Here is a 57671-nt window from a genome sequence, read left to right on the forward strand (position 1 = left end):
TCCCTTCCAGTGCGTCGTTGCCGCAGCCGGCCAGAACAAAGAATGGCAACGCCGCGAGCACGTATTTGAATGTACGCATGAGATTTCCTTATCGGTTCGTTTGTGATCAAGAGGCATCATGAAGACGCCGATCCATGGGCATTCGCACCGGGTGTGGGGTGCCCGGCGGGACTATACAGACCGGGCGCGATCATCAAAGTTGCACCCCTAAGGGCAATTGCTACCGCGCTTTTGGTATCGCCCTGGCAGTGCTGCCGTGAGTTTCAGTCAGCACTACAGGCTGTGTACCAGGGGGCAGCAGAGTCGACATGAAGGTGTTTCTGCTTTTTGGGCAGAAACGGTGTATCAAGCGTGCCCAGCGCGATCGAAACCCAATCGGCAAACTCGCCCTGGGAACGTGACCAGAACAGGCTAGAGCCGCACTCGGCGCAAAACTCGCGCACTACTGTGGGTGAGGAGGCAAAGGCCTTGAGGCTGGCAGCGCCGCGCAGTATTCGCAGCCCGCTGCGTGGAACGCTGCCATATGAGGCGAAGGCGGCCCCGTGGCTTTTGCGGCACTGGCTGCAGTGGCAATGGCTCACTGCCTTGGGTGGGGTAAGTAACAGGTAACTGACCGCTGCGCACAGGCAGCTTCCTTGATAGGCCTCTTTCACTGGCGCTTCCGTGCAGGTGGGAAGCGCCAGCGTAACTGCCCCGGCTTGATCCGTCGACTGGCCAGGGCGGCCTGTTGGCAGCTTTTCAGTGCTGCGCGCTATCCACCGCAATGCTTTCACCGGAAACGTCGGCATGCCTGGCACTGCGATCGGCAATGGCGTAATGAATCAACCCGCCCAAACCGGCGCCGAAGAACCACGAGAACTGCGACAGCGTGTCGAACGCCGGCACCAGCGCCAGCACGATGGCGATCAGCGCAGCGGGGATGAACGCCGCTACGGCGCGCAGGTTGACCCCGCCCTTGTAGTGGTAGGCGGCCTCGGTGCTTTCGCTGTACAGCTGCGGCAGGTTCACCCGGCTGCGACGCACCAGGTAGTAGTCGGTGACGATGATGCCGTACAGCGGGCCGAGCAGGGCGCCCAGGCCGCCGAGGAAATACACGATTACGGACGGGCTGTTGTACAGGTGCCAAGGCAGGATCACCACCGCGATGCCGGCGCTGAGCAGGCCCGCGCGGCGGAAGTTCAGCAGGTTCGGGGCCAGGTTGGCGAGCACGTAGGCCGGGGCGACGAAATTGGCCATGATGTTCACCGCCACGGTGACGATCAGGAAGGCCAGGCAGGCCAGCACCAAACCGGCGGTGCTGGGGATGGCGGCGACGATTTCGGTGGGGCCCTGCACCAGCTTGCCGTCGATGCTGAACTGCGCACCGGCGAGTACCACGGCAATCAGCGCGAAGCCGAGCATGTTCACGGGCAGGCCCCAGAAGTTGCCCACGCTGATGGTGCGCCGGTCTGGGCAGTTGCGGGTGAAGTCGCAGAAGTTGAGGATCATGGTGCCGTACAGCGAGACCCACAGGGCGGCGGCCCCGAGCACTTTCAGCCACAGGGTCGAGCCGGTCGGTGCGTTGCCGCTGGACCAGGCAATCGACAAGCCACTGCGCCAGTACATCCAGCCCGCCAGGCAGGCGAATGCGACCAGGATGATCGGCCCGGTGATGGACTCGAAGCGGCGTACCATCTCCATGCCGTAGGCGAAGATCGCCACCTGCACGCACCAGATGCCGAGGAAGGTGACCCAACCCAGTGTCGACAGGCCAAGGATTGCGTTCTGATCGTAGGCCTTGAGGTCTGGCACGATGGCGGTGAGCAGCACACGCAGCACGACCGAGGCGAGGTACGTCTGGATACCGAACCAGGCAATGGCGATCACCGCGCGGATCAGGGCCGGGATCTGTGCACCGTGGATGCCGAAGCTGATCCGGCACAGCACAGGGTAGGGCAGGCCGGTTTTCTGGCCCATGTAGCCGGACAGGTTCATCAGGCCGTAAATCACCAGCGCGCCGAGGGCGAAGGCGCCAAGGATTTGCGCGCCGCTCATGCCCAGGGCGAACAGGCCGATGGCGAAGGAGTAGTTGGCGATGTTGTGCACATCGTTGGTCCACAGCGCAAACAGGCTGTAGCGCCCCCAGGTGCGATTTGCCGCGCGGGTTGGCGCGAGGTCGGCGCTGTACAGGCGCGGGCTCAATGCCAGCTGAACGGGGTCGGCCGTTTCGACCGGTAGCGCGTCAGGGTGGCCAACATCGGAACGTGAAATCGACGCCATCGGAACTCCATGATGGTTGTGTACTTTTATTGTTGGATTTGTATACAAACAAGATTCGTACCAACCCGCAGGTTTCATGGGATTTGCCGTTTTCTCGGCGTTTTGCTGCCTTTTGCTGCGATGGATCGGGCCTTGAAGTGGGAAGTTCGTGCACATTCGTGTGTGCAATTGTTACCGCTGGCGCAGGTTGACGCAGTGAACGGCTGGCTTTGCGGGGCGTGTTCCGACTAAGCTGGGGGCAGGGTTCCAAGGGGGCAATTCGATGTTGCATGTATCGCTCGGACTGGGTCTGTTAATGGCCGTCGCCTTGGTCGAAGCGGCTCCCCTGCAGGTCCCCACCCCGGCCCAACTCAGGAGCCAGCTCGACAGCCTCAAGCCTGGGCAGTTTCTCTGGTACCCGCAGGTCTCGCCGGTGGGGCCGGTGACTGTCGTGGTCAGCCTTACCGAGCAACGTGCCTATGTGTACCGTAACGGCATCGCCATCGGCGTCAGCACCGTGAGCAGCGGCAAGCCAGGCCGGGAAACCCCCACCGGGGTATTCAGCATTCTGCAGAAAAAGGTCGAGCATAAATCCAGCCTCTACAACAGTGCGCCGATGCCCTACATGGAGCGCCTGACCTGGGACGGCATTGCCCTGCACGCTGGCCACCTCCCGGGGTACCCCGCCTCGCATGGTTGCGTGCGGCTGCCCATGGACTTTGCCAAGAAGCTGTACGAAGTGACCGGTTTCAGTTCGACCACGGTCATCGTTTCCGACACCCACAGTGCACCGGTGGAGGTCTACCACCCCGGGGTGCTGGCGCCCACGGTCAGCGATGGCAAAGCCCAAGGCCCGTTGGTATTGAGCAATCAACAGTTCTGGAACGACCCCGACCCGACGGCGGGGCCGCTGTCGATCCTGATCAGCCGCGCCGACTTGCGGGCGTATGTGTTTCGCGGTGGCCAGCTGGTCGGCTCGGCACCGGCGCTTTCGCTTGAAAGCAGCCAGCATCGCAGTGGCATGGCGGTGTATTCCCTGCTGCAAAAGCCATCCGCCCCGGCACTCGATGGCGCGCTGCCCTTGCATTGGTCGGTGGTGGGCCTGAGCAACCCGGAGTACGGGAACACGCCCTATGAACAATTGGGCCAATTGAGCATCAACCCGGAATTCCGCCGCCATTTACGGGCGGCGATGGACGTTGGCACGATGCTGGTGATCACCGACTGGGCATCCACCCGGGATACCCGCAGCAATGGACAATTCACGGTAATCAGCACCGAAGGCAGTGAAGACGTTAAACCATTGGTCAAGAAATGATCGGCAATGCTGCAGGAATCAAGCAAAGTAGCCGCTTTTGGCTGCAATCACGGCAACAACGGCCAGGTTTTCATCAGGGTAATCCATGTCGATCTTCAAACTATTGCGGGGAGCCGCGCGGCTCTCGTTGGCCAGTATTGGCCTGTTTTTTCTCAGCGCCTGGCAAGCCGCCCACGCGCAACCTCTGCCGAGTGCCGCCGAGCTGCAGCAGTTGGCACCCAGCGCCAGCCTCTCGACCCTGGCCTTGGCACTCACCGCCTATGCATGCGCCAGCCACAGCGATGCGGACAAGTTGCTGACGGTGATCGATTACTCCAAGGCCTCGCGTGATAAACGTTTGTGGGTGTTCGACCTGCGTGCCAGGAAGCTGTTGTTCGAGGAATGGGTCGCCCATGGCAAGAACAGCGGCGCCGATGTACCGACTGCGTTTTCCAACGCGCCGAACAGCTACCAGTCGTCTATCGGCCTGTATGAGACCGGCCAGACCTACAGTGGCAAGCACGGCCGCTCGCTGCGCCTGCAGGGGCTGGAACCGGGGTTCAATGACAACAGCATGTCGCGGGCGATTGTGATGCATGCCGCCGCGTACGCCGACCCCAAGGTGGTACCTGGCCTCGGTCGTCTGGGGCGCAGCCAGGGGTGCCCGGCTGTGCGGCCGGCCATTGCCGGCAAGCTGATCGAGACGCTGCAACGCGGTAGCTATGTGTTCGCCTATTACCCCCAGCAGGACTGGCTGAAAACATCGCGTTTTCTTAACGCCCAGAGCTGCCCGCTGGCGAATCAGTCGATTGCCAGCAAGTAGGGGAAGTGGCGGGCCAACCCTGTCCGTCCAGCGTAATGAGCTGCATGAGCCCCTAAACGCTACGTGTCACACCGCCATCAACCCTGATGTTCTGCCCCGTGATGTAGGCCGCGCCGTCGCTGGCAAGAAACGCAATGGTGGCGGCGATTTCCTCGCTGGTGCCATAACGCTTGAGCGGCACGCTGTCGCGGCGTTGTTCGGTGGCCGGCAGGCTGTCGATCCAGCCGGGCAGGACATTGTTGATCCGCACGTTATCCCCGGCGAAGTTGTCGGCGAAGATCTTGGTGAATGCGGCCAGGCCCGAGCGGAAAACGGCAGACGTCGGGAACAGTTCGCTCGGCTCGAACGCCCAGGCGGTGGAAATGTTGATGATCACGCCACCCTTCTGGCGCTGCATGAAAGGCGTTACCAGACGCGTCGGGCGAATGACATTGAGCAGGTAGGTGTCCATGCCCTTGTGCCAGTCCTCGTCGCTGATCTCCAGGATCGGCGCGCGCGGCCCATGGCCGGCGCTATTGACCAGCACGTCGATACGGCCCCATTTTTCCACCACGGCGTCGACCAGGCGTTGCAAGTCTTCGACCGACTGGTTGCTGCCGGTTACACCAATGCCGCCAAGCTCGGCAGCCAGCGCCTCACCCTTGCCCGATGAAGAAAGGATGCCAACCTTGAACCCGTCAGCGGCCAGGCGACGTGCTGCTGCAGCGCCCATGCCGCTACCGCCGGCGGTAATAATCGCAACTTTTTCTACTGACATGCTGCCTCCAGAACTGAAACGGCTGATTGCTTAGGTTTACTTACCTTAGCAGTAGCGCCAGTGGCGAGGGAGGCAGGCAAACTTTACCTTGACAGTAGATTAACTATTGCCAGCCTGCTGCCTTAGCCAGTGTTGAACCACGTCAAGCGACTCAGGCTGCTGCAGCTTGCGCGGCCACACCAGGTAGAACGACTTGTCCAGTCGGAGCGGCTGGTCGAAGACCTGAATCAGCCTGCCTGCGGCAATGTCGTCACCGACGAATGCCAGGCTGGCCAACGCAATGCCCTGACCACTGATGGCGGCATCAATAGCCAATGAAGTCTGGTTGAACCGCAGGTTTCTGGCGGTCGGTTGGGCGTGGCGCGGGAACACGGCCGCAAGGTACCTGGGCCAGAAGTCATGGGCATCGTGAAGCATGATGAACGCTTGCAGCTGCTCGAAGCAGGTGGGGATGTTGGTGCCCTCGAACAACGCTGGGCTGGCCACGGCGACGATGTGCTGCTCCATCAACAGTTCGCTGTTCAACCCCGCGCCAATTTCGGGCTTTCCATAGCGCACCGCGATATCCACGCCGTCGGTACTGAAGTGAGACAGCCGATCGGTGGCCAGCACCCGCAGATCGATATCCGGGTGGCTTTGCGCAAAGTTGCCGAGCCTGGGAATAAGCCATTTCGAGGCAAAGGTGGGGGTAACGCTGACCGTCAGGTGAGACGTCTGCGGGCGCAACAGGCGGGTTGCCTCATCGATCATCGCCAAGGCACTGCGAATGCTGCCGCTATAACCCAGGCCCGCATCGGTCAGTGCCAGGCCCCGGGGCAGGCGCTCGAACAAACGAAGGTTCAGGCTTGCTTCCAGCCCGCGTATCTGCTGAGCAACGGCTGCCTGGGTCACCCCCAGCTCCTCGGCAGCCAAGCGGAAGTTGAGGTGGCGGGCAACCACTTCAAACACACGTAGCGCGTTGAGTGAGGGTAAGTCAGGGAAACCGTTTGGCATGACGATGGAGGGGGCCGGGCTGCAAAGATTCAATGCCGAGGCTACTCCCTGAGCACCATTAAAGAAACCCACGCCACCGCAGCCAATCCAGCGCCGTTTCCCTTAAGCCACGCCGTTATCGGCTGCACATTTGCATCGCTGTGCTTGACTCGTGAATTTTTTCATGTAATTTTTCATGAAAAATAACTCTAAAAATTTCACGGCAGTCCGAAACGATGAAGATGCACGAAGAGGTTGAAGCCCTCGCGATCCTTATTCACGACCTGCGCAAATTCAAGAACCTGACCCTGGGTGAGCTGGCCGAGCGCATCAACCGCTCGGTTGGGTTCCTCTCTCAGGTCGAACGCGGTGTTTCGCGCCCGACCGTGGCCGACCTCACCGCAATCAGCGAAGCGCTCGGCGTGTCGACCGCGTACTTCTACAACCTGAACAAGCCCCGCAGCATCGGCTGGGTCACGCGCCCCCACGAGCGGCGCACGCTGTACCTGGAGTCGGGCATCACCGATGTGCTGGCGTCGCCCACCATCGCCGGCGCCTTCTCCATGCTCGACAGCCATCTCGAACCCGGCGCCACCAGTGGCGAGGCGTACCTGAGCGACCGTTCCGAGCAGGGCTGCTTCGTGCTCGAAGGTGAGCTCACGGTATGGCTGGACCAAGGCGAGGCCGTGACCCTTCAGGCCAACGACTGCTTCCAGCTGCAACCCCACGCGCAGTTCCGTTACGCCAACCTGACGGCAAAACCCACCCGCGTGCTCTGGGTCTTCAATTGAATTCGTTCAACTCACAAGGATAAGAAGATGAGTGTCATCTTTCCGGATCTGCTGACTGAAGTGCGCGCGTTCCGGGCGCAGCACCCGGCCATACGTTATGTCGACCTGATTGCGCTGGATATCCCCGGGCACTTCTACGGCAAGCGTTACCCCATGGACATGCTGGAAAAGGTCGCCGCCGGCGCCCCTCTGAAGCTGCCACAGAACTGCGTGCTGCTCGGTACCCAGGGTGGGCTCTACCCGATTGGTGACTACTGCTTCGCCGACGGCGACCCGGACGCCGCCCGGCGCCTGGTGCCCGGCACCCTGAAACCGGTGCGCTGGGAAAAGGAAGCGGTCGCCCAGATGCTGATTACCTCCGACGGCACCGCCCAGCCGATCGAGTTCGAGCCCCGTGAGGTGCTGGCCCGCGTTATCGAACGCCTGGCCAAGCGTGGCATTCGCCCGGTGGTGGCGTTTGAGCTGGAGTTCTACCTGTTCGACCGCCAGCTGGATAACGGCCTGCCGCAGTACCCACGTGACACGGCGACCGGGGATGAAGACGATCAGCCGAACATGCACATCGAGCGGCTGTCGCGTTTCTCGTCAGTGCTGCACGAAATGGTGGATGGCGCCAACGAGCAGGGTGTGCCAGCGAACGTCATCACGGCGGAGCTGGGCCCAGGCCAGTTCGAGATCAACTTCTCCCACAGCGACGATGCCCTGAGTGCGGCGGACTGGTCGGCGCTGTTCTGCCGCAGTACCCGGGGTATCGCGATGAAGCACGGCTACCGTGCCAGCTTCATGAGCAAGCCGTACCTGGATGCACCAGGCAGCGGCATGCATGTGCACGTCAGCCTGTACGACAGCGCTGGCAATAACATCCTTGCAGGTGCCGAACAGCGCAAGCTGCGCCATGCGGTAGCCGGGTGCCTGGAATTGCTGCCGCACTGCATGCCGATCTTCGCCCCCAACCACAATGCTTATCGCCGCTATGGCGCCATGGTCAACGCGGCGAGCAAGGCCAGCTGGGGCTTCGAAGACCGTGATGCGTGCATTCGCATCCCCGAGTCCGACCCGCGCAACCTGCGCATCGAACACCGCCTGGCGGGCGCCGATGCCAACCCGTACCTGGTGCTGGCGGCCATCCTGACCGGCATGGAACATGGCCTGGACCGCGGCGTCGAGCCCATCGCCCCGCTGAACGACAACCGCCAGAGCGGCATCGACTTCCCCAAGGATGCCCTCGGTGCCTTGGCCGCCATGCGTCACCACCCGGTGGTCAACCAGGGTTTGGGCAGTGAGTTCGTGATGGTTTATTGCGAAAACAAATACCAGGAGCAACTGGATTTCATGCGCCACATCGATGCCCGCGAATACCGCTGGTTCCTGTAGCTGGCGCCGTTCTTACAGCGACGCCTTTCAACGTTCAAACACCACGCGCAATACCGATTTGCCGGAGGAAGATATGCCACGTGTGCCCGTTATTGGCATTACCGCATGCACCTGCATGATTGAGCAGCATGCCACCCAGACCATCGCCGAGAAGTATGCACGCGCGGCGGCCAAGGCGGCCTGTGGCTTGCCCATCGTGATACCCAGCCTCGGTGAGCTGATGGACAGCGCCGATATTCTCGACGTGGTGGACGGGCTGATCTTCACCGGCTCGCCGTCCAACATCGAGCCGTTTCACTACAACGGCCCGGCCAGTGCCGAGGGCACCCATCACGACCCTCTGCGTGATGCCACCACGTTGCCGCTGATGCGTGCGGCTATCGCTGCCGGTGTGCCGGTACTCGGCATTTGCCGCGGTTTTCAGGAAATGAACGTGGCACTGGGCGGCACCCTGCACCAGAAGGTGCACGAGGCCGGGGTGTTCATGGACCACCGTGAAGGCAAGGGCGAGCCCATCGAAAAGCAGTATGGCCCGCGCCACACCATGCATGTAGAGCCTGGCGGCCTGCTCGACCGCATGGGTTTGCCGGCGATCTTCGATGTCAATTCCATCCATGGTCAGGGCATTGATGTGCTGGCCCCGGGGCTGAGGGTGGAAGCGCTGGCACCCGATGGCCTGGTGGAAGCGATTTCGGTCGAGAACGGCAAGGGTTTTGCCCTTGCGGTGCAATGGCACCCTGAGTTCCAGGTCATGGACAACCCGCACTACCTGACCCTCTTCCAGTCCTTCGGCAAGGCCTGCCGGCAGCGCTCGGTATTGCGCCAGAAGCTGTTGCTGTCTGCCTGAAAGCGACCTTTCCCAACTAGAAAAAGTACCTGCGCAGCCTTGCTGCGCAACGCGATGGAGTGAAAGCAATGAGTGAACAGAATTCGCAAACCCTGGCCTGGCAGGCCATGAGCCGCGACCACCACCTGGCGCCGTTCAGCGATGTGAAGCAACTGGCCGAGAAAGGCCCGCGCATCATCACCTCGGCCAAGGGCGTGTACCTGTGGGACAGCGAAGGCAACAAGATTCTCGATGGCATGGCCGGCCTGTGGTGCGTGGCGGTTGGCTATGGTCGCGATGAGCTGGCCGAAGTCGCCAGCCAGCAGATGAAGCAACTGCCTTACTACAACCTGTTCTTCCAGACCGCTCACCCGCCTGCGCTGGAGCTGGCCAAGGCGATCGCCGATGTGGCCCCGCAAGGCATGAACCATGTGTTCTTCACGGGGTCCGGCTCCGAAGGCAACGATACCGTGCTGCGCATGGTCCGCCATTACTGGGCGCTGAAGGGCCAGAAGAGCAAGAAGGTGATCATCGGCCGCATCAACGGTTACCACGGCTCTACGGTGGCAGGCGCCGCCCTGGGCGGCATGAGCGGCATGCACCAGCAGGGCGGGGTGATTCCGGACATCGTGCACATTCCGCAGCCTTACTGGTTCGGCGAAGGTGGCGACATGACCGAGGCCGACTTCGGCGTGTGGGCGGCCGAGCAGCTGGAGAAGAAGATCCTCGAAGTTGGCGAAGACAACGTTGCCGCCTTCATCGCCGAGCCGATCCAGGGCGCCGGTGGCGTTATCATTGCGCCGCAGACCTATTGGCCGAAGGTGAAGGAGATCCTCGCCAAGTACGACATCCTGTTCGTCGCCGACGAAGTGATTTGCGGCTTTGGCCGTACCGGTGAGTGGTTCGGGACCGACTACTACGACCTCAAGCCCGACCTGATGACCATCGCCAAGGGCCTGACCTCTGGCTACATCCCCATGGGCGGGGTGATCGTGCGTGACGAAGTGGCCCAGGTACTCAGCGAAGGTGGCGACTTCAACCACGGTTTCACCTATTCCGGCCACCCGGTGGCGGCGGCGGTGGGCCTGGAGAACCTGCGCATCCTGCGTGACGAGCAGATCATCCAGCAAGTGCACGATAAAACCGCGCCGTACCTGCAACAACGCCTGCGCGAGCTGGCCGACCATCCGCTGGTAGGCGAAGTGCGTGGCCTGGGCATGCTCGGTGCGATCGAGCTGGTGAAAGACAAGGCCACCCGCGCCCGTTACGAAGGCAAGGGCGTGGGCATGATCTGCCGCCAGCACTGCTTCGACAACGGCCTGATCATGCGCGCCGTGGGCGACACCATGATCATCGCCCCACCGCTGGTGATCAGCATCGAGGAAATTGACGAACTGGTGGAAAAGGCCCGCAAGTGCCTGGACCTGACGTACGAGGCTGTTCGCTAAGCGGCCGTTGGCTGCACCGGGGTCGCAAGGCGGCCCCGGTTTGCCTGGCTGGCAAGAAGTACACCTGTGAAGCATTTTGCTTTGCGAGTCGGATCATGTAATTTTCAGGGCATTCATTTCCTGTCTGAAAGTCGCGATTCAACTATGAAAGTGCACGAAGAAATCGAAGGCCTGGCAGTACTGATTCGCGACCTGCGCAAGTTCAAAGGCCTGACCCTGGGCGATCTGGCCCAGCGAATCGGCCGTTCGGTGGGCTTTCTGTCCCAGGTCGAGCGGGGTGTATCACGCCCGACCGTGGCCGACCTTACCGCCATCAGCGAAGCGCTGGGTGTCTCGACCGCCTACTTCTACAAGCTGGAAAAACCCCGCGAGCTCGACTGGGTCACCCGCCCGCACGAGCGTCGCACGCTTCACCTGGCAGGCGGCATCACCGATGTACTGGCGTCCCCCACCATATCGGGCGCGTTCTCCATGCTCGATAGCCATCTGGAGCCGGGGGCCAGCAGCGGCGAGGAGTACCTGGACGACAGCTCGGAGCAGGGCTGCTTCGTGCTCGAAGGTGAACTGACCGTGTGGCTGGGCGGCGGTGAGCCGGTAACGCTGTGCGCCAATGACAGCTTTCAGCTGCAACCCCACGCCAGTTTTCGTTATGCCAACCTTACCGACAAGCCCACGCGGGTACTCTGGGTATTCAGCTGAGAGGCCCGCTCGGCGTGTCTCGGTTGGCCAGGAAAGATGACCTGCAAACACTGTCAGGGCTGCATAGGGTATCCTTGCGCCACGCAATCAACTTCTAAGCAGTGAACTGAACGATGGGTTTTGAACAACTAGCAGCGCTACGCGACCGCCTGCGGGCGGAAAAACAGCAGGTAAAGGCCGAGAGCCCGAAACAGCCCAAGCGCAAGCCGTCCCCGCAGGCGAAACCGCGCGAGCAGGATCCGGCGGTCGCGGCGATCTGGCCATTGCAGAAGCATTTTCCGTTGGCCTTCCCGGTCAACCCGGCCCCCAAGGTGCCGCTCAAAGAGGGCATTTTCAAGGATGCTGAGCAACACCTGGAGCTGCTCGGGCTAACCCGTGAACAGCTCAAGCTGGGCATCTCGACCTGGTGCCGGGGGGCCCGGTACTGGGCAAGCATGGTCGAGAACGCACCACGCGTGGACTTGACCGGCCAAGCCGCTGGTACTGTGACCGCCGCTCAGGCACTGCATGCCAAGCAGCAGGCATCGCGGCAGCGCAGCCAGGACCGTCGCAACCGTGCGAAGTCGAAAGCGCAGGCTCCGGCCCCCGCCACCGACACCGCAGCGGCCCCCGCCGCCGACTGACACGCCCGGGCGGCTTGCCTGGCGCAAGGCCAACGTGAGTAAGGCAGTGGCGTAGGCCTTCACTCGACCAAGGCAAGCCATGGCCAGCGCTCGCGATAGCTGGCGGCTTTTGCCTTGAGCAAATCGGGGCGAGGATTCAACGCGTTCATCCTCAGCTCGTTGTGTGTGGTGCGGCCTTGGGCAACCAAGATGGGCCGGGAACATGGCGACGCAAATGGTCACCGTTAACGCGGCCTGACGACGGCCAGCTGGCAGGTGTTGAGCTGGCCATCGGCAAACCACTGGCCGCTGCCGTCGGCCCGGACTGTGAAGATCTGTTGCGCAAAGCGATGCCAGTCCAGCGCGGCGACCTGTTTGCGCCAGAATCCCTCGGGGTCGTCGGCAGCGCGGGCGTAGGCCTGCTGTAATCCTCCCAGTCAGGTCGCTTGGCGGGGCTTCTCAGGCGTGCTGTTGCGGGGGCAACAGTGGATCGACAGTCTGCTGCCTGAAGTGCACCTGGACAGGTTTTTATTTTTGTTAACTTATTGATTTATATGTATTTATAGGTTGGCATGGTTGCTGCTCCCAACTCCTTGTACCCCAAGTATTGTCAAGGAGCCTCCCCATGAGCCACACCCCAATCAAGTTCGCCTACTGGGTCCCCAACGTCAGCGGTGGCCTGGTGGTCAGCACCATCGAGCAGCGCACCAGCTGGGACATCGACTACAACCGCAAGCTGGCGCAAATCGCGGAAAAATCCGGTTTCGATTACGCCCTGTCGCAAATCCGTTTCACAGCGGGCTATGGCGCCGACAACCAGCATGAGTCCGTCACCATCAGCCACGCGCTGCTGGCCGCCACGGAAAAACTCAAGGTCATCGCCGCCATCCTGCCAGGCCCGTGGAACCCGGCGCTGGCGGCCAAGCAGCTGGCGAGCATCGACCAGTTCACCCAGGGCCGTATCGCCATCAACGTGGTTTCGGGCTGGTTCAAGGGCGAGTTCCATGCCATCGGTGAGCCTTGGCTGGATCACGACGAGCGCTATCGCCGCTCTGAAGAATTCATCCGCGCGTTGAAGGGCATCTGGACCCAGGACAACTTCACCTTCAACGGCGACTTTTACCGCTTCCGTAACTACAACCTCAAACCCAAGCCGCTGCAGCAACCGCACCCGGAAATCTTCCAGGGCGGCAGTTCGCGTGCGGCACGGGACATGGCCGCGCGGGTGTCGGACTGGTACTTCACCAACGGCAACAGCGTGGAAGGGATCAAGGCCCAAGTGGACGACATCCGCACCAAGGCGGCGGCCAACGGCCACTCGGTAAAGATCGGGGTGAATGCCTTCATCATTGCCCGCGATACCGAGGAAGAAGCGCGTGCGGTGCTGCAAGAGATCATCGACAAGGCCAACCCCGAGGCGGTACGCGCGTTCGGCCAGGAGGTCAAGCATGCCGGTTCGGCCAGCCCGGAGGGCGAGGGCAACTGGGCCAAGTCCAGCTTCGAGGACCTGGTGCAATACAACGACGGCTTCAAGACCAACCTGATCGGCACACCGCAGCAAATTGCCGAACGCATCGTCGCGTTGAAGGCGGTGGGGGTGGATTTGATCCTCTCCGGCTTCCTGCATTTCCAGGAGGAAGTGGCGTACTTCGGCGAGCATGTATTGCCGCTGGTGCGGGCGCTGGAAGCCGAGCGTGGCCTGGACAAAGCAGTAGCCTGAGGCCGGGGGCAGGGAGGGCTTGGCACCCTGCCAGTATTGTCGGATTGTCGTGCAGGGGTTAGGTTGACGGGCTTACTTCAAGGAAGACTACCCCATGAAACGGACCTTACCGCTCCTGTTCGCCTGCGCGATTTTCCCCTTGCAAGCCTGGTCGGCGCTTGAGGTTGGCCAGTTTACCCTCGGCATGCCCAAGGCCCAGGTCCTGGCCATTCTGCAGCAGCAATTCGGCGAGGTTGAGCATTTCACGGGCTATCACTATCAGGTGCCCACCGAGTTTTATCAGGGCACCAATCCCAAGGGCGACTACAGCCTGGGCGGTGTTCCCGTTTCACAGGTGAAAGCGTCGTTCAATGACGCTGACCAGCTTCGCCAGGTCGAGGTACGGCTGGATACCATTGACGAGGCGCGGGTCCAGCAACTGCTGCCGATGACGAAGCAGGCCAAGCGAGTGCCGAATACCGGTGGCCGGCTGGAAGCGTTTTCTGCAGAGGGTGAGCTGGTTTACTGGGTCTCCAAAGACTGGGACTGGACCGTGGTGACCATTGCCGACAAGGCCAGCTCGGCCGGAAACATCAAGGCCCGGGCCAAGAGTGACGAGAAGTTTGCCCAATTGAACCGCAAGTTCGACAAGCTGATTGAAACCGCCAAGGCGGTGGAGGGGAAAGGCGCGCCTTGATCGCAAGCCCACCCCCTTGCCGACCTTGGCCATCGCCTGGGACGTTGCGGGAGCCTTCTGACGTTGTTGCTGGGCGGGCCGGTCTTTAGCGGCCAGCCTAAACGCTTTGTTTATTGGCCTGGCCGCTCGGACCCGCTAAGGTAGCGCCCCCTGCAAGGATGCATTCCAGGAGTTGTCATGTCGCCCTTTGGCCTGTTCATCGGCCGTCTATTCAACCCGTCCCCTGCGTTGAAGCCCCTGCTCGACGGTTATTCCGAACTTCAGGTACCCGACGCGCAAGCGGTCTGTGCCTTGGGTGAAGTCGACCTCGGTGAGGCCGTGCAGCTCAAGCGCTTCTATCTGGATGATGAAGATTACTGGCTGCAAGTGCTGATGAACGGCAACGAGGCCGGCGATACCGTGCTGTTTGGCTACCACAGCGCGATACCGGTCCGCGATCAAGCCCACTTGCAGCAAGTGGTTGGCAGCCAATCCAGCGTCGGCATGCCGATCTTCGAGCACGATGGTTATCTGTACTCCCGCCAGTGGGGCCGTGAGCAAGGCAAGGCGCCTTTGGTATCCCTGCATGAGCAGGTCGTCAACCAGAGTGCCCGCTACGGCATCAGCCACCTGTCGATGCTTTACGCCCGCGACACCGGCCTGCCGGAGCGCCGCGAATTCCTGCTGTTGTCGATCGAGGAAGATGAGCAGGGCAACCTGACCTTCACCACTTCGCTTGGCACCACCCTGTTCCCCGGCGATTTTTACGTAACCTGACAAGGATTTCCCATGCTCGACGCACTGCGCCTGTCGCTCAACGCTTCAGCGGTGACCGGCTTCATTCTCTATATCAGCGTGGCCCTGTTGGTGTTCTGGCTGTTCCAGTTCATCTACACCCGGCTCACCCCTCACCGTGAGTTTGCGCTCATCCGCGAGAACAATCCGGCGGCAGCCGTTGCCCTGGGTGGCTCACTGATCGGCTTTTCGTTGCCGGCCAGCAACATCATCGCCTACAGCGTCGGCATTCTCGACTTTATCGCCTGGGTGGTCATCGCCGCCGTGGTGCAACTGCTGGCCTTCGGCATCACCAGCCTGGTGCTGCGCGACTTGTCCAGACGCATCGTCCAGGGTGAACTGGCGGCGGCCATCTACGCGGCCAGCGTGGCAATCAGCGTGGGCTTTCTCAACTCGGCCTGCATGACCCCATCGGCCTGACGCGCCAGGAGCCTTGATGAACACCCCTATGCGAAGAAGCTCCGTCAAGCTGGTGCTGGCCGGCTCGCTGCCGCTGGCCTTGTCTGCCTGCGGTCCGCACGAAGATTTGTACACGGTCAGCCAGCAGGTCAATTACGACAGTGTCGAAGCCTGTGTCAGTGACAAGGTGCCTGCCCAGGCGTGTGCTGATGCCTACCAGCAGGCCTTGGTTGAATATCGCCGCAGCGCGCCGAGCTATGCCTTCAAAACGGCGTGCGAGGCAGACTTCAGCCCGGACGGCTGCCAACCAGCGCGTGATGGCCGGTACATGCCGCGCATGAGCGGTTTCGAATTGCAAACCAGCGGTGAAGTGACCCAGTCGCAGCTCGATGCGGGATATGCCCAAGGCGGTGGCTATGGCCATGTCGCGTCGGCTGCGGTGGCCGGCATGTTGCTGGGACAGATGGCCAGCAGCGCCGGTCGCCGTTATAGCGCCCAGCCGCTGTATGCCTACCGTGAGGGTACGGGCCAGCGCATGGGCCTGCTCGGGCGGCGTTATGGTTCGGCCGGTGGTATCCGTGGCGTTGCCAGGGAAGAGGAAAGTGGCACGACGTCGGGTGGCGGCGGCGGGGGTTCCGGCGCCTGGGGGCGCAACGAACCTCGCTCGGCGCAGTCGGCGTCGATCACCCGTGGTGGCTTCGGCGGCCAAGCCACTGCGCGCAGTGGTTGGGGCGGCCGCTCCGGCAGTTTCTTCGGGGGCTGAACATGCACAAGGTCGAGCTGGATGAACGCCCAGGCTGGCGTGCCACTGCCCTGCGCGAAGGGTTTGCCTTCCATACCATCGAGGGGGAGCGTTACTGGGACGAGCGCAGTTACTACCGGTTTTCCGAAACCCAGGTCGTGCGTGACTTGCAGGCCCCGACAGAAGAACTGCACGCCATGTGCCTGGACGCCGTTGATCGCATCGTCGACAGCGAGGCACTGATGACGCGGCTGGCGATCCCGCCTGCGTTCTTTGACCTGGTGCGCCGTTCGTGGAAGGCGCGGCAGCCGCACCTTTATGGGCGCTTCGATTTCAGCTACGACGGCCAAGGGCCGGCCAAGCTGATCGAGGCCAACTATGACACGCCCACCTCGCTGTACGAAACGGCAGCCTTCCAGCTGATCTGGCTGGAGGAGCAGATCGAACGGGGTGTGCTGCCAGGCCATGCCAGCCAGTTCAACACCCTGGCCGAAGACCTGGTGCAAGCGTTCATCGCGCTGCCGGGGCAGGGCACGTTTTACTTTTCCCCCATCGCAGGTTCGGTGGAGGACCGCGGCACCACGGACTTCCTGCGCAAGATGGCCGGGCACGCCGGCATTCCTACCCGGCACATTGACCTGGAAGACATCGGCCTGGACGGCGACGGGCGTTTTGTCGACCTGGCCGGCAGGCCGATATCACGGTTGTTCAAGTTGCATGCCTGGGAGCACATTTTCCGTGAGCAATTCGGCCAGGCCATCCCCGGCTGCAACACGCAGTTTTTCGAGCCGCCGTGGAAGGCTTTGATCTCCAACAAAGGCATCTTGCCGTTGCTGTGGGAGTGGCATGCCGGGCACCCCAACCTGTTGCCGGCGTTCGTGGATGACGCCCCGGCTGGCCCGGTGCCCAGGGGCTGGGTGCGCAAACCTTACTTTTCGCGAGAAGGGGCGAATGTCGATATCCATACTGCCGATGGCCGGCGGGTATTCGAGGACGGCCCGTACAACGATGCGCCGTACATCCTCCAGGCCTTCGCACCGTTGCCCAGGTTTGCCGAGAGCTACACCCTGATCGGTTCGTGGGTGGTGGGCGACCGCGCGGCGGGGATCGGCATTCGTGAGGATGACTCGCTGATTACCAAGGACAGCTCGCGGTTCTTGCCGCATGTCGTGCTTGGCTAAGCCATCACCGCAGGTCGGTTTCAGGACGCGCCTGGTCGTTCGCATGCATCCCTCTGGCGCCACAAGTGCCATGCTTGCAGGATGCCTTCGGACCAGTGCACGCAGATGCACGGCCGTCGGCAAGGAGGCCGCCAGACCGCGCAACCGTGACGTGGCCGGCGCGCCGCAGCAGAACACGCCGGACACCTGCCCCACAATAATTCAGGCAGGGTCCGTGATGCCGAGGTCCGCTGTATGCCTGATGAATTGCTTCACCTGCCCGTTATCCAGCGCATTCTGGCCCGTGACAAGGCTACCCCAGGCGCGCTGTTGCCGATCCTGCATGCCATCCAGCATGACATCGGCTATATCCCCGATGCGGCTGTTCCCGAAATCGCCCATGCCCTGAACCTCAGTCTGGCCGAGGTGCGCGGGGTGATCAGCTTCTATCACGACTTCCGCACCACGCCGCCTGCGCGCCACACCTTGCGCCTGTGCCGCGCCGAGTCGTGCCAGAGTCGTGGCGCCGAGGCCCTGGCCGCGCAGTTGCGCGAACAGCTGGCACTGGACGACCACGGGACCAGCGCCGACGGCGCCATCAGCCTGCGCCCGGTGTACTGCCTGGGTGCCTGCGCCTGTTCGCCGGCGCTGGAACTGGACGGCCAGGTGCATGCGCGGCTCACCCCTGAGCGCCTGCGCGCATTGGTCAACGGTTGCCGGGAGGACGCAGCATGCTGAAGCTCTATATCCCCTGCGACTCGGTGGCCCGTGCCGTCGGGGCCGACCAGGTGGCTGATGCCTTGCAACGCGAGGCCGAGCGTCGCCAGCTACCGCTGGATATCCAGCGCACCAGTTCACGCGGGCTTTACTGGCTGGAGCCGTTGGTCGAGTGCGACAGCGCACAAGGGCGCCTGGGTTTTGGCCCGGTCACCCCGCAGGAGGTGCCTTCGCTGCTCGATGCCCTGGCTGGTGAATCCGGTGGCCACTCGCTGGCGCTGGGGCCGGTCGAAGACATCCCCTACCTGAAAACCCAGCAGCGCCTGCTGTTCGCCCGCGCCGGCATCACCCGCCCGTTGTCGTTGGACGACTATCGCGCCCAGGGTGGTTTCGCTGGCCTGGAAGCTGCCGTGGCAATGGACGGCGCCGATGTGGTCGCTGCCGTGCTCGATTCCGGCCTGCGTGGCCGTGGCGGCGCGGCGTTTCCCGCTGGCATCAAGTGGCGCACCGTGCGCGACGCCGGGGGCGGGCAAAAGTATGTGGTGTGCAACGCCGATGAAGGCGACTCCGGTACCTTCGCCGACCGCATGCTGATGGAAGGCGACCCGTTCCTGCTGATCGAAGGCATGAGCATTGCCGGCCTCGCTGTGGGCGCCGACAAAGGCTACATCTACGTGCGTTCGGAATACCCCGATGCCATTCGCGTGCTTGACCAGGCCTTGGCCATCGCCCGCGATGCCGGCTATCTCGGCACTGACGTGGCCGGCAGCGGCCAGTCCTTCGACCTGGAAGTGCGGGTTGGCGCCGGCGCCTATATCTGCGGCGAAGAAACCGCGTTGCTCGAATCCATCGAAGGCAAGCGGGGCATCGTCCGCGCCAAGCCTCCACTGCCCGCATTGCAAGGCTTGTTCGGCCTGCCGACGCTCGTACATAACGTGCTCACTTTGGCTTCGGTGCCCATCATTCTGGCCAAGGGAGCGGCGTTTTACCGCAACTTCGGCATGGGTCGCTCGCTGGGCACCATGCCGTTCCAGCTGGCCGGTAATATCCGCCAGGGCGGTTTGGTGGAACGCGCATTCGGCCTGACCCTTCGCGAACTGGTCGACGGCTATGGCGGCGGCACCGCCAGTGGCCGGCCGCTGAAAGCTGCGCAGGTCGGTGGCCCGCTCGGCGCCTGGGTACCGCCCAGCCACTTCGACACCCCGCTGGATTACGAAGCCTTCGCCGCCATGGGCGCGATGCTTGGCCATGGCGGTGTAGTGGTGGCCGACGACACACTGAACATGGCCAGCATGGCGCGCTTTGCCCTGCAGTTCTGCGCTGAAGAGTCCTGCGGCAAATGCACCCCGTGCCGCATCGGCTCTACCCGTGGCATGGAAGTGGTCGACCGGTTGATTGCGACCCAGGATTTCACTGAACGCCACGACCAGGCCCTGTTGCTGCGCGACCTGTGCGACACGATGCAGTACGGCTCGCTGTGCGCCATGGGCGGCATGACCGCCTACCCGGTGGCCAGTGCCCTCAAGTACTTCCCCGCCGATTTCGGGCTGACCACCACGGAGGCCGCGCAGTGATCAATTTCTTCGACCCCGCTTCTGATAAAAGCAGCGACCTGGGCACCCCGGCCCGTGACAGCGACGTGCAGGTCAGCCTGAGCATCGATGGCCGTGCCATCAGCGTGCCCGCCGGCACTTCCGTCATGCGTGCTGCCGCCATGCTCGGCACCAGCATCCCCAAGCTCTGCGCCACCGACAGCCTCGAAGCCTTCGGCTCGTGCCGCATGTGCATGGTGGAAATCGAAGGCATGCGCGGCTACCCGGCGTCCTGCACCACACCCGTCAGCGAAGGTATGGTGGTACGCACGGAAACCCCACGCCTGGCCGGCCTGCGCCGCAACGTGATGGAGCTGTACATCTCCGACCACCCGCTGGACTGCCTGACCTGTTCGGCCAACGGCAACTGCGAGCTGCAGACCGTGGCTGGGCAGGTAGGCTTGCGCCAGGTGCGCTACGGCTACGACGGCGCCAATCACCTGGCCGAGAAAAAGGATGTTTCCAACCCGTATTTCGACTACGAGCCCAGCAAGTGCATTGTGTGCAGCCGCTGCGTGCGCGCCTGCGAGGACATCCAGGGTACCTTCGCCCTGACCATTACCGGGCGCGGTTTCGAGTCGCGGGTGGCAGCGGCGGGCGGAGACAACTTCCTGGCCTCCGAGTGCGTCTCCTGCGGTGCCTGCGTGCAGGCCTGCCCGACTGCAACCCTTACGGAAAAAAGCCTGGTGCAGCTTGGCCAACCTGAGCGCTCGGTCATCACCACCTGCGCCTATTGCGGTGTCGGTTGTTCGTTCCGCGCCGAAATGAAAGGCGACCAACTGGTGCGCATGGTCCCGGACAAGAACGGTGGCGCCAACCACGGCCACGCCTGCGTCAAGGGCCGTTTCGCCTGGGGTTACGCCACCCACCCGGACCGCATCACCAAACCGATGATCCGCAAGCGCCTGGAAGACCCGTGGCAGGAAGTGAGCTGGGACGAGGCGGTGACGTATGCCGCCAGCGAGTTCCGCCGTATCCAGCTCAAGTACGGGCGTGACTCGATTGGCGGTATCACCTCCAGCCGCTGCACCAACGAAGAAGCCTATCTGGTGCAAAAGCTGGTGCGCACGGCGTTCGGCAACAACAACGTCGATACCTGCGCGCGGGTGTGCCATTCACCCACCGGCTATGGCCTGAAGCAGACCCTGGGTGAATCGGCCGGCACACAAAGCTTCGATTCGGTGATGCAGGCCGACGTGGTGCTGGTGATAGGGGCCAACCCCACTGATGCCCACCCGGTGTTCGGCTCGCAGCTCAAGCGCCGCCTGCGCCAGGGCGCGCGGCTGATCGTGATCGACCCGCGGCGCATCGACCTGGTCGACTCGCCCCATGCCCGCGCCGAGCTGCACCTGCAACTGCGCCCAGGCACCAACGTGGCCATGCTCAACGCCCTGGCTCATGTGATCGTCACCGAGGGCCTGCTGGCCCAGCGCTTCATCGATGCGCGCTGCGAAACAGAAGACTTTGCCCGCTGGCGTGACTTCGTCAGCCTGGCAGACAACGCCCCTGAAGTGCTCGGCCCGGTCTGCGGCGTGCCCGCCGAACAGATCCGTGCCGCTGCCCGGCTGTATGCCACAGGCGGCAACGCGGCAATCTACTACGGCCTGGGCGTGACCGAGCACAGCCAGGGCAGCACCGCAGTGATGGGCATCGCCAACCTGGCCATGGCCACCGGCAACATTGGCCGTGAAGGGGTAGGGGTGAACCCGCTGCGCGGGCAGAACAACGTGCAGGGCTCTTGCGACATGGGCTCGTTCCCCCATGAACTGCCTGGCTACCGGCACATTTCCAACGAAGGCGTGCGTGCCGAATTCGAGCGCGCCTGGGGCGTGACGTTGCAGCCCGACCCTGGCCTGCGCATTCCCAACATGTTCGAAGCCGCGCTGGACGGCAGCTTCAAGGCGTTGTACTGCCAAGGCGAGGACATCGCCCAGAGCGACCCCAACACCCAGCATGTCACGGCGGCCTTGCACGCCATGGAATGTGTGGTGGTGCAGGATATTTTCCTCAACGAAACGGCCAAGTTTGCCCATGTGTTCCTGCCAGGCAGCTCGTTCCTGGAAAAGGACGGCACCTTCACCAATGCCGAACGGCGCATTTCGCGGGTGCGCAAGGTGATGGAACCGTTGGCAGGCAAGGCGGACTGGGAGGCGACCGTGGCCTTGGCCAACGCCTTGGGCTACCCGATGAACTACCGTCACCCGTCCGAGATCATGGACGAGATCGCCCGCCTGACGCCGACCTTCCGCCGCGTCAGCTATGCCGAAATCGACCGTCACGGCAGCTTGCAGTGGCCGTGCAACGACGCCGCACCCGATGGCACGCCGACCATGCACATCGACCAGTTCGTGCGGGGCAAGGGGCGCTTCATGCTTACCGGTTACGTGCCCACCGACGAGAAGGTCAGCAACCGCTACCCGCTGCTGCTGACCACCGGGCGCATCCTCAGCCAGTACAACGTCGGCGCCCAGACCCGGCGTACCGGCAACGTGGCCTGGCATGACGCCGACCGCCTGGAAATTCACCCGACCGATGCCGAAAGCCGTGGCATTCAGGACGGTGACTGGGTGGGTATTGGCAGCCGCGCCGGGCAGACTGTACTGCGGGCCAAGGTCAGTGCGCGGGTGGCGCCGGGGGTGGTGTACACCACCTTCCATTTCCCCGAGTCGGGGGCCAACGTGATCACCACCGACAACTCCGACTGGGCGACCAACTGTCCGGAATACAAGGTAACGGCGGTGGAAGTGGTGAAAGTGTTCCAGCCGTCGCAGTGGCAGAAGCGCTATCAGGACTTCAGTGACGAACAGCGGCGTTTGCTGAAGGAACGCCGCACAGAGGATAAAGCCGAGGTGCGCCGATGAGCAGCGAAAACTTGGTCAAGATGGCCAACCAGATTGCCCATTACTTCGACAGCGAGCCGGACCGGGACTTGGCGGTACAAGGGGTGCGGCAGCATTTGCAGAGCTTCTGGACACCGGCGATGCGCCGGCAACTGGCGGAGTGGAACAAGGCCAATGCGGGGGAGGGCCTGGACCCCAAGGTGCGGGAGGCGTTGGCGTAAATTTCGGAGCAGAAGACAAGCCCTGTGCGGTTTACCCGCGAATGCGTCATTCGACTTACCGACGCTTTCGCGGATAAACCCGCTCCCACACAGATCGCGTTTGCTTCAGCCGCGGGCCAACTCGGCTTGGTGGGCGATGGCTTCTTCGCTTTTCAGCACCAATACATCGCCTTCCAGAGCATCCAGCACCACCTCCGAAGTATTTCCAATCAACGCCCCGGTAATCCCGGTGCGGCACACTGTCCCGATCACTGTCACCACGGCGCCCAGCTTCTGCTCGGTATGCGGGATCAGCACATCCGCTGGTCCTTCCGCCACATGCAAACGCTCTTCGCTAATGTCGTACTCGGCCTGGAACGCTTTGCACGCCTCGCGGTAACGCTTTTCGATGGTTTCGCTCAACTGGTAAGCCGGGTCCGACGCCGACAGCATCGGTGACGGATGGGCGCTGATGACATGCAGTTCGCCCTTGGCCAGTTTGGCAATCTCGAAGCCATGGTCAATGATGCTGGCATGCAAGCGGCGGTGGTCTTCGTCCTGATTGCCCACATCCACTGCGGCCAGGATCACGCCCCCGGTCCAGGGCCTTTCACTCTTGACCATCAGCACCGCACACGGGCACTGGCGCAGCAGCTTCCAGTCGCTGGGGGTGAGCAGGGCTTTTTTCAGCGGGTTGTCCGGGCGGTGTTCCTTGATCACCAGCTCGCAACCCTCGGCCTGCTGCACGTAGATGATGGTGTCGTGCAGGTTGCCGCGCCAGGCCTCTTCATGGGTGACATTGTCGTAGCCGTCATCGTGCAATTGACTACTCAACAGGCTCAGCAGCGCATGGTGGTCATGCCGCTTGTCGCACATCAGCAGGTGCAGGCGTGCGCCGGTCACGCCGGCAATCAGCTTGGCCCGGGTCAGCGCCCGGCTGTGGGCGTGCTCGGGGTCGAGGACGACAAGGATGCTGCGGACGGCTTGCATGGGCGTTAGCTCCCTTCAAAGGTGGCGACCAATGCCTGACTATAGACGGCGCGCCCCCCGCTGGCGCTTGATGTACATCAAGAAGCATAGTCACTGACGCCGCCCGCCGCCGCCGCTATAATCGCCGGCCCTGCCTGTTCTGTGTGGTTGCACGCTTATGTCCCTGATCCCCGAAATCGACGCCTTTCTTGGCTGCCCGACGCCAGATGCCTGGATCGAAGCGGCGCTGGCCGACCAGGAAACCCTGCTGATCGACCACAAGAACTGCGAATTCAAGGCCGCCAGCACGGCCTTGAGCCTGATGGCCAAGTACAACACCCACCTCGACCTGATCAACATGATGTCGCGCCTGGCCCGTGAAGAGCTGGTGCACCATGAACAGGTGCTGCGACTGATGAAGCGCCGTGGCGTGCCACTGCGCCCTGTGTCGGCGGGGCGCTATGCGTCGGGGCTGCGCCGCCTGGTGCGCGCCCACGAGCCGGTCAAGCTGGTGGATACGCTGGTGGTGGGGGCATTTATCGAGGCACGCAGCTGTGAGCGCTTTGCCGCGCTGGTGCCGCACCTGGATGAGGAGCTGGGCCGCTTCTATCACGGCCTGCTGAAAAGCGAAGCACGCCACTACCAGGGCTACCTGAAACTGGCGCACAACTACGGTGATGAGGCAGACATCGCTCGTCGTGTGGAGCTGGTGCGTGCCGCTGAAGTCGAGTTGATCCAGTCACCGGACCAGGAACTGCGCTTCCACAGCGGCATCCCGCAAGCGCTGGCCGCCTGATTCGCACCAGACGGCCCAGCCGTCAGTTGCGCCGGCCCAGCAGCAGGCCCACCACCAGGCCAAGGCCTGCGGAAATGGCCACGGTCTGCCATGGATGGCCACCAATATAGTCCTGGGTGGCGTCCACCACCGGTTGCGCCTTGCTGCGCATATTGCTGGCCGCCTGGCGGGCCTGGCGCAGCTTCAGGGTGACCTGCGCGCGTAACGTTTCGGCTTCTTCGCCCACCAGGGCGGCGCTGTCGTTCAGCAGCTTTTCCGATTCTTCGATCAGCGATTGCAGTTCGCTGAATACCTGGTCCTTGATCTGATCGCTGTCTGCCAGTGCGGCGTTTTTCCGGGCCATGAACTCTTCCTCGTCGATGGGGTGGTTTGAACAATGGATGCCGCCGCGTCGGGAAAGTTGCGCCGGCTTACCGATGTTGCGTTGCCTGGGTGTAAGATAGCGGCCATTTTCAAACCTGCAGGTACCTTCATGAGTTTCAATCTGGCCAACAAGAGCTTCGAGGAACGGGCGCAGATCGAGGCAGAGAAGGCGCGGTTGTTCGAGCTGTGGCAAAACAACCTGGGCAAGGCCAAGGGCGAAGCGGCCCGGCTGATTGCCGAAAAACCGCGTCGCAAGGGCAAGTGGGCCGAATGGGTACGCGCCGAACTGGACGGCATGACGCCCCCCGAGTACGCCAGCATGGTGCGCAGCGAAGTCAACAAGCTGATGGCCGCCGCCAGCGCCAGCCGCTGAACACACTCCCCAGGTGCTTACCAGTAGGTGCCCTTGGGCAGGTCCAGCTTGCCCTCGTCGGTAAAGCGCACAGTCCCCAGCGGCCCACCGGCCAGCTTGCCGCGCAGCTTGTAGGGCAGGCCCTGTAGCGAGTCCACCTTGCCCAGCCCATAGGCCTGGCGCAGGAAGGAAAATGCCGTGATGCTAACCGGCACCACGATCACTGCCTCGTCATAACGGCCAATGTGCCCCTGCTGGTCGCTGACCCCGGCGGCCAGCGGCTGGCCGTTCACTTCCAGGTTGAGGGCAATGCCGTTGTAGTCGATGGGTGATTCGTTGGGGTTTTGCACCCGCATTTTCACGGCCATGCGCAGTTCCAGTTCCTGGCCGGGCAACGGTTCGATGCCGATCACACTGATGTTGACCGGGTCACGTGGCTGGAACAGTGCACAAGCGTTCAGGCCATAGGCCATCAGTAGCACGAGCATTAACCGGGTAAAGCGGTACAGGCGGGCAGTCATGAGGGCGACCTTGCCAGAGTGAGCGAAGTGTCAGTTTGGCAAATGCAAGTGGGCGTTGAAAGTGCCCCACTGGATGAAAGATACTGTTTCTCATTAACGCCCGATAACTCCTCCTACTGGCTGTTCCCAAACCCATGCTGACGTCACCCGTGTCGGGGCTGCTGGCGAGTTTCCAGGAGCACTACGACGACCTGCTGCAGTTTCTGACCCGGCGCATGAGCGACCGCCAGCGCGCCGCCGACGTGGCGCAGGAAACCTACTTGAAGCTGGTCAAGATCGATGAGCAGGCGCTGCCGGTGCTGCATGCGCGCAGCTTCATCTTCCGCGTGGCCGGCAACCTGGCAATCGATGCCTTGCGCCGCGAACAGCGCCTGGCGGCCAGCCATGACGACTGTGACGGGGCAGGGGAACTGGCCTGCCCGGCGCCAGCACCCGAGGCGATGTTGTTGGCCCGGGAGCGCTTGCAAATCCTTGACGATGCGCTGCTGAAACTGCCCGACAATGCCCGCCAGGCGTTGTTGCTGAACCGCGTCGAAGGCCTGACCCAGGCGCAGATTGCACAGCGGCTGGGGGTTTCCGAGAGCATGGTGGCCAAGTACATCGGCCAGGCCCTGCGCCATTGCCGCGACTGGCTCAAACAGGCGGGTGTGGCGGCCTGCGTGGTGTTGCTGGTCGCCGCTACGGCTGCTTGGCAACAGGCGCCGATGCTGCTGGCGGATTACCACACCGCAGTGGGCGAGCGGCAGGTGATCACCCTGGCAGATGGCACGCGGGTGACATTGAACAGCGCCAGTGCGCTGAGCGTGGTGTTCAACGAGCACGAACGCCGGGTGGTGCTGGATGCTGGTGAGGCCCTGTTCGAGACCGCTGATGAGGCGCGGCCGTTTGTGGTCGAGACGGCGGGTGAGCGTGTGCAGGGTGGTGCAGCCACGTTCAGCGTGCGCCGTGATGGTCGCGTGGTATTGGCACGTGGTGAAGCCACGGTTGGCGAACGTCCATTGGCGGTAGCGGCCGATGCCGGAACGCAGATGGCCTGGCAGCGCGGCAAGCTGATCTTCAACGGCAAGCCGCTGGGGCAGGTGCTGGCGGAACTTGAACGTTACCGGCATGGGCGGATTGTGCTGTCGGACAGCAAGCTGGCAGCCATGGAGGTGAGCGGGGTGTTTGACCTTGACGAGCCTGAGGCGCTGTTGCGCACGCTGGAGCAGCGGTATGGCCTGAAGGTGACCTACCTGCCGTGGTTGGCCGTGGTTCACTGAGCCGGCAGTGCCGGCCTCTTCGCGGGCAAGCCCGCGAAGAGGCCGGTACAGAAATAAAAATATTTTCCATTTGCCACTGCAAGTTCCTGCAAGCCAGATCGTCGTAGTGGGACTGATCAGCAACCCATTCTCATTTACGACTTGTCAGGAAGCTCATTCGTGCCTCTGATGCTCAAGCCCCTGCACCGCCGTCGCGGTTCACTTCACCATGCCCTGATGTCCTGCAGCGCCCTGGCCGTGCTGGCCGGCCCGCTGTCGGCATGGGCGTCTACCGCTGCCGACCAGGCCCAGGTCCAGGCCCGTCAGGTTCAGCTCGACCTGCCAGCCCAGCCGCTGGACCAGGCCCTGACTGCCTTCGCCGACCAGGCCGGCCTGCACCTGTTGTACACCACGGGCGATGTTGCAGGCCTGGCCAGCCCTGCGTTGCACGGCAGCTACAACGTCGAGCAGGCCCTGCAGCAGTTGCTGGCCGGCAGCGGCATGGGCTGGCAGTTCAGCGATGCCCGCACTGTCACCCTGCGCAAGGCCGAGGCTGCGCCGCAGGCGGTCAACCTCAAGCCGATCGAAGTCAGCGTGGCCTCGCGTACCAGCACTGCAATCAGCGAAATCCCCGGCACCGTCTGGGTGGTCGACCAGCAGCAATTGCGCGAACAGATCGACAGCGGCGTCAGCCTGAAGGAAGCCATCGGCAAGCTGGTACCCGGCCTCGACCTGGCGCCGGAAGGGCGCACCAACTACGGCCAGAACATGCGCGGACGCAACGTGCTGGTGATGATCGACGGGGTCAGCCAGAACAGCTCGCGTGGCCTGTCGCGCCAGTTCGACAGCATCTCGCCGTTCAACGTCGAGCGTGTCGAAGTATTGTCCGGCGCCAGCGCCATCTACGGCGGCGGTGCCACCGGCGGCATCATCAACATCGTCACCAAGAAGGGCGAGCCCGGCCCGGCGCGCTTCGAAACACAGCTGGGTGCCAGCAGTGGTTTCAACAACAGCGATGACCTGGCCACCCGCTTCGCCCAGTCGATCAGCGGCGGCAACGAGCGGGTCAATGCCCGCCTGGGTATCTCCGGTGAGCAGAACGAAGCCTTCTACGACGGTGCTGGCGACCAGATTTTCATCGACAACACCCAGACCGACCTGCAGTACAACCGCACCCTCGATGTGCTCGGTACCTTGGGCCTGCAATTGAACGACCAGCAGAGCCTCGACCTGCTGGCCCAGTACTACGACTCGGGCAACCACGGCAGCACGGGTATCTACTTCCCCAACCTCAACTACAACGCACCGTCCGACCTGGAAGATGCCGAACTGCGCAGCGGCTACTCGTCCGGCCTGGAGCCGCGTACCCGGCGCCTGCTGCTCAACGCCAACTACCACCACACCGATGTGCTGGGCCAGGACTTCTACCTGCAAGCCTCGTACCGCAAGGAAGACGACAACTTCTACCCGTTCCCGTACTACAACCGTGCCACGCCCACGGGGTCGCGCGGGGTGTACTTCGCCGCCTCGCAGCAAAATTTCGAGGTCACCAGCCTCAAAGGGCTGTTCGCCAAGCAGTGGGACACGTTGAAACTGACCTACGGCATCGACCTGGACCGTGAGCGTTTCAACGCCGAGCAGACCACGTTCAATGCCCTGACTTCGTCCGAGTCGGGCGGCCTGGAACTGGAAAAGGACAGCAAGGCCCCGCGCTATCCCAGCTACCGTGTCGATGGTGTGTCGGTGTACGCCCAGCTCGACTGGCATGCCACCGACAACCTGACCCTCTCCGGTGGCGCCCGCCGCCAGCAGATGGACGTGGACGTCAGCGACTTCAAGGGCGTGCCGGGCGGCAGCAACGATTACCAGGTCAACCTGTTCAACGTTGGTGCCATTTACGACTTCAAGAACGGCCATCAGGTGTGGACCAACTACGGCGAAGGCTTCGACCTGCCGGACCCGGCCAAGTACTACGGCAAGCCGGGCCTGAGTGTGGCCGACAACCCGCTGGCCGGCATCAAGAGCCGCCAGGTGGAACTGGGCTGGCGCTATGCCGATTTGGACTGGGATGCCCAGGCGGCGCTGTACTACATCTGGTCGGACAAGATCATCAACGTCGATTCGCAAACGCTGACCATCAACGTGGAAGAGCAGAAGAGCCGCGACTTCGGCTTTGAAGGTGCGCTGACCCGGCATTTCCAGACCGGCTGGGAGGCAGGCGGGACCTTGCACCTGACCCGCTCCGAGGAAGAGGCTGCCGACGGTGGCTGGATCAAGCGTGATGCCCGTTATGCCTCGTTGTCCAAGGCCACTGCATTTGTCGGCTGGAAGGGCGATGGTCGCAGTGCGCGGCTGCAGGCCAACCATGCCTTCAGCCTGAAGGACGATGCCGACCACGAGATCGACGGCTACACCACCTTCGACCTGCTGGGCAGCCAGGACACCGGCTTCGGCACCTTCAGTGCCGGCATCCAGAACCTGCTGGACAAGCAGTACAGCACGGTCTGGGGGCAGCGTGCGACGTTGTTCTATTCGCCGACCTACGGGCCGGCGTATCTGTATGACTACCAGGGGCGCGGGCGTACCTACACCTTGACCTGGAGCATGGCTTACTGATGGTTTTCGCCTGAACTGGCCTCTTCGCGGGCAAGCCCGCGAAGAGGCCAGTTCAGGCAAACGCTGCCAGCAAATCCTGCGCAAACGCCTGCTGTGCCTCGCCAACCCCCTGTGCCCGGTGCCTGGCCAAAGTAAACGGCACCACAAAATCCAGCCCCGGGTCCAGCGCCCACAACGCCCCCCCGGCCTCCCACTCCTGCGCACAATGGCGCGGCAGATAGCCAATATGCCGCCCCGACAAAATGAACGTCAGTACGCTCTCGATCTGCTCTGCCACCGCCATGCTGCGCCGGCTCTGGAATGGCTCACCGCCTTTGAGAAACCGGTACGGGTGGCGCACCTGGTCGGTCTCCAGCAACCGCTCAAGCGCAACTTCCGCCTCGCCGAACAGCTCATGGCCTTTGCCGCAGTACAAGCGTTGCCGCTCCTCGAACAGCGGCTGGTAGTCAAAGGCCGCCTGGTTGCCAGAGAAGTAGCTGATGGCATAGTCCAGCCGCTGCTCCAGCAACAGCCGTTCCAGCTCCGCTGGTGGCGCACTGATCAGTTCCAGTTGTACCGCTTCTTCACGCGTGCGAAATGCCGAAATGGCTGCCGCCAGCTTCAGGCTCACCGCCTTGTCCTGATTCTCCGCCATGCCGATGCGCACGGTCCCCAGCAACCGCCCGGCCACCCCATTGGCCTGCTGGCGAAACTGTTCGATGTTCAGCAGCAGCCCGCGTGCCGCCTCCAGCAGCAACGCGCCTTTCTCCGTCAGGTGAAAGCCGCCTTTGCCCCGGCTGCACAGGCGATAACCCAGGCGGGCTTCCAGCTGTGCCATGCGCTGGCTGATGGTGGGCTGGCTCAGGCCCAGCACGCCTTGTGCGGCGCTGAAACCGCCGGCCTCGACTACAGTGACGAACAGCCGCAGCAGGTGCAGGTCGGGGTCGTGCACTTGTCCGAGCATTACATTGCTCCTTTTGAATGTCAGCTTTACAAACTTGCCATTCCTGCAATGTAACCCGGCTGGCATGCTCGCGGCATCCACCCATTTGCCGAGGTGTCCGCCATGCGTCGATCGTTGTGCCTGTTGTCCCTGGTTCTGGCCTTGCCGCTGCAAGCCGAAGAAAAGGTCGTCAATCTCTACAGTTGGGCCGACTACGTTGCCCCGCAAACCCTCGAGCGCTTCGAGCAGGAAACCGGCTACAAGGTGCGCTACGACACCTTCGACACCACCGAAGTACTGGAAACCAAGCTGCTGACCGGTGGCAGTGGCTACGACGTAGTGGTGCCATCGTCGACCGTACTGGCACGGGCGCTGAAAGCCAACGCCCTGCAACCGCTCGACCCTCAGGCCATGCCCGGCTACAGCAACCTCGACAAGGACCTGCTGGCCAAGCTCGCCGAGGCCGACCCCGGGAACCGCCATGCTGTGCCGTACACCTGGGGCACCTTGGGCCTGGGTGTGAACGTGGAAGCGGTGCGCCAGCGCCTGGGTGATGTGCCGCTGGACAGCCTCGACCTGCTGTTCAAGCCCGAATACGCTAGCCGCCTGAAGGATTGCGGCATTGCCATGCCCGATTCACCGCAGGAGGTGATTGGCGTGGCCCTCAACTACCTGGGCAAGGACCCGTACAGCCAGAACAAGGATGATCTGGCGGCTGCGCAGCGCCTGCTGAGCCAACTGCAACCCTCGATCAGCTACGTCGCCAATGGCCGGCAGATCAGCGACCTGGCCAATGGCAGCGTGTGCCTGGCGCTGACCTACAACGGCGATGCGGCGATGGCCGCCGACCAGGCGCGCCGTGCCGGCAAGCCGTTCGAGCTGATCTACCGTATCCCCCGCGAGGGCACGCTGGTGTGGCAGGACAACCTGGTCATCCCCAAAGACGCCCCGCACCCCGAGGCAGCTCGGGCCTTCATCGCCTTCATGCTCAAGCCAGAGTCGGTGGCTGCGCTGACCAACACGCTGTTCTTTGCCAACGCCAACCAGGCGGCCACGCCGCTGGTGGACGAAGCAGTGCGCAACGACCCCGACATCTACCCGCCAGCTGAAGTGCGCCAGCGCCTGTTCGCCGACCGCAGCATGGCCCTGGCCGACCTGCGCCAGCGTAACCGCTTGTGGACGGCCTTCCGCACCCGGCAATAACCCATAACAACCCAGGAGCTCGACCGTGGACCAAGCCGCAAGCAACGACCAGGCGATGACCCGCGACAGCCTGTACGGCACTGCCGCAGAAAGTACCTACGCCGGCATTACCAGTTTCTCCCGCCGCCGCTACAGCCGCGACCTGCGTGGTGTGGATGTGGTCGTCAGCGGTGTGCCGTTCGATACCGCCACCAGCAACCGCCCTGGCGCACGCTTTGGCCCGCGAGCGATCCGCGCCGCCTCGGTGCAGCAGGCCTGGGCCCGGCACTGGCCGTGGGCGTTCGACCCGTTCGATCACCTGGCAGTGATCGACTACGGCGACTGCGCCTTCGACAGTGGCACGCCGCAGTCGGTGCCGGACAGCATCGAGGCCCATGCCGAGCATATCCTGCAGGCGGGGTGCGCCATGCTCACCTTGGGCGGCGACCACTTCATCAGCTACCCGCTGCTCAAGGCTCACGCTCGCCGGCATGGCCCGCTGGCGCTGATTCACTTCGATGCCCACAGCGATACCTGGCCGGACGACGAGGTCAAGCGAATCGACCATGGCACCATGTTCTGGCATGCGGCCCGTGAAGGCCTGGTCGACCCGGGCAGCTCGGTGCAGATCGGCCTGCGCACCACCAACGACGACAGCCAGGGTTTTGCCATCCTGGATGCCCGGCAGGTACACCGCCAGGGCACCGAGGCGATCATTGCGGCGATTCGTCAGCGGGTGGGCGACCGGCCGGTGTACCTGACGTTCGATATCGACTGCCTCGACCCGGCTTATGCGCCTGGCACGGGTACGCCGGTGTGTGGCGGGCTGAGCACGGTGCAGGCGCTGGAGATTCTGGGCGGGCTGCGCGGCATCAACCTGGTGGGCATGGACCTGGTGGAAGTAGCGCCGGCCTATGACCATGCCGACATCACCGCATTGGCCGGGGCGACGTTGGCGATGGAGATGCTGTGCTTGTATGCGGCGCGGCACAAGGTAGACAAAGCCCAGTAATCGGGGGCCGCTTTACGGCCTTTTCGCGACACAAGCGGCCTTGTGTCGCAAAAGGGCTGCATGGCAGCCCTAAGGTCCATACTGAAACATCAGGAATCAACTCCACCCGCATTCACACTTTTGCCGCGAACCCTTCGCGCCTTAGGCTATCAAAACCCCCAGGCGCGGCATTTTCGTACAGGAGGTGAAGCATGAACCCGTCATTGCCCATCCTGGCGCTTGGCCTGGCCTTGTGCCTGTCCGCGCACGCTGCTCCGCAGCCACCGTTGCAGCTCGCTGCCGGCAACAACAACCCCTACAACAGCCCGATCCAGCGCGCCAACCCCAACAGCCGCCAAGGCAGCATGCCTGTCACGCCGCCCGTACGTGGCCCGTCCACCGAGCCGTACCAACGCACGCCCAGCCTGGACAACCGGGGCATTGGCAATGGCGACAACCTGCGCCGTCAGCAGCAAACCCCGAATCTGGAACCCACCCGGCCACCGCGCGACAGCACGCGTGCGCCATAAGCCCATACGAAAGGAATCCTGCATGCCCAGAGCAACCTGGCTGGTCAGCGTGACCGCCGCCGCACTCATGCCCTTGTTGGCACAGGCGGCGGCCGAGCAACAGTTTCGCAGTGAAGAAGGCACCTTGACAGTCAGTACCCTGGCTGACGGCCTGCGCAACCCCTGGGCATTGGCATTTTTGCCGGGCGGCAAGGATCTGCTGGTGACCGAGCGTGCCGGCAATTTGCGGCTGGTCAACGCCGAAGGCAAGGTCGGCCCACCCATCAGCGGTGCGCCCAAGGTCTGGGCCGAGGGGCAGGGTGGCCTGCTGGATGTGGTGCTGTCGCCCGCATTCGACAAGGACCGCACCGTGTACCTGTCCTTCGCCGAGGAGGGCAGTGACGGTAAGGCCGGCACCGCAGTCGGCCGTGGCCAGCTGTCCGAAGACCGGGCCCGGCTGGAAAACTTCACCGTGATCTTCCGCCAGCAGCCCAAGCTGTCGGTGGGTAACCACTTCGGCTCGCGGCTGGTGTTCGACCGCAACGGCTACCTGTTCATCGCCCTGGGCGAGAACAACCAGCGCGCCACTGCCCAGGACCTGGACAAGCTGCAAGGCAAGATCGTGCGCATCCTTCCCGATGGTGAAGTGCCCAAGGACAACCCCTTTGTAGGCAAGGACAACGTGCGACCGGAAATCTGGTCGTTCGGCCACCGCAACCAGCAAGGCGCCGCGCTCAACCCATGGACCGGCAAGCTGTGGACCCACGAGCACGGCCCGCGAGGTGGTGACGAAATCAACATCCCCGAGCCCGGGAAGAACTACGGCTGGCCGATTGCGACTCATGGCATCAATTATTCGCTACTGCCGATCCCCGAGGCCAAGGGCAAGCATGTCGATGGCATGGTCGGCCCACACCATGTGTGGGAGAAGTCGCCTGGCATCAGCGGCATGGCGTTCTACGACAGCCCGACGTTCAAGGCCTGGGACCACAACCTGTTCATTGGTGCACTGGCAACGCAGGAGCTGATTCGCTTGCAGCTGGACGGCGACAAGGTGGTGCATGAAGAGCGCCTGCTGGGGGACCTGAACGCCCGAATCCGCGATGTGCGGGTAGGGCCGGATGGATACTTGTATGTGCTGACCGATGACAAGGACGGTGCATTGCTCAAGGTAGGCCTGGTCGACTGACGCGGTCCTACACGAATAGCATCTGCCGTGTAGAATTCGTTATGGCCATTGACCCCCAATCCCTGTACCAGAAAGCCTTGACTACTCAGGGCTACGTCGTCGACCCTGCACAGGCCCGTGCCGTCGATGCCTTGCAAGCCTGTTTCCAGGCAGTCGAACACAGCCGCTCTACCCAGGGCATCTACCTTTGGGGCCCGGTTGGCCGTGGCAAGACCTGGTTGATGGACCAGTTTCACCGCTGCCTGCGCATCCCCAGCCGACGCCAGCACTTCCACCACTTCATGGCTTGGGTGCATCAGCGCCTGTTCCAGCTCAACGGCACTGCCGACCCATTGTTGGCGCTGGCCCGGGAGTTGGCCGGGCAGATCCGCGTGCTCTGCTTCGACGAACTGTTCGTCAACGATATCGGCGATGCGATCATCCTCGGCCGCCTGTTTCAGGTGCTGTTCGATCAGGGCGTAGTCATTGTCGCCACATCCAACCAGCCCCCTGAGCAGCTCTACCGCGACGGCTTCAACCGTGAGCGGTTCCTACCGGCCATCGGCGCGATCCAGCGGCATATGCAAGTATTGTCGGTGGCGGGCGAGCAGGACCATCGCCTGCACCCCGGCGCAGCGCGGCAACGCTATTGGGTGGCAGAAGCGGGACAGGTGAGCCAGCTGGGGGAGGTGTTTCGCCAGCTCAGCCCGGACGCTGCAGGCAGTGACCAGCCGTTGGCCATCGGGTCTAGACAGGTGCAGGTCGTGCGGCGCAGCGAGCAGGCTATCTGGTGCCGCTTCACCGACCTGTGCGAACAACCCCTGGCGGCCATGGAGTTCATGGCGCTTTGCGACCGTTTTCCGGCCATTCTGGTGTCGGGTATTCCGGCATTGGGCGGTGAGCAGCAAGCCGGTCGCATTGCCCGTGGCACCGAAGACGGCGCAGCGCGAGTGGTGGCGGGCGACCGTGAGTTGCCAGCACTGTCACCCAAGGACGATGCGGTACGCCGCTTCATCGCCTTGGTTGACGAATGCTACGACCGCCGGGTGGCGTTGTACCTGGAGGCAGAGGTGCCGCTTGAAAGGCTCTACACGCAGGGGTATCTGGCGTTCCCGTATCAGCGGACCTTGAGCCGGTTGCGGGAGATGCAACTCCAGCGGTTTGGCTGAAAGGTGCAGGGGCGCTAAGCGCCCCCGTTTCATTTGCCCAGCCACTCCACCAGCGTGCGATTGAACCGCACGGGCTCTTCGATCTGTGGCGCATGCCCCATGCCTTCAAAGGTGATCAGTTCAGCTTTGGGAATCAGCTTGGCCACCTGTGGCCCCAGCACTTCATACTTGCCCAGCTTCGCCTTCACGTCTGGCGGCGCAATATCACTGCCGATGGCGGTGGTGTCCTTGTCGCCGATCAGTAGCAGCGTCGGCATCTGCAGGTCCTTGAACTCGTGGTACACCGGCTGGGTAAAGATCATGTCGTAGATCAACGCCGAGTTCCAAGCCACCGCTTCATGCCCCGGCCCTTTGTTCAGGCCCACCAGCATCTGCACCCAGCGTTCGTACTCCGGCTTCCAGCGCCCGGCGTAGTAAGTCTTGCGCTCATATTCGCGCACACCATTGGCATCCAGCTTGAGCTCGCGGGCATACCACTGGTCCACGGTGCGGTAGGGCACGCCGAGGGCTTTCCAGTCTTCCAGGCCAATCGGGTTGACCATGGCGAGGCGTTCCACCTGCTGCGGGTACATCAGCGCATAGCGTGTGGCGAGCATGCCGCCCGTGGAATGGCCGAGCACGATGGCCTGCTTCACGCCCAGTTGTTCAAGCAAGGCATGGGTATTGTTCGCCAGTTGCTGGAACGTGTACTGGTAATACGCCGGTTTGCTGGAGGTACAGAAACCGATCTGGTCGGGCGCGATCACACGGTAGCCGGCCTTGCTCAGGGCGTCGATGGTGGTTTCCCAGGTGGCGGCGCAGAAGTTCTTGCCGTGCATCAGCACTACGCTGTGGCCGTTGGCCTGGCCTTGCGCGGGGACGTCCATATAGCCCATCTGCAGGGCCTGGCCCTGGGACTTGAAGTCAAAATGCTTGAGCGGGTGTGGGTAGCTGAAGCCTTCGAGCTGAGGGCCGTAGGTGGGTGACTCGGCGGCGATGGCCGGGCTGCCGACAAGGCAGGCCAGGGCCAGGGCGGTTGCGCGCAGCATGGGGGCACTCCATGTAGGGCCATGTAGGAATAGGCGACTTTAGCAGCCAGGCGCATGTCGGGAACGTGAAAGGTGTTACCAGGCGTGAAACCAGCCCAGGGTGATCATTGCCAGCACCGCATAACGGCCAGCCTTGGCCAGGGTGACCAGCAGCAGAAAGCGCCAGAACGGCTCGCGCATGATCCCGGCGATCAGCGTCAGCGGGTCACCGATCACTGGCATCCAGCTGAGCAGCAGCGACCACTGGCCCCAGCGCTGGTAGCGCTGCTGCGCACGCGCCAGCTGGGCTGTGCTGAACGGGAACCAGCGCTTGTCGCGCAGGTGCTCGATGGCCCGGCCCAACAGCCAGTTCACCACCGAACCCAGCACGTTGCCCAATGTGGCCACCAGCAGCAGGGTCGCCCAAGCCTCGGGCTGGCGCAGCAACAGGCCGACCAGCACGGCCTCCGATTGCAGCGGCAGCAGGGTGGCGGCGCCAAAGGCGCTGAGAAACAGCGCCCACAGGCTCAGCATCAGTAGGTGGCGACCACGGTGTCCTGGCCATCCTGGGTCACGCCTATAACCTGGTAGGCGTCCTTGTGGTCACCCATTTCCATGCCTGGCGAACCCATGGGCATGCCCGGTACGGCCAGGCCCTTGAGGTCATTGCGTTTGGCCAGCAGGCGCACCTGCTCGGCCGGTACGTGGCCTTCGACGAACTTGCCGTCGATCACCCCCGTGTGACACGACGCCAGGCGTGGTGCCACGCCCAGGCGTTGTTTCACCGCGCTCATGTTCGGCTCGACGTGGTCATTGACGGTGAAACCGTTGTCACGCAGGTGGCTGATCCAGGCCTTGCAGCAGCCGCAGTTGGGGTCACGGTAGACATCGATGGTCTCGGCGGCCTGGGCCAGGCCGGTGATCGCCAGCAGCCCCACGGTCAGCAGGTGTTTGCGCAGCATGGTAAAGCACTCCTTCCAGCATTGGTTCAGCAGCATAGCGTAAGCGGCTGGCCACTGAGTTGCACGTTACAGTACTGTCAGCTTGCTGCCTCGTCGACACCGAGGTCGCGCATCAGCAGGGCATGCTCGAGCGCGACCTGCTCCGGAATGGGCAGGTACACCACATGGCCATCGCCCGGCGCCACCTCGATGGCCTGCTGCTGGCTGTTGCACAAGCGGTGCAGGTCGAAGTGGTAGTTGCCGCGCGGGGTCATCAGCTCCAGGTGGTCACCCACGGCGAAGCGGTTCTTCACCTTGACCTCGGCCAGGCCATCGACACGCACGCCGGTCAACTCGCCAACGAACTGCTGGCGCTCCGAGACCGAATTACCTCGCTGGTAGTTCTGGTACTCATCGTGTACGTGACGGCGCAGGAACCCTTCGGTGTAGCCTCGTTGCGCAAGGGACTCCAGGTTGCCCATCAAGGTGCGGTCGAACGGCCGCCCGGCCACGGCGTCGTCAATGGCCTGGCGATATGACTGCACCGCGCGGGCACAGTAGAAGTGCGACTTGGTGCGCCCTTCGATTTTTAGCGAATGCACGCCCATGGTGGCCAGGCGCTCGACGTGCTGGATGGCACGCAGGTCCTTGGCGTTCATGATGTAGGTGCCGTGTTCATCCTCGAAGGCTGGCATTTCAGTGCCGGGGCGGTTGCTTTCCTGCAGCAGGAACACCTGCTCGGTCGGGGCGCCCAGGCCAAGGGTGGGCTGCACTTCGCGCACGATGTCGCCGGTGGCGTTCTCGGTGGCCGGCGTGGCGTCGTACTTCCAGCGGCAGGCGTTGGTGCAGGTGCCCTGGTTGGCGTCACGCTTGTTGAGGTAGCCCGACAGCAGGCAACGGCCGGAGTAGGCCATGCACAGGGCGCCGTGGACGAACACCTCCAGCTCCATGCCCGGCACCTGCTGGCGGATTTCCTCGATTTCTTCGAGCGACAGCTCGCGTGAAAGGATGACCCGGCTCAAGCCCAGTTGCTGCCAGAACTGTACGCTGGCCCAGTTCACCGTATTGGCCTGCACCGACAGGTGCACCGGCATCTGCGGGAAGTGCTGGCGCACCAGCATGATCAGGCCGGGGTCGGACATGATCAGCGCATCCGGCGCCATGTCGATCACTGGCGCCAGGTCTTTGAGGAAGGTCTTGAGCTTGGCGTTGTGCGGAGCAATGTTGACCACCACGTAAAAGCGCTTGCCCAACGCATGCGCCTCCTGGATGCCCAGCGCGAGGTTGGCATGGTCGAACTCATTGTTACGCACCCGCAAGCTGTAGCGCGGCTGGCCTGCATAGACCGCGTCGGCACCGTAGGCAAAGGCATAGCGCATGGTCTTGAGGGTGCCGGCGGGGGCCAGCAGTTCGGGCTTGGCAGTCGGGTTCATGTGCGTACCGGGGCAAAAGGCGCGGATGCTAGGGCTGGCGCAAAAAACGCGTATTGATTTGCATCAAAGGAGTGGTGGCACTTTTACCCACGCGGCGCGCACTAATATTCCAGAAGCCATTCGAGGACCTGCGATGAACGAAGCTGCGCTACAGAACAAAGCCCTGGCCGTACTTTTGGCGCTGGTGACCATCGCCTTTTTCTGGATATTGCTGCCTTACTACGGTGCGATTTTCTGGGCGGTGATACTGGGCATTCTGTTTGCCCCGCTGCAGCGGCACCTGCTGATCCGCTTTGGGCGTAGGCGCAACCTGGCCGCTGCCACCACGATGCTGGTGTGCCTGCTGGTGGCGATCCTGCCAGTGATCATCACCAGTGCACTGTTGGTGCAGGAGGGGGCCACGCTGTACCAGCGTATCGAAAGCGGGCAGCTGGACATCGCCGGTTACGTCGAGCGCGGCAAGGACATGCTCCCGGCGTTCGCCCAGCATGGCCTGGACAACATGGGTATGGGCAACCTCGACGCGTTGCGCGAAAAAATCACCAAGTGGGCAACCCAGGGTAGCCAGGTATTGGCCAGCCAGGCGTTCAGCTTCGGTCAGGGTACGTTCGAGTTCGTGATCAGCTTTGGCATCATGATGTACCTGCTGTTCTTCTTCCTGAGAGAAGGCGCCGAGGTGGCTCGTCGTGTGCGCCTGGCCGTGCCACTGCCCGAACCCCAGAAGCGCCGTTTGCAGCTGAAATTCAACCGGGTGGTGCGGGCGACGGTGAAAGGTAACGTGCTGGTGGCCATTACCCAAGGGGCGCTGGGCGGGTTCATCTTCTGGGTGCTGGATATCCCCAGTGCGTTGGTGTGGGCGGTGCTGATGGCGTTCCTGTCGCTGCTGCCGGCAGTGGGCGCTGGCATCGTCTGGGCGCCGGTGGCCGCGTATTTCCTGCTGACCGGGGCCATATTGCCGGGGGTGATCCTGACCGCGTTCGGGGTGCTGGTGATCGGCCTGGTGGACAACCTGCTGCGGCCGATCCTGGTGGGCAAGGACACGCGCATGCCGGACTATCTGATCCTGGTGTCGACGTTGGGTGGGCTGGCGGTCTTTGGGCTCAACGGTTTCGTAATCGGGCCATTGATCGCAGCACTGTTCGTGTCCAGCTGGGCAATCTTTGCCTCGACCAAGCCGCAAGTGCAGTTGCCGCAGTAGACCGTGCACGGGGGCCGCAAAGCGGCCCCACTTGCCGGCTCAGGAGGCCTGCGGCATCTCGCCCTTGGCCAGGCGCCGGTTGATGTCGGCGATCACTTCGGGCAGCTCGTTGATGGTGTCGATCAGGTAGTGTGGGCGGGAGCCTGCGAACAGCGTGTGAATGCGCGTGCGCTCGCTTTCCAGCTTCTCGGCGCTCAGTGCACGGTAGCCTTCCCAGGTCAGCCCCAGGGCATTGCCCGAACACACCAGGGCCACGGTCCACATGCCGGCGCGTCGGCCTTCGAGAATGCCCGGCACGGTGTCATCCACCTTCACGCAGGCCGCTACGTCGTCGATGCCAAGGGCAATCACGTTGGCCAAGGCCTGGGCTGGCCAGGGACGACCGTTCGGGGTTTCATCGGTGGCTACCACATGGTCGGCCACGTAGCCATTCTGCGCGGCCAGCTCCACCACCTTGTCCATCACCACTTTCGGGTAACCCGAGCAGGAGCCGATCTTCAGGCCGTTCTGGCGCAGGCCGGTCAAGGTTTCCAGGGCACCGGGGATCAGTGCCGAGTGCACGGCGATCTTCTCGATCTGCAGTGGCATGAAGCGGTTGTAGATGGCGGTGACATCATCGTCGGTGGGGGTGCGGCCGAACACCTTGCGGTAGCGCTCGGCAATTTCCGGTACGTCGCACAGGGTGCGGATGTGGTCCCATTTGCCCATGCCCATCGGGCCTCGGGCTTCCTCGATGGTCACTTGCACGTCGAATTCGGCGAACGCCTCGACGAAGATCTGGGTCGGCGCGAAGGAGCCAAAATCGACCACGGTGCCGGCCCAGTCGAGGATGGCGGCTTGCAGCTGGGTAGGGTTGCTGTAGTTCATGTGCGCTAATTCCTGAAGTCGGGTGGGCAAAGGGTCAGATGTCCAGCACTTCCATTTCCCGCAGCACTTGGGCCACGGCATTCACGGCGGCTTGCATGCCGTCGGCTCCGACCACGCCGATGCAACCGACGCGGAAGGTTTCGACCTGGGTCAGCTTGCCCGGGTAAAGGATGAAACCCTTGGCCTTGACCCGCTCGTAGAAGTCTTTGAACTGGTAGCGGGCATCGTTGGGTGCATGGAACGTGACAATGATCGGCGCCTGGATCTCGGCCGGCAGGAAGCTGCGCAGGCCGATGGCCGCCATGCCGTCGAGCAGGGTCTTGCAGTTGTTGGCGTAGCGCTGGTAGCGGGCCGGCAGGCCGCCTTCCTCATTGTATTGCTGCAGTGCTTCATGCAGGGCCGCGACCACGTGGGTGGGGGGTGTGAAGCGCCACTGGCCGGTCTTGGCCATGTAGGCGTGCTGGTCGTGAAGGTCCATGGCCAGCGAGTGGGCATTGCCTTCGGCGGCGGCCAAGGCTGCTTTTTCGGCGAAGACGAAGCCCATGCCGGGTACGCCTTCCAGGCACTTGCCGGAGGCGGCGATAAGTGCTTCGAAGGGGATTTCGCGGGCGTCGATTGGCAAGGCGCCGAACGAGCTCATGGCATCGATGATCAGGCGTTTACCGTGGCGTTTGATGACCTGGGCGATCTCGGGCAGCGGGTTGAGGATGCCTGTGCTGGTTTCGCAGTGGATCAATGCCACGTGGGTCACGGCCGGGTCGGCAGCCAGCAGGCGGTCGACATCCGCGGCGGTAGTTGGCTGGTCTTCGGCGGTTTCGAAGGTGCTGTACGTGCGGCCCAGCACTTTGCAGATTTTCGCCAGACGCTGGCCGTAAGCGCCGTTGATCAGCACCAGAACCTTGCCATCGCGTGGCACCAGGGTGCCGATGGCCGCTTCCACGGCGAATGTGCCGCTGCCTTGCAGGGGCACGCAGTGGTGGCTGGCGCTGCCGTCGATGATCGCCAGCAGTTGCTCGCACACGCTGGCCGTCAGTTGGTTGAAATCGCGGTCCCAGGAGCCCCAGTCCACCAGCATGGCTTGGCGGGTGCGGATTGATGTGGTCAGGGGACCTGGGGTCAGCAGAATCGGGGCGTTGCTCATTCCGTTATTCCTCACAAGCGGTGGGCTGAAACGACGGGGCCTAGGTTGCAATTCACGCTGTCATCAATCAAATTGTTTGTTGTTATCTCAGCTATAAGTCAGGCCGATAGAAATGAACCTGTTCCAGCTGCGCGCCTTTGACGCCGTAGCCCGTGAGGGCAGCTTTACCCGTGCCGCCGAGCGGCTGTTCATCAGCCAGCCGGCCGTGACCGGGCACGTCAAGGCGCTTGAGGAGCACTACCAGATCACCCTGCTGCGGCGTACCGCACGGCGGGTGGAGTTGACCGAGGAGGGCACTCGCCTGGCAGCCATCACCCGCGCCATGTTCGGCCTGGCCGAAGAGGCACAGGCCATGCTTGAGGCCAACCGGCAGTTGCTGACCGGGCGCCTGGAGGTGGCGGCCGATGGCCCGCATCGGGTCATGCCCATGCTGGCGCAACTGCGCGAGCGCTACCCCGGCATCACGGTCAACTTGCGGCTGGGCAATGCCCAGGAAACGCTGGCTGCGCTGTTGTCCGAACACGCCGACGTGGCGGTGCTGACCGAGATCGAGCCGCGCAAGGGCCTGTACCTGCAGAACCTCTGCGAATCACGCCTGTGTGCGTTGTTGCCTGCGGGGCATGGCTGGGCCCACGACGACGGCGATTTGCCCCTGGCCGAACTGCACCAGCAGATCATGGTGCTGCGCGAACCCAGCTCCACCACGCGGCGTACCTTCGACAAAGCCTGCGTCAGGGCGGGCGTGCAGCCGCGTGTACTGCTGGAGCTGGACAGCCGTGAGGCGGTAACCGAGGCGGTGGCTTCGGAGCTGGGTATTGGTGTTGTTTCTTCTACAGAAGTGGCCAATGATCCGCGGGTGGTGGCACGGCCATTGTCTGGCGACGGCCTGGTCAACCAACACCTGATCGGTTGCCTGGAGCGCCGTCGCGAATTGCGCCTGATCCAGGCGTTCCTGGGCCTGGCGGTGGGGCTGTGATGGCTGTTTTCAGCAAGGCGGCCTAAGATGGCCGGCAACACGCCGACAGGACCGTCGATGAGCGACAAAGACACTATTTCCATGCAGCTGGTGCGTGAAGCGCTGTTGCAAACCTGCCCCGCCGGTGAGCCCGATAGCAGCTTGCTGGCCCGGGCGGGCATCGCCGTTGAACACTTGCACTTGCCAGAGGCGCGTGTCAGTGCAGAGTCCTATGCCCGGTTGTGGCGCCTGCTGGCACGCCGCTGCAACGACGAGTTCTTCGCCATGGACCCACGCGGCCTGCGCAGTGGCAGCCTGGCGTTCATGTGCCGTGCCAGCATGGGCCAGCCGACCTTGGGCGCTGGCCTGGAAACCGCGCTGGCATTCCTTTCGCTGATGCTCCAGGACATGCAGCCCAGCCTGGTGCGCCAGGAAGGTTTGGCCGAGATTGTCATCAATGAGCCGCGTGACGAACCGCGCCGCGCGTTCACCTATTTCACGTTCTGGATGATCGTGCATGGGGTGGCGTGCTGGCTGGCCGGGCGGCGTATCCCGATTCTGAGCATTGACCTGCGTTGTGCCGAGCCACCCTTTTGTGACGACTATCGGGTGATGTTCTCGGAAAACCTGCATTTTGAGCGCCCGCGCACACGCATGATCGTTGCCTCGGCGTGCCTTGACCTGCCGTTGAAGCGCAACGAGGAGGAACTGCAGCGATTTCTTGCCGAAGCGCCGGGCAATATCCTGGTCAAGTACCGTGACCCGGCCAGCCTCGGGCGACGCATACGAACCGACCTGCTGGGCCTGGCCCCTGAACATTGGCCAGATGCTGACAGCCTGGCACGGCAGTTGTGCCTGTCGCCTTCGACCCTGCGCCGGCGCCTGGCCGAAGAGGGGCAGAATTACCAAGGGTTGAAGGACAGTGTACGCAGAGAGTTGGCGATCGCCTGGTTAAGCCGGGAAGACGTGGCCATGGGCGAGCTTGCCGAGCAGTTGGGGTTTGCCGACAACAGTTCGTTCTACAAGGCGTTTCGCAAATGGTTTGGCTGTAACCCTGGGCATTATCGGGCATTGATTCAGGCGCGCGGGGCTGGGCACTGAGGGACCAACGCTTCCGGCTGTGGCGCCGCAAACGGTAAGGGCAAGGTGGCAGGTCGAATCATGCCTGAGGATCCTGACCATGCCCCAACCGACGATTCACCCGAAACTGCTGCACCCGGCCAACGACTTCATCGCCGAGCAGTTGCCCACCTGGCTGAGGAGGGCCGGACCAAAACCACTGGCGTTGCTGCGGGCCTGCATGACGGCACATTTGCAGAGCCAGAAACGCATGGCGGCGGCCTCGCAGCAGCTGCAACCGCTTGAGCGGTTTGCCGCTCTGCACTTCGAGCAGGCGATGAAGTCGCAACTGAAGCTGGAAATGGATCTGACCAACGTCAACTGGCGTGAAGAGCGACGGCGCTTGAAGGTCAGCCAAGGCCAGCTTCAGGCGTTCGAGGCTTATTTCGTGACCGTGCCGGCCTTGCAGAAGTTGTTGCAGAACTTCATGGAAGGTGAGTCGTTCTTTACCGACACGGCGCTGATCGATGCAACCACTGCGCCTGGCGAGCCAGTGCGTGTCATCACGCAGCGCGTCGACGATGTGGTGCAGCTGTGCCGTAGCGCAGATGTCGGTCAGGCCTATCAAGACCATCTCGATCAAGTACTGACGGCCAGTTTCAAGCGCCAGCTGGCCATCGACAGGCGCCTTGAGTTAGCGGTTGCAATCGAGATTGCGGCCCTCAAAGGGCAACTTGCAGGTAGTGACCTGCGAATGCTGCGTGAAGTCGGGCAAGGCAAGCGTCCAGAGCTGTTTTCGGACCATGAGCTCAACATGAGTACGTTGCAGATCCTGGGGCACCGGGTAGATGGCGCCATTGTGTTCCAGCTGGTGGGAACACCAAGCGGGTTCCCCGGTCTGGTCTTCAACCCCAGACGTCTGCTGAGCGTGCTGCTTTATCTGCCAGACGACCCCGTTCAGCCGCTGCGCCGTTACGATGACTGGCGTTCGGCTAACCGAGGCCTGGTGGCTGCCATGGGCAATGCCCGGTTCCGCCAGTCGATTGCACGTCGGATTGCACTTGGCGGGCAGGCGGATTATCAGCAGACGCTGGGCAAGCGCCTGCTGGATGACCAACCGGACCTGGAACCCTGCTCCGTTGCTGCAGAAAACGAAGCGTTCATCGACCTGGCCGTCGGGCATGTGCAGCGCATCAAGGATGATGCGGCTTTCCTGGCCGTGCCGACGGCGCAGGCGAACACCAGGGCTGCGTCAGAACGATTGCGAAAGCTGGAGACTGCGGGGCTGGTACTGCTGAACCTGGTCGGGTTTTTCGTGCCGGCCGTTGGCGCACTGCTCTTGGCGGATCTGGCCCGGCAGGTGCTGGGTGAAGTATTCGAAGGTGCGCGTGACTGGGCTCAGGGGCACCAGCACGAAGCACTGGAGCACCTGCTTCAGGTGGCCACTACAGTGGCTGCTGGCGCTGCGGTCGCCACGGGCGTGCAGATAGCGCGCAGTACCTTTGTCGAGCAGTTGGAGCCGGTCCTCACCGAGGCGGACAAGCAACGTCTATGGCATTACGACCTACGTCCTTACCAGGCACACGCGACCGTGCCAACCTTGACTGAACTGGATAACGGGCTGCTTAGCGATGGCCAGGCCCACTGGTGGCGGTGCGAGGGTGTGCTGTACCGGGTGCGCCGGGATACAGCGGGCACCTGGCGATTATTGCACCGTGACGGCGCGGGCGTGTTTGGCCCTTCTCTGGAGAGTAACGGTGAGCGTGCCTGGCGGCTCAGGTACGAGCGGCCGCTGGAGTGGCAGGGCAGTGAGCGACTACTCATGCGTCTATGGCCTGGCGCAGCTGGATTGAGCCCGGAGCGGATCTCGCAAATCCTTACAGTCGCGGATGTCGATGAGGCGCATTTGCGCGGTTTGCTGGTAGAAGGACGGCACCTGCCCGTAGCGCTGCGCGATACCTTGGAGCGTTTTGCCGTCGATGACAGGATCGAGGTGTTCTTTGCCGAACTAGGGGCGCAAGGCCACGATGCCGAAGCCTTGCAGTGGTGCAATGACAGATTGGGGCTGCAAGGGCTACAACTGTCGGAACAGATCCAGGCGATTCAGGCCTCTGCGCAAAACCTGCGGGCCCCGATGCTGGAGCATTTTGCCAAAGCCTACCTGGTTGATGATCCGCTGTTGGCCACGCTGAAGGGCAGTTTTGCGGGGCTGCCTGACGCCTATGCGCTGGATTTGCTCAAAAACGCCAGTGTTGAGCTACGCCAACGCATGGTGAGTGAGTCTCGCGTGCCGATGGCGTTGGCCGAGCAGGCGCGCGCGATGCTGCAGCAGGCCCGCCTTACACGGGTACGCGAGGCTTTGTTCTTGCGTAATGGTTACAACGCCGACTGGGTGACCTTGGTATTCGCCTTGCTGCGTCGCCGGAGCTTGGCGCCTGGAAGCATCAACCTGATATTGCGCGAGGGGTCAGCCTTTGGCCCTGCACTGGAAAAACTGTTCCCTGAGCAAGGCGGGACAGATCAGGGCACGGTGATGGTGTGGCGTGACGGCAGCTTTGATCTCTACGACGGGATGGGCCAGGAAAACGAGATAGAGGTGGCGCAGCCCCACGGGCTATTCGAAGTGCTGGCTGCCTGCCTGCCGTCCACTTTCCTGCAGCGTGAAGGGTGGGCTGGCGAAGGTGCCGCAGCGCGCATCCGTGTGTCGATGCAAGGCTGGCTACCGCGTGACCGCCTTGAGTTGATCCGTTTGCTAGGGTGGCGTGAAGCCAGGCCCGTTGCTTCTCCCTTGCACCGTTTGCCCGATGGGCGGGTTGGCTATTTGCTCAGCGGCCGGGGCACTTCGTCAGCGACTCAAAGGCAGGTGCTGCTGCGTCGGATTCGTAGCCTGTACCCTTCTTTCGATGACGATGCCGTCGAACGCTTCTTGCAGATGCTCTTGAGGAGCTCGCACTCGGCTTACGCCAATCTGCTGCATCAGGAGCAACAGTACCGCAGGCTTGATGAGAGCCTTGTTCGCTGGACCGATGCTGTATCCGGGCCTCAACGTGGGCAGCGGCAGCTGGTAGCAAGCGCGTTTCGCCACGCGTGGCGCCTGGAGGGTGATCGGGTTCATTTTCCCGATGATGCGCAAAGTGGATTGAGACTTGGTGTTCTCAATGTGCCGGCCGGCGGTTTGCCTGTCCTACCAGTAGGTACTGACTTTGGCCACATCACGGACCTTGCGCTGGTGGGGTTGCGGCTACAAGCTTTGCCGGCAGGTTTTCTGAACTTTTTCCCTGGCTTGCGGCGCCTGGACCTGAGCAGAAATGCCTTGCTTGCGCTTCCGCAAGGGCTCGAAATGTTGCCCCGGTTGCGCTATTTGCACCTGGCCAGCAACCGGATTCGGATGACGGCGCCCCATGCGGGGGCCTTGGCGCAGCTCGTCAACCTGCGCACGTTGGACCTGAGTGGCAACCCGTTGGGTGCGATCAGCTTGCGTTTCAACCAACTTTCCCGGTTGCGCGAGCTGCATCTGTATCGCACGGGTCTGCAGGTGGTGCCGGATGGCCTTGAATGGTGTGGCCTGCTTGAGCATGCCGACCTGCGAAATAACCAGATTTCCAGTTTGCCCCAGGCATTGATCGATGCTCCGCTGGCGCTGCGCCAGCGGCTGCTTGTAGAGGGTAACGCGCTGTCGGTGGCCGATCGCGAACGTTTGTACGCGGTACAGCCGGGACCGGGGCACTTGCAAGGGGAGGAGGCGGACATTCTGCATGCCAGGACGGCCTGGCTGGCGACTCTGGATGAGCATGATCAGTTAAACAGGTCTGGGCAGTGGGACGCGTTGAGACAGGAACCAGGCAACACGCAGTTCTTCCTGCTACTGGCAGAGCTGATTGACAGCGCCGATTTTCGGCTTGCACGTGAAGACCTTTCGCGAAGAGTGTGGGGTATGGTGGAGTCCGCCTCGCACGATACCCGGATCCGTGAAGAGCTTTTTGACCGCGCAGCGGACCCGCGTACATGCGTTGATAGTGTGGCGCATTGCTTCAGCCAGCTCGAAGTCCGCATGAGAGTGCTGCAAGTGACATTCGGGGGCGACCCGATTGCCACGCGTGATGCCCGCCTGTTGTTGGCTCAGCGCATGTTCCGGCTTGATGAGGTGGAACGTATCGCCCGTGCCGACTGCCTTGATCGGTTGGCCGAAGGGCACGCTGTGGATGAGGTCGAGGTCAGCCTGGCGTATCGCACGGGTTTGGCGAGCCGCCTGAACCTGATAGGGCAACCGCGGACCCTGCAGTTCCGTGCCATTGCCGGGGTTACGCAGGCACACCTCGATCAGGCATATGCGACCGTGCTGCGTGCTGAAACGGGTGTAGAGCGGGTTCGCTATATCAGTCAGCGAGACTTCTGGGCGCCGTACCTGCGTGTCAGGTATCCCGAGGCGTATGCGCGGATCTCCGACGATTTCGACACGCGGATGGATACCCTGGATCAGGAGAAGGAAGCCCTGAGCAGTAGTGACTATGTGAAACGCTGTGAGCAGCTGAAGCGGGAAAGGGAACAGGCGTTCGATGCACTTGCCCTGCAGCTGACCGAGCAGGAACTGAACATGCCGTTGCAGGACCGCCCGCGCCAGGGCGTCTGATCTGCCCGCACCCGTTCCCTCTGCATCCTGGTCAGGCAGTTGAGCAACATGGTTGGCTTCGTCCAATAGCTGGGGAACCAACCATGACCACCAACGCGACTGGCCACGATCAATTCATGGCTGCCAGATTACCTGAGTGGCTCAAACGTGCTTCAAAGGGCCAGATCAATACCTTGCGTACCAGCCTGAACGCGCATCATGCCAGCCAGGCGCGCCTGCGTGGGCTCACCGTCGAGCTACTGCCGCTCCAGCCGTTTGCCGAGAAACACCTGCTGGCACTGCTGGATGCACCGTTGCCTGATGGGCAGGCGTTTGCCCAGCTCGAATGGCTGAGGGTTGCTCCGCGGTTCGGCACTCTGCCAGGCACATTGCAGCAGACGTACGCGTACAGCCAGACACGTGAAAACGGGTTGCTGCGGCTGATGCGCAACTTCGCTGCGAATACAAGCTATTACATAGGTACCGGGCTGGTTCTGCCCGGCAGCGATAAGCCCTTGAATGCATCGCTGGACGCATTGATTGCGGCTTGTCGCGATCTGGACGTCGGCCAGAAATATCAGGACGAGCTGGAAAGGATCTTTCATCCGGCTACTCAAGCGATGCTGGCTGCAGACAAACGTTCGGGGTTGAAACTGGCCACCGAAATTGCAGCTTTGCAGGGAAACATAAGCGCCGATGTACAGATCGCCTTGCGTGAGGTGGTGGACCACGGTGAGCCGCACCGACAGCAAGGGTTGACGGGTGACCCGATGCTGCTGAAGGCGCTAGGGCAACCTGTGGCCGACGGGTTGCTGATTCACCTGCGTGACAAGGCAGGGAATGAACGGGGCATCGTCCTTTACCTGGCGAGCGATCCTCGGCAAGCGCTCCGTTTCTTCGACGATGCGCTCGCCATGAACAGCATGCTGGCATCGCTGTTGAAGGAGCCATCGTACTGGCAGTACTTCACGCAGCTGATCAGCATCGAGCACCGTGCAGCGTTCGTCAGCACCCTTGGCAAGCGCCTGAAGGACGCACTACCGGACCTGGCGCTTGAAGGCACGGCACCGGGCGGCGGGATTTTCACGGAACTGGCGACCCGGCAAGTGCAAAGGGTCAAGAATGATGCCCGCTTGTTGCTGGTACCAACCGCCGACGCTGATAGCCAGGCCATAAGCGCCAGACACGCGCAATGGAAGGCTGCGGGTCTGGACCTGATAAACCTCGCCGGATTGTTCATTCCCGTCGTGGGCGCCTTGTTGTTGGGTCAGTTGGTTGCCCAGACCTGCTCGGAAGTGTTCGAAGGGATAAGGGACTGGTCGAGCGGGCACCAACATGAAGCGCTGGAGCATTTGCTAGGGGTGGCCGAGACCTTGGCGGCCACGGCTGCGACAGTGGCGGCGGTCAGTTTTGTGCGCAGTGCGTTTGTCGCGCGCCTGGAGCCGGTAAGCCTTGGGAATGGGCGCGGTCGGCTATGGCATTTCGATCCCGCGAATTATCGCTCCATGCCGGGCTCTATCGGTCTGCTGGAAGAGGGAAGGTATGGTGAGGATGAACGTCGCTGGGTCCGTATCGACGGGCGCTATCACGAAGTGCACCAGCCGATCACTGGCGGCCCCTATCGCTTGCGTCATGCAGCGGGTGAGGGTGGCTACGGGCCGGTGGTGTTGCACAACGGTGAGCGTGGCTGGCGCCTGATGCGCGAGCAACCGCATGGCTGGCAGGACCCTGCACACATGCTGGATGCTTTGTGGCCACAGCATCCCGCTGTCGATGCGCATCAGGCCGAGCAGATACTGCGGGTCGCCGATATGGATGAAGATGAGTTGCGCGGGGTGCTGGTGGAGGACCGACCGGCTCCCGTGAACCTCGGGCAAACTCTGCGCGCCTTCCAGGCACATGCACGTATTCAGACATTTTTCGAGCGCGTTCGGCTGAAGGCATTGATGCCATCCGACAGTGAGCTGTTGACCTGGAGTGAAGGCCGGCCAGACGTTGGGGTGGGGCTGGAGCAGTTACTGGCGCACGAGGCCGAGTTGCGCCCGCAGCTGTTTGCCCACCTGACAGAGCTGCCGCTTGTGCAAGGTCCCTTGAGCTTGTTGGTCAAACGGGACTTCCCTGGCCTGCCGGCTGCCTACATAAACGAGCTGGCCGGCCAGGCAGGTGAGCTTGAGCACGAAATGGCGCGGGTCGAGCAGCGCCTGCCTTTGTCGTGTGCGAAGCACGCCCGTTCGCTCCTGCGCCTGGCGCGGTTGAACCGGGGGCTGGCCGGGTTGTATCTGAGCACGGCCTATAGCGACGTCACCGGCGAGCTGGCCCTTGCGTTGCTGGATACCTTCGAGCTTGACCAACTCGACATCGACTTGCGTGACAGCGCGATTGATGGGCGGTCTGTCAAGCACCTTGGTAGCGGCGGGCAGAGCGAGGCGGAAAGGGTACTGGTCCGCCATGAGGGCAGGTTTCAGATCTACAACGGGTTGGGTGAGCAACAAGCGGTTCCGCCCGGCGAACCTGGCTGTATCTTCGAGGCACTCGTTGCCGCCCTCACGTCTGAACAGCGGACGGCGATGCAGTTGGCGGGCAGTGCTTCGGCAGGCCAACTGCGTGCGCAGCTTCTGGAGCGGTTACCCGGATCCCATTGGGGTATTGCACGCATGCTCGGTTGGCCGGAGCAGGGTGCCTGGTTCAATCCAGGGCGTCGCCTGGAGGACGGGCGGGTGGGCTACACGCTCAGTGGCCGCTCTTCAGTTGCCCCCCGCGATGAGCGGGCAATCGCTCGTAACCAGTTACGATCGCTTTATCCTGGCCTGGATGAGGCCGCGCTGGAGGTGGAACTGGCGCGTTTGCAAGCAGGCTCGCAGCCCGTGCTGGAGCGCCTGGTGGTGTTGCAGGATCACCATGATCAGCTAACGCAATACCTGAACCGCTGGGTCAGTGCCGAGCTACAGGAGGGGCGGCAAGCCGCACGCAGGTTGACGGCCGATAGCATATTGCGAGCCTGGCGACTGCAGGGCGAGCCTGTCTCGACCGGCTCAGGGCAAACCCAGGGGCAGCGCTTGTCGTTGAGGGGTTTGCATTTACGCACGCTGCCGGCACTACCCCCGCAAATCGACTTCCATCGCATCACCGCGCTAAGCGTGAACGACAGCTTGGTTACAGACATTCCGGTCGATTTCCTACGTCCCTTCACTGCCTTGACGGACCTCAATCTCAACAGCAACGGCTTGATGCGCATACCAGTGGGTGTTGCACATCTGCCACATATTCAAGTGCTCCGATTGGCGCATAATCAGATAAGGCTCGATGCTCAGGCAATCGGCATTCTGCATGGCCTGCCAAACCTTACGCATCTTGACCTCAGCTACAACCGGCTGGAAGCGTTGGACATGAGCTTCCATCATCTCTCCCGACTGAGAAGTCTGAACCTGCGCCATTGCCGTCTCGGCGCCTGGCCGCGACGCTTGGAGCTGTGTGGCCTGCTTGAGTGTGCTGACCTGCGCGACAACCAACTGCGTGAGGTGCCGGCGGAAATCCAGCAGATGCCGCATGCGTTTCGGCGTGCCATTCTGATAGAGCGCAACCCCTTGTCGCCCATGCAACTCCGTAGATTTTACGCGCTCGATGTGATCGAGGAGCATCGGCACTCGCCTGAGCAGTCATGGACATTTGACCTGGCCCGGACTCGCACGCTTTTGGCCGAGCATGAGGATGCGGCGGTTCGGGCGACGCGAGAGGCCGTGTGGCAGCGTTTGCTGGCGCAAGCGAATAGCAGTGGGTTCTTCAGGTTGTTGGCTCGCCTGGAAATGACGGCTGACTACACGGGCGCTGGCGAAGGACGGGTTGCGCTGGTTGACGGAGTATGGGCATTGCTGGCCGCACTGGACAACGACCCCGTGCTCTGCCGGCGAATTTTCGAATGGGCTGACGCGCCGCTGTCGTGTTCGGATGCTGTCGCCAGCCGGTTCAGTGAATTGCAGGTGCAGGTCAGGCAGGCGCAGGCTGAAGCAAACGCGGTCAATCCTGAAAGCAGCAACCAGCTGCTGGAACTGGGCCGGCAACTGTTCCGGCTGGATCAGGTGGAGGGGATTGCCCGCCAGGATTACCGGCAGCGTCTGGCCGCCGGTGAGCCCGTTGATGAGTTGGCATTGGGACTTGCCTACAGGATACGACTTCGCAGCCGTTTGCAGCTGCCTGGTCAGCCGTACGCCATGCGCTATCCCGATGCTGTCACGCTTGCACAGGCCCGGATAGAGGATGCATTTCGGCGGGTTAACCACGCGCAGACCATCGAGAACTTGACCGATAGCCTGAGTCAGCGGGCGTTCTGGAACCGTTACCTGCGCCAGCAGCATGGCCGCATGTTTGATGCCATCCGTGCAGACTACTCGCAGCGCATGCTTCGGCTGCAGGCTCAGCGGCCTGCGTTGTCGGCGATGGCCCTTGAGCAGCAGCAAACTCGACTACGGGAGCAACAGGGCGTCGATATCGAGCGCCTGGTCGCGGCGCTCACCCAGTCCTACCTGCGCGCCGCAGAGCGCGGGCAGGGGTAACGAGAGGCGGCCAAACCGGTCATCCAGATTGACAGCTTTGGCCATTGCCGCCGCGCTTGAGCGGCGCGAACATCGTTGGACCGATGGTTTAACTCCAAAAACAAGAAACCAGGAGTCTGACGATGCGCGATTACGCCGAGGCCGCCCGTGCGTTCGACCATGCCAATGCTGTTACGGCGGCATTGCATGGCAACCTCGAAGCCCTCAATGCCTGTGTCGAATGTTGTGATCGGCATGCCGGAAGCGGCAAGCTGGCGCTGATTTACGAAGACCGCGATGGCAACAGCGCGCGCTACAGCTTCGATCAGCTCAAGGCGCAGGCAGCCCGGTTTGCCAATGTGCTCAAGGCGCAGGGGGTGGAGGCCGGAGACCGGGTGGCGGGGTTGATGCCGCGTACGCCCGAACTGCTGGTCACCATCCTCGCCACCTGGCGCCTGGGGGCGGTTTACCAGCCGTTGTTCACGGCGTTCGGCCCCAAGGCCATCGAGCACCGGCTTGAACAATCCCATGCCCGAGTGGTCGTCACCGACAGCCAGAACCGCGCCAAGCTGGACGATGTGCAGGCCTGTCCGACCATCATCACCGTCAGGGCCCGCAGCGGTGAGCTGGACTTCCAGCAATGCCTGGAACGCGCAGCGGATGCATGCGAGCCGGTGATGCGCTCAGGCAACGATCCGTTCCTGCTGATGTTCACCTCTGGAACCACCGGCCCGGCAAAACCATTGGAAGTGCCACTGCGGGCGATTGTCGCGTTCCAGGGTTACATGCGCGATGCCATCGAACTGCGTCCCGAGGACAACTTCTGGAACCTGGCCGACCCGGGTTGGGCGTATGGCCTGTATTACGCCGTTACCGGCCCGTTGTCGCTAGGGCACGCCACCACCTTCTACGATGGCCCGTTCAGTGTTGAAAGCTGCGCCCGGGTGATCGACAAGCTGGGCATCACCAACCTGGCTGGCTCGCCCACCGCGTACCGTTTGCTGATTGCTGCGGGCAATGAATTCTCGGCGCCGATCAAGGGCCGCCTGCGGGTGGTCAGCAGTGCTGGCGAACCGCTTAACCCGGAAGTGATCCGCTGGTTCTCCGACGAACTGGGCGTGACCATTCACGATCACTACGGCCAGACCGAACTGGGCATGGTGCTGTGCAACCACCATGGTTTGAGGCACCCGGTGCACCTGGGTTCGGCCGGCTTTGCCATCCCTGGCCACCGCATCGTGGTGGTGGACGAGCAGGGTAACGAACTGCCGGCCGGCCAGCCGGGCATCCTTGCTGTCGACCGTGAGCAATCACCGTTGTGCTGGTTCGGTGGCTACCAGGGCCTGCCGACCAAGTCCTTCGTTGGCAAGTATTACCTCAGCGGCGACACCGTCGAGCTGAACCAGGACGGCAGCATCAGCTTCGTCGGCCGCAGCGATGATGTGATCACCACCTCCGGGTATCGGGTTGGCCCGTTCGATGTGGAAAGCGCGCTGATCGAGCACCCGGCGGTGATCGAGGCGGCGGTGATCGGCAAGCCCGACCCGGAGCGCACCGAGCTGATCAAAGCGTTCGTGGTATTGGCCCGTGGCTACAACGGCAGTCCCGAGCTGGAGGAAACCTTGCGTCAGCACGTACGCCAGCGGCTGTACGCGCATGCCTACCCCAGAGAAATCGAATTCGTCAGCGAGCTGCCCAAAACCCCGAGTGGCAAGCTGCAACGCTTCATCCTGCGTAACCAGGAAGTCGCCAAACAAAACGCGCAACAGGCCACCCCTGCCAGCGCTTGAAAGGAAACCGATCATGCAGATAGCCAACAAACACTTCATCGTCAGCGGCGCCGCCTCCGGGCTGGGTGCTGCGACTGCGCAGATGCTGGTCGAAGCCGGCGCCAAAGTCATGCTGGTCGACCTCAATGCCCACGCTGTCGAGGCCAAGGCCCGCGAGCTGGGTGACAACGCCCGCTTCGCCGTGGCTGACATCAGTGACGAGCAAGCGGCCCAAGCGGCTGTCGATGCGGCTGTCAGCAGCTTTGGCAGCCTGCATGGGCTGGTCAACTGCGCTGGCATCGTCGGTGCCGAGAAAGTGCTGGGCAAACAGGGCCCGCATGGCCTGGCCAGCTTCGCCAAAGTCATCAATGTCAACCTGCTAGGGAGCTTCAACCTGCTGCGTCTGGCTGCGGCGGCCATGGCCGAAGCGGGTGCCGATGAAGGTGGAGAGCGTGGCGTGATCATCAACACGGCGTCGATTGCCGCCTATGACGGGCAGATTGGCCAGGCCGCCTACGCCGCATCCAAGGGCGCCATCGCCAGCCTGACCTTGCCGGCCGCTCGTGAGCTGGCGCGCTTTGGCATCCGCGTGATGACCATTGCCCCGGGCATTTTCGAAACACCGATGATGGCCGGCATGACCGAAGAAGTGCGTGCTTCCCTGGCTGCCGGTGTGCCATTCCCGCCGCGTCTGGGCCGTCCACAGGAATACGCTGCACTGGCCCGTCACATCATCGAGAACAGCATGCTCAACGGCGAGGTGATCCGCCTCGACGGCGCACTGCGCATGGCAGCCAAGTAAGGAGAGCGAACATGACCCTCGCCAATGACCCGATCGTAATCGTCAGCGCCGTGCGCACGCCCATGGGCGGCCTGCAGGGCGACCTCAAAAGCCTGACCGCGCCACAACTGGGCAGCGCGGCCATTCGCGGCGCCGTGGAGCGCGCCGGCATCGACGCTGCCAGCGTCGAGCAGGTGCTGTTCGGCTGCGTGCTGCCGGCCGGCCAGGGCCAGGCACCGGCGCGCCAGGCGGCGCTGGGTGCCGGGCTGGACAAGCACACCACCTGCACCACCCTGAACAAGATGTGTGGCTCGGGCATGCAAGCCGCGATCATGGCCCATGACCTGCTGCTGGCCGGTACGGCTGATGTGGTGGTTGCCGGCGGCATGGAAAGCATGACCAACGCCCCCTACCTGCTGGACAAGGCCCGTGGCGGTTACCGCATGGGCCACGGCAAGATCATCGACCACATGTTCATGGACGGCCTTGAAGACGCCTACGACAAAGGCCGCCTGATGGGCACCTTCGCCGAGGATTGCGCCCAGGCCAATGCCTTCAGCCGCGAAGCCCAGGACCAGTTCGCCATCGCCTCGCTGACCCGTGCCCAGGACGCGATCAGGAACGGCCGCTTTGCCGCCGAGATCGTGCCGGTAGAAGTCACCGAGGGTAAGGAAAAACGGGTCATCAAGGACGACGAGCAGCCGCCGAAGGCGCGCCTGGACAAGATTCCGCAGCTCAAGCCTGCCTTCCGCGAAGGCGGAACGGTGACCGCAGCCAACGCCAGCTCGATTTCCGATGGTGCTGCCGCGCTGGTGCTGATGCGCCGCTCCGAAGCCGAGAAGCGTGGCCTCAAGCCGCTGGCGGTGATCCATGGCCACGCCGCATTCGCCGACACCCCGGCGCTGTTCCCGACCGCGCCGATCGGTGCCATCGACAAACTGATGAAACGCACCGGCTGGAACCTGGCCGAGGTCGACCTGTTCGAAATCAACGAGGCCTTCGCGGTGGTCACCCTGGCGGCCATGAAGCACCTCGACCTGCCCCACGACAAGGTCAACATTCACGGCGGCGCCTGCGCCCTGGGTCACCCGATCGGTGCCTCTGGCGCTCGCATTCTGGTCACCCTGCTGTCAGCCCTGCGCCAGAACAACCTGCGCCGCGGCGTGGCGGCCATCTGCATTGGCGGCGGCGAAGCGACGGCCATGGCCGTCGAATGCCTGTACTGAGGTGAACCATGCTGGTAACTGACGAGCAACAACAGATCGCCGACGCCGTGCGCGCTTTCGCCCAGGAGCGCCTGAAACCGTTTGCCGAACAATGGGACAAGGAACACCGTTTTCCGAAAGAGGCCATCGACGAGATGGCCGAGCTTGGCCTGTTCGGCATGCTGGTGCCGGAGCAGTGGGGTGGCAGCGATACCGGTTATGTGGCCTATGCCATGGCCCTGGAAGAGATCGCTGCGGGTGATGGCGCCTGCTCGACCATCATGAGCGTGCACAATTCGGTAGGTTGCGTGCCGATTCTGCGTTTTGGCAGCGAGCAGCAAAAAGAGCAGTTTCTCACCCCGCTGGCCACGGGGGCGATGCTCGGTGCCTTCGCCCTGACCGAACCGCAGGCAGGCTCTGATGCCAGCAGCCTGAAAACCCGTGCAAAGCTTGATGGCGACCACTACGTGCTCAACGGCAGCAAGCAGTTCATCACCTCTGGGCAAAACGCCGGGGTAGTGATCGTGTTTGCCGTGACCGACCCGGACGCCGGCAAGCGTGGCATCAGCGCCTTCATCGTGCCGACCGATTCGCCGGGTTACCAGGTGGCGCGGATCGAGGACAAACTCGGCCAGCATGCCTCCGACACTTGCCAGATCGTTTTCGACAATGTGCGTGTGCCCGTGGCCAACCGCCTGGGCGCGGAGGGCGAAGGCTACAAGATCGCCCTGGCC

The 57671-nt window shown here is 62.8% G+C and carries 52 protein-coding genes (2 of these 52 cut by a window edge); 36 read left to right on the top strand and 16 right to left on the bottom strand.

The genetic code is table 11. The annotated features are described in order from the left end of the window. The 3 genes from FHW75_RS24420 to FHW75_RS24430 all read right to left on the bottom strand — a co-directional run. Positions 1-79, bottom strand: the 5' portion of a protein-coding gene (locus FHW75_RS24420; protein ID WP_019098722.1) for a hypothetical protein. 251 nt of this gene lie to the left of the window's left edge; the window shows 79 of its 330 coding nt (coding positions 1-79); its start codon is at positions 77-79; its stop codon lies off the left edge, out of view. A 184-nt stretch (positions 80-263) separates the two neighbouring features. After that, positions 264-653 carry a GFA family protein gene (locus tag FHW75_RS24425; protein WP_081735858.1) on the bottom strand — a complete coding sequence of 130 codons (390 nt, stop codon included), beginning with the start codon at positions 651-653 and terminating at the stop codon, positions 264-266. A gap of 85 nt (positions 654-738) precedes the next feature. Continuing rightward, positions 739-2259: an NCS1 family nucleobase:cation symporter-1 gene (locus FHW75_RS24430; protein ID WP_027609675.1), complete on the bottom strand. Its 1521-nt coding sequence runs from the start codon at positions 2257-2259 to the stop codon at positions 739-741. Between the two features lie 262 nt (positions 2260-2521). On the opposite strand from FHW75_RS24430, the gene FHW75_RS24435 reads away from it, so the two are divergent. Together FHW75_RS24435 and FHW75_RS24440 are read left to right on the top strand one after the other, a co-directional pair. Continuing rightward, positions 2522-3556 carry a L,D-transpeptidase gene (locus FHW75_RS24435; protein WP_025754447.1) on the top strand — a complete coding sequence of 345 codons (1035 nt, stop codon included), beginning with the start codon at positions 2522-2524 and terminating at the stop codon, positions 3554-3556. 85 nt (positions 3557-3641) lie between these two features. Beyond that, a complete protein-coding gene (locus tag FHW75_RS24440) occupies positions 3642-4358 on the top strand; it encodes a murein L,D-transpeptidase catalytic domain family protein (RefSeq protein WP_183674838.1) in 717 nt (238 codons plus the stop codon). A 52-nt stretch (positions 4359-4410) separates the two neighbouring features. Here the strand turns inward: FHW75_RS24440 and FHW75_RS24445 are convergent, their stop codons facing one another. Continuing rightward, positions 4411-5115 carry an SDR family oxidoreductase gene (locus FHW75_RS24445; protein ID WP_019098726.1) on the bottom strand — a complete coding sequence of 235 codons (705 nt, stop codon included), beginning with the start codon at positions 5113-5115 and terminating at the stop codon, positions 4411-4413. Positions 5116-5214: 99 nt separating this feature from the next. Next, a complete protein-coding gene (locus FHW75_RS24450; protein ID WP_183674840.1) occupies positions 5215-6108 on the bottom strand; it encodes a LysR substrate-binding domain-containing protein in 894 nt (297 codons plus the stop codon). Between the two features lie 215 nt (positions 6109-6323). Here FHW75_RS24450 and FHW75_RS24455 point away from each other — a divergent pair, with 215 nt between their 5' ends. The 6 genes from FHW75_RS24455 to FHW75_RS24480 all read left to right on the top strand — a co-directional run bounded on the left by FHW75_RS24455 (position 6324) and on the right by FHW75_RS24480 (position 11848). Beyond that, entirely contained in the window at positions 6324-6878 is a 555-nt protein-coding gene (locus FHW75_RS24455) for a helix-turn-helix domain-containing protein (protein ID WP_019098727.1), read from the top strand. Positions 6879-6905: 27 nt separating this feature from the next. After that, a complete protein-coding gene (locus FHW75_RS24460) occupies positions 6906-8252 on the top strand; it encodes a glutamine synthetase family protein (protein ID WP_025754444.1) in 1347 nt (448 codons plus the stop codon). A 73-nt stretch (positions 8253-8325) separates the two neighbouring features. Further along, on the top strand, positions 8326-9099 hold the full coding sequence (locus tag FHW75_RS24465; protein ID WP_183674843.1) for a gamma-glutamyl-gamma-aminobutyrate hydrolase family protein: 774 nt from the start codon (positions 8326-8328) through the stop codon (positions 9097-9099). A gap of 68 nt (positions 9100-9167) precedes the next feature. Beyond that, positions 9168-10526 (top strand): aspartate aminotransferase family protein, encoded by a 1359-nt coding sequence (locus tag FHW75_RS24470; protein WP_016714939.1) that lies wholly within the window; start codon positions 9168-9170, stop codon positions 10524-10526. A gap of 144 nt (positions 10527-10670) precedes the next feature. Further along, positions 10671-11225 carry a helix-turn-helix domain-containing protein gene (locus FHW75_RS24475; protein WP_019098730.1) on the top strand — a complete coding sequence of 185 codons (555 nt, stop codon included), beginning with the start codon at positions 10671-10673 and terminating at the stop codon, positions 11223-11225. A gap of 113 nt (positions 11226-11338) precedes the next feature. Then, complete coding sequence (locus FHW75_RS24480) at positions 11339-11848, top strand: ProQ/FinO family protein (protein ID WP_019098731.1); 510 nt, start codon at positions 11339-11341, stop codon at positions 11846-11848. A 224-nt stretch (positions 11849-12072) separates the two neighbouring features. Here FHW75_RS24480 and FHW75_RS24485 read toward each other — a convergent pair whose 3' ends face one another. Continuing rightward, positions 12073-12264, bottom strand: coding sequence for an acetyl-coenzyme A synthetase N-terminal domain-containing protein (locus FHW75_RS24485; RefSeq protein ID WP_231115651.1), 192 nt, complete (start codon positions 12262-12264; stop codon positions 12073-12075). A gap of 188 nt (positions 12265-12452) precedes the next feature. Between FHW75_RS24485 and sfnG the strand changes: the two genes are divergently transcribed. The 10 genes from sfnG to FHW75_RS24535 all read left to right on the top strand — a co-directional run bounded on the left by sfnG (position 12453) and on the right by FHW75_RS24535 (position 22668). Further along, positions 12453-13547: a dimethylsulfone monooxygenase SfnG gene (gene sfnG, locus FHW75_RS24490; protein ID WP_084297524.1), complete on the top strand. Its 1095-nt coding sequence runs from the start codon at positions 12453-12455 to the stop codon at positions 13545-13547. Positions 13548-13641: 94 nt separating this feature from the next. Beyond that, complete coding sequence (locus FHW75_RS24495; RefSeq protein ID WP_025754442.1) at positions 13642-14223, top strand: hypothetical protein; 582 nt, start codon at positions 13642-13644, stop codon at positions 14221-14223. Positions 14224-14400: 177 nt separating this feature from the next. Beyond that, complete coding sequence (locus FHW75_RS24500) at positions 14401-14979, top strand: DUF2491 family protein (RefSeq protein WP_019098735.1); 579 nt, start codon at positions 14401-14403, stop codon at positions 14977-14979. A 12-nt stretch (positions 14980-14991) separates the two neighbouring features. Continuing rightward, complete coding sequence (locus tag FHW75_RS24505) at positions 14992-15417, top strand: DUF350 domain-containing protein (protein WP_019098736.1); 426 nt, start codon at positions 14992-14994, stop codon at positions 15415-15417. A gap of 16 nt (positions 15418-15433) precedes the next feature. Next, entirely contained in the window at positions 15434-16159 is a 726-nt protein-coding gene (locus FHW75_RS24510) for a DUF1190 domain-containing protein (RefSeq protein WP_016714947.1), read from the top strand. Between the two features lie 2 nt (positions 16160-16161). Continuing rightward, positions 16162-17319 (top strand): glutathionylspermidine synthase family protein, encoded by a 1158-nt coding sequence (locus FHW75_RS24515; protein ID WP_183674846.1) that lies wholly within the window; start codon positions 16162-16164, stop codon positions 17317-17319. A gap of 234 nt (positions 17320-17553) precedes the next feature. After that, on the top strand, positions 17554-18036 hold the full coding sequence (locus tag FHW75_RS24520) for a formate dehydrogenase subunit gamma (RefSeq protein WP_019098738.1): 483 nt from the start codon (positions 17554-17556) through the stop codon (positions 18034-18036). Further along, positions 18030-19589 (top strand): NADH-quinone oxidoreductase subunit NuoF, encoded by a 1560-nt coding sequence (locus tag FHW75_RS24525; protein ID WP_183674849.1) that lies wholly within the window; start codon positions 18030-18032, stop codon positions 19587-19589. Before FHW75_RS24520 ends, FHW75_RS24525 begins: the two co-directional genes overlap by 7 nt. Then, positions 19586-22468, top strand: coding sequence for a formate dehydrogenase subunit alpha (fdhF, locus tag FHW75_RS24530; protein ID WP_027615694.1), 2883 nt, complete (start codon positions 19586-19588; stop codon positions 22466-22468). The genes FHW75_RS24525 and fdhF overlap by 4 nt, the downstream gene beginning before the upstream one ends. Next, positions 22465-22668 carry a formate dehydrogenase subunit delta gene (locus FHW75_RS24535; RefSeq protein ID WP_027615695.1) on the top strand — a complete coding sequence of 68 codons (204 nt, stop codon included), beginning with the start codon at positions 22465-22467 and terminating at the stop codon, positions 22666-22668. The genes fdhF and FHW75_RS24535 overlap by 4 nt, the downstream gene beginning before the upstream one ends. 105 nt (positions 22669-22773) lie before the next feature. Here FHW75_RS24535 and FHW75_RS24540 read toward each other — a convergent pair whose 3' ends face one another. Then, positions 22774-23637 carry a universal stress protein gene (locus tag FHW75_RS24540; protein WP_019098742.1) on the bottom strand — a complete coding sequence of 288 codons (864 nt, stop codon included), beginning with the start codon at positions 23635-23637 and terminating at the stop codon, positions 22774-22776. Positions 23638-23794: 157 nt separating this feature from the next. Between FHW75_RS24540 and FHW75_RS24545 the strand changes: the two genes are divergently transcribed. After that, positions 23795-24412, top strand: coding sequence for a tRNA-(ms[2]io[6]A)-hydroxylase (locus FHW75_RS24545; protein ID WP_016714954.1), 618 nt, complete (start codon positions 23795-23797; stop codon positions 24410-24412). Positions 24413-24434: 22 nt separating this feature from the next. On the opposite strand, the gene FHW75_RS24550 is transcribed toward FHW75_RS24545, so the two are convergent. Beyond that, positions 24435-24755 carry a YqjD family protein gene (locus tag FHW75_RS24550; RefSeq protein WP_019098743.1) on the bottom strand — a complete coding sequence of 107 codons (321 nt, stop codon included), beginning with the start codon at positions 24753-24755 and terminating at the stop codon, positions 24435-24437. A 129-nt stretch (positions 24756-24884) separates the two neighbouring features. Here FHW75_RS24550 and FHW75_RS24555 point away from each other — a divergent pair, with 129 nt between their 5' ends. Beyond that, complete coding sequence (locus FHW75_RS24555) at positions 24885-25148, top strand: hypothetical protein (RefSeq protein WP_159266058.1); 264 nt, start codon at positions 24885-24887, stop codon at positions 25146-25148. A 17-nt stretch (positions 25149-25165) separates the two neighbouring features. Here the strand turns inward: FHW75_RS24555 and FHW75_RS24560 are convergent, their stop codons facing one another. After that, entirely contained in the window at positions 25166-25648 is a 483-nt protein-coding gene (locus tag FHW75_RS24560; protein WP_025754436.1) for an LEA type 2 family protein, read from the bottom strand. A gap of 134 nt (positions 25649-25782) precedes the next feature. Between FHW75_RS24560 and FHW75_RS24565 the strand changes: the two genes are divergently transcribed. Together FHW75_RS24565 and FHW75_RS24570 are read left to right on the top strand one after the other, a co-directional pair. Next, the gene (locus tag FHW75_RS24565; RefSeq protein ID WP_019098746.1) at positions 25783-26907 is read left to right on the top strand and encodes a sigma-70 family RNA polymerase sigma factor; all 1125 of its coding nucleotides are present in this window, start codon (positions 25783-25785) and stop codon (positions 26905-26907) included. Positions 26908-27075: 168 nt separating this feature from the next. Further along, positions 27076-29502, top strand: a complete 2427-nt coding sequence (locus tag FHW75_RS24570; protein ID WP_027609678.1) for a TonB-dependent receptor — start codon at positions 27076-27078, stop codon at positions 29500-29502. 52 nt (positions 29503-29554) lie between these two features. Here FHW75_RS24570 and FHW75_RS24575 read toward each other — a convergent pair whose 3' ends face one another. Continuing rightward, positions 29555-30445, bottom strand: a complete 891-nt coding sequence (locus FHW75_RS24575; protein WP_016714960.1) for a LysR family transcriptional regulator — start codon at positions 30443-30445, stop codon at positions 29555-29557. 102 nt (positions 30446-30547) lie between these two features. Here FHW75_RS24575 and FHW75_RS24580 point away from each other — a divergent pair, with 102 nt between their 5' ends. The 5 genes from FHW75_RS24580 to zapE all read left to right on the top strand — a co-directional run bounded on the left by FHW75_RS24580 (position 30548) and on the right by zapE (position 35443). After that, positions 30548-31627: a polyamine ABC transporter substrate-binding protein gene (locus FHW75_RS24580; protein ID WP_019098748.1), complete on the top strand. Its 1080-nt coding sequence runs from the start codon at positions 30548-30550 to the stop codon at positions 31625-31627. A gap of 25 nt (positions 31628-31652) precedes the next feature. Beyond that, complete coding sequence (gene speB, locus FHW75_RS24585; protein WP_025754433.1) at positions 31653-32618, top strand: agmatinase; 966 nt, start codon at positions 31653-31655, stop codon at positions 32616-32618. 191 nt (positions 32619-32809) lie between these two features. Then, the gene (locus FHW75_RS24590; RefSeq protein WP_019097516.1) at positions 32810-33127 is read left to right on the top strand and encodes a hypothetical protein; all 318 of its coding nucleotides are present in this window, start codon (positions 32810-32812) and stop codon (positions 33125-33127) included. Positions 33128-33149: 22 nt separating this feature from the next. Next, complete coding sequence (locus FHW75_RS24595) at positions 33150-34295, top strand: PQQ-dependent sugar dehydrogenase (RefSeq protein WP_183674852.1); 1146 nt, start codon at positions 33150-33152, stop codon at positions 34293-34295. Positions 34296-34336: 41 nt separating this feature from the next. After that, a complete protein-coding gene (gene zapE, locus FHW75_RS24600) occupies positions 34337-35443 on the top strand; it encodes a cell division protein ZapE (RefSeq protein WP_025754431.1) in 1107 nt (368 codons plus the stop codon). Between the two features lie 29 nt (positions 35444-35472). On the opposite strand, the gene FHW75_RS24605 is transcribed toward zapE, so the two are convergent. The 4 genes from FHW75_RS24605 to yegQ form a co-directional block, all read right to left on the bottom strand. Beyond that, positions 35473-36471 (bottom strand): alpha/beta fold hydrolase, encoded by a 999-nt coding sequence (locus FHW75_RS24605; protein ID WP_019097513.1) that lies wholly within the window; start codon positions 36469-36471, stop codon positions 35473-35475. 75 nt (positions 36472-36546) lie between these two features. Then, a complete protein-coding gene (locus FHW75_RS24610) occupies positions 36547-36984 on the bottom strand; it encodes a YqaA family protein (protein WP_019097512.1) in 438 nt (145 codons plus the stop codon). After that, entirely contained in the window at positions 36984-37412 is a 429-nt protein-coding gene (locus tag FHW75_RS24615) for a DUF411 domain-containing protein (protein WP_016714969.1), read from the bottom strand. Before FHW75_RS24615 ends, FHW75_RS24610 begins: the two co-directional genes overlap by 1 nt. 77 nt (positions 37413-37489) lie before the next feature. Continuing rightward, complete coding sequence (gene yegQ, locus FHW75_RS24620; protein WP_025754429.1) at positions 37490-38824, bottom strand: tRNA 5-hydroxyuridine modification protein YegQ; 1335 nt, start codon at positions 38822-38824, stop codon at positions 37490-37492. Between the two features lie 133 nt (positions 38825-38957). Here yegQ and FHW75_RS24625 point away from each other — a divergent pair, with 133 nt between their 5' ends. Further along, positions 38958-40022 (top strand): AI-2E family transporter, encoded by a 1065-nt coding sequence (locus tag FHW75_RS24625; protein WP_016714971.1) that lies wholly within the window; start codon positions 38958-38960, stop codon positions 40020-40022. Positions 40023-40061: 39 nt separating this feature from the next. Here the strand turns inward: FHW75_RS24625 and phnX are convergent, their stop codons facing one another. Continuing rightward, the gene (phnX, locus tag FHW75_RS24630) at positions 40062-40889 is read right to left on the bottom strand and encodes a phosphonoacetaldehyde hydrolase (protein WP_016714972.1); all 828 of its coding nucleotides are present in this window, start codon (positions 40887-40889) and stop codon (positions 40062-40064) included. A 34-nt stretch (positions 40890-40923) separates the two neighbouring features. Then, entirely contained in the window at positions 40924-42030 is a 1107-nt protein-coding gene (locus FHW75_RS24635; protein ID WP_027609681.1) for a 2-aminoethylphosphonate--pyruvate transaminase, read from the bottom strand. Positions 42031-42142: 112 nt separating this feature from the next. On the opposite strand from FHW75_RS24635, the gene FHW75_RS24640 reads away from it, so the two are divergent. From FHW75_RS24640 to FHW75_RS24675, 8 genes are all read left to right on the top strand, one after another. Then, complete coding sequence (locus FHW75_RS24640) at positions 42143-43006, top strand: LysR substrate-binding domain-containing protein (RefSeq protein WP_019097510.1); 864 nt, start codon at positions 42143-42145, stop codon at positions 43004-43006. A gap of 57 nt (positions 43007-43063) precedes the next feature. Beyond that, a complete protein-coding gene (locus FHW75_RS24645; RefSeq protein ID WP_019097509.1) occupies positions 43064-44086 on the top strand; it encodes an AraC family transcriptional regulator in 1023 nt (340 codons plus the stop codon). 79 nt (positions 44087-44165) lie between these two features. Continuing rightward, positions 44166-48674 (top strand): NEL-type E3 ubiquitin ligase domain-containing protein, encoded by a 4509-nt coding sequence (locus FHW75_RS24650; protein ID WP_161990191.1) that lies wholly within the window; start codon positions 44166-44168, stop codon positions 48672-48674. 83 nt (positions 48675-48757) lie between these two features. Continuing rightward, on the top strand, positions 48758-53203 hold the full coding sequence (locus FHW75_RS24655) for an NEL-type E3 ubiquitin ligase domain-containing protein (protein ID WP_183674855.1): 4446 nt from the start codon (positions 48758-48760) through the stop codon (positions 53201-53203). Positions 53204-53325: 122 nt separating this feature from the next. Then, entirely contained in the window at positions 53326-54972 is a 1647-nt protein-coding gene (locus FHW75_RS24660) for an acyl-CoA synthetase (RefSeq protein ID WP_183674858.1), read from the top strand. Between the two features lie 13 nt (positions 54973-54985). Beyond that, positions 54986-55753 (top strand): SDR family NAD(P)-dependent oxidoreductase, encoded by a 768-nt coding sequence (locus FHW75_RS24665; protein WP_161751665.1) that lies wholly within the window; start codon positions 54986-54988, stop codon positions 55751-55753. An 11-nt stretch (positions 55754-55764) separates the two neighbouring features. Further along, the gene (locus tag FHW75_RS24670; protein WP_161751666.1) at positions 55765-56958 is read left to right on the top strand and encodes an acetyl-CoA C-acyltransferase; all 1194 of its coding nucleotides are present in this window, start codon (positions 55765-55767) and stop codon (positions 56956-56958) included. Between the two features lie 8 nt (positions 56959-56966). After that, a protein-coding gene (locus FHW75_RS24675; RefSeq protein WP_019098772.1) for an acyl-CoA dehydrogenase crosses the window boundary here: on the top strand, positions 56967-57671 show its 5' portion. It continues 423 nt past the right edge of the window; 705 of the gene's 1128 nt are visible here — the first part of the coding sequence; its start codon is at positions 56967-56969; its stop codon lies off the right edge, out of view.

It is taken from the genome of Pseudomonas sp. OG7 (assembly GCF_014192825.1).
In the GTDB taxonomy this organism is placed as follows: domain Bacteria; phylum Pseudomonadota; class Gammaproteobacteria; order Pseudomonadales; family Pseudomonadaceae; genus Aquipseudomonas; species Aquipseudomonas monteilii.

Coding starts and splice junctions, on each gene's coding strand:
- FHW75_RS24430 (WP_027609675.1), bottom strand. CDS start 2,259: ATGGCGTCGATTTCACGTTCCGATGTTGGCCACCCTGACGCGCTACCG.
- FHW75_RS24435 (WP_025754447.1), top strand. CDS start 2,522: ATGTTGCATGTATCGCTCGGACTGGGTCTGTTAATGGCCGTCGCCTTG.
- FHW75_RS24440 (WP_183674838.1), top strand. CDS start 3,642: ATGTCGATCTTCAAACTATTGCGGGGAGCCGCGCGGCTCTCGTTGGCC.
- FHW75_RS24445 (WP_019098726.1), bottom strand. CDS start 5,115: ATGTCAGTAGAAAAAGTTGCGATTATTACCGCCGGCGGTAGCGGCATG.
- FHW75_RS24450 (WP_183674840.1), bottom strand. CDS start 6,108: ATGCCAAACGGTTTCCCTGACTTACCCTCACTCAACGCGCTACGTGTG.
- FHW75_RS24455 (WP_019098727.1), top strand. CDS start 6,324: ATGAAGATGCACGAAGAGGTTGAAGCCCTCGCGATCCTTATTCACGAC.
- FHW75_RS24460 (WP_025754444.1), top strand. CDS start 6,906: ATGAGTGTCATCTTTCCGGATCTGCTGACTGAAGTGCGCGCGTTCCGG.
- FHW75_RS24465 (WP_183674843.1), top strand. CDS start 8,326: ATGCCACGTGTGCCCGTTATTGGCATTACCGCATGCACCTGCATGATT.
- FHW75_RS24470 (WP_016714939.1), top strand. CDS start 9,168: ATGAGTGAACAGAATTCGCAAACCCTGGCCTGGCAGGCCATGAGCCGC.
- FHW75_RS24475 (WP_019098730.1), top strand. CDS start 10,671: ATGAAAGTGCACGAAGAAATCGAAGGCCTGGCAGTACTGATTCGCGAC.
- FHW75_RS24480 (WP_019098731.1), top strand. CDS start 11,339: ATGGGTTTTGAACAACTAGCAGCGCTACGCGACCGCCTGCGGGCGGAA.
- sfnG (WP_084297524.1), top strand. CDS start 12,453: ATGAGCCACACCCCAATCAAGTTCGCCTACTGGGTCCCCAACGTCAGC.
- FHW75_RS24495 (WP_025754442.1), top strand. CDS start 13,642: ATGAAACGGACCTTACCGCTCCTGTTCGCCTGCGCGATTTTCCCCTTG.
- FHW75_RS24500 (WP_019098735.1), top strand. CDS start 14,401: ATGTCGCCCTTTGGCCTGTTCATCGGCCGTCTATTCAACCCGTCCCCT.
- FHW75_RS24505 (WP_019098736.1), top strand. CDS start 14,992: ATGCTCGACGCACTGCGCCTGTCGCTCAACGCTTCAGCGGTGACCGGC.
- FHW75_RS24510 (WP_016714947.1), top strand. CDS start 15,434: ATGAACACCCCTATGCGAAGAAGCTCCGTCAAGCTGGTGCTGGCCGGC.
- FHW75_RS24515 (WP_183674846.1), top strand. CDS start 16,162: ATGCACAAGGTCGAGCTGGATGAACGCCCAGGCTGGCGTGCCACTGCC.
- FHW75_RS24520 (WP_019098738.1), top strand. CDS start 17,554: ATGCCTGATGAATTGCTTCACCTGCCCGTTATCCAGCGCATTCTGGCC.
- FHW75_RS24525 (WP_183674849.1), top strand. CDS start 18,030: ATGCTGAAGCTCTATATCCCCTGCGACTCGGTGGCCCGTGCCGTCGGG.
- FHW75_RS24535 (WP_027615695.1), top strand. CDS start 22,465: ATGAGCAGCGAAAACTTGGTCAAGATGGCCAACCAGATTGCCCATTAC.
- FHW75_RS24540 (WP_019098742.1), bottom strand. CDS start 23,637: ATGCAAGCCGTCCGCAGCATCCTTGTCGTCCTCGACCCCGAGCACGCC.
- FHW75_RS24545 (WP_016714954.1), top strand. CDS start 23,795: ATGTCCCTGATCCCCGAAATCGACGCCTTTCTTGGCTGCCCGACGCCA.
- FHW75_RS24550 (WP_019098743.1), bottom strand. CDS start 24,755: ATGGCCCGGAAAAACGCCGCACTGGCAGACAGCGATCAGATCAAGGAC.
- FHW75_RS24555 (WP_159266058.1), top strand. CDS start 24,885: ATGAGTTTCAATCTGGCCAACAAGAGCTTCGAGGAACGGGCGCAGATC.
- FHW75_RS24560 (WP_025754436.1), bottom strand. CDS start 25,648: ATGACTGCCCGCCTGTACCGCTTTACCCGGTTAATGCTCGTGCTACTG.
- FHW75_RS24565 (WP_019098746.1), top strand. CDS start 25,783: ATGCTGACGTCACCCGTGTCGGGGCTGCTGGCGAGTTTCCAGGAGCAC.
- FHW75_RS24570 (WP_027609678.1), top strand. CDS start 27,076: ATGCTCAAGCCCCTGCACCGCCGTCGCGGTTCACTTCACCATGCCCTG.
- FHW75_RS24575 (WP_016714960.1), bottom strand. CDS start 30,445: ATGCTCGGACAAGTGCACGACCCCGACCTGCACCTGCTGCGGCTGTTC.
- FHW75_RS24580 (WP_019098748.1), top strand. CDS start 30,548: ATGCGTCGATCGTTGTGCCTGTTGTCCCTGGTTCTGGCCTTGCCGCTG.
- FHW75_RS24590 (WP_019097516.1), top strand. CDS start 32,810: ATGAACCCGTCATTGCCCATCCTGGCGCTTGGCCTGGCCTTGTGCCTG.
- FHW75_RS24595 (WP_183674852.1), top strand. CDS start 33,150: ATGCCCAGAGCAACCTGGCTGGTCAGCGTGACCGCCGCCGCACTCATG.
- zapE (WP_025754431.1), top strand. CDS start 34,337: ATGGCCATTGACCCCCAATCCCTGTACCAGAAAGCCTTGACTACTCAG.
- FHW75_RS24605 (WP_019097513.1), bottom strand. CDS start 36,471: ATGCTGCGCGCAACCGCCCTGGCCCTGGCCTGCCTTGTCGGCAGCCCG.
- FHW75_RS24610 (WP_019097512.1), bottom strand. CDS start 36,984: ATGCTGAGCCTGTGGGCGCTGTTTCTCAGCGCCTTTGGCGCCGCCACC.
- FHW75_RS24615 (WP_016714969.1), bottom strand. CDS start 37,412: ATGCTGCGCAAACACCTGCTGACCGTGGGGCTGCTGGCGATCACCGGC.
- yegQ (WP_025754429.1), bottom strand. CDS start 38,824: ATGAACCCGACTGCCAAGCCCGAACTGCTGGCCCCCGCCGGCACCCTC.
- FHW75_RS24625 (WP_016714971.1), top strand. CDS start 38,958: ATGAACGAAGCTGCGCTACAGAACAAAGCCCTGGCCGTACTTTTGGCG.
- phnX (WP_016714972.1), bottom strand. CDS start 40,889: ATGAACTACAGCAACCCTACCCAGCTGCAAGCCGCCATCCTCGACTGG.
- FHW75_RS24635 (WP_027609681.1), bottom strand. CDS start 42,030: ATGAGCAACGCCCCGATTCTGCTGACCCCAGGTCCCCTGACCACATCA.
- FHW75_RS24640 (WP_019097510.1), top strand. CDS start 42,143: ATGAACCTGTTCCAGCTGCGCGCCTTTGACGCCGTAGCCCGTGAGGGC.
- FHW75_RS24645 (WP_019097509.1), top strand. CDS start 43,064: ATGAGCGACAAAGACACTATTTCCATGCAGCTGGTGCGTGAAGCGCTG.
- FHW75_RS24650 (WP_161990191.1), top strand. CDS start 44,166: ATGCCCCAACCGACGATTCACCCGAAACTGCTGCACCCGGCCAACGAC.
- FHW75_RS24655 (WP_183674855.1), top strand. CDS start 48,758: ATGACCACCAACGCGACTGGCCACGATCAATTCATGGCTGCCAGATTA.
- FHW75_RS24660 (WP_183674858.1), top strand. CDS start 53,326: ATGCGCGATTACGCCGAGGCCGCCCGTGCGTTCGACCATGCCAATGCT.
- FHW75_RS24665 (WP_161751665.1), top strand. CDS start 54,986: ATGCAGATAGCCAACAAACACTTCATCGTCAGCGGCGCCGCCTCCGGG.
- FHW75_RS24670 (WP_161751666.1), top strand. CDS start 55,765: ATGACCCTCGCCAATGACCCGATCGTAATCGTCAGCGCCGTGCGCACG.